44 protein-coding genes and 3 pseudogenes are annotated in these 48,026 nt (G+C 60.5%); 32 read left to right on the top strand and 15 right to left on the bottom strand.

Annotated elements, in window-relative coordinates:
* Window positions 1–1,907 (bottom strand): DUF6531 domain-containing protein (locus JZ00_RS27230; RefSeq protein WP_039594285.1); only part of this gene is annotated, 1,907 nt, incomplete at its 3' end.
* Between the two features lie 302 nt (window positions 1,908–2,209).
* On the opposite strand from JZ00_RS27230, the pseudogene JZ00_RS31820 reads away from it, so the two are divergent.
* The 13 genes and pseudogenes from JZ00_RS31820 to JZ00_RS32175 form a co-directional block, all read left to right on the top strand.
* Window positions 2,210–2,460: pseudogene (locus JZ00_RS31820) on the top strand (PLP-dependent transferase); the annotation flags it as partial.
* A pseudogene (locus tag JZ00_RS27225) lies at window positions 2,458–2,929 on the top strand (aldehyde dehydrogenase family protein); the annotation flags it as partial. The pseudogenes JZ00_RS31820 and JZ00_RS27225, both read left to right, overlap by 3 nt.
* Before the next feature lie 509 nt (window positions 2,930–3,438).
* Complete coding sequence (locus JZ00_RS27220; RefSeq protein WP_039594287.1) at window positions 3,439–3,798, top strand: DUF6124 family protein; 360 nt, start codon at window positions 3,439–3,441, stop codon at window positions 3,796–3,798.
* Between the two features lie 451 nt (window positions 3,799–4,249).
* Entirely contained in the window at window positions 4,250–4,495 is a 246-nt protein-coding gene (gene tnpB, locus JZ00_RS27215) for an IS66 family insertion sequence element accessory protein TnpB (RefSeq protein WP_160300885.1), read from the top strand.
* A gap of 132 nt (window positions 4,496–4,627) precedes the next feature.
* Window positions 4,628–4,981 carry an HVO_A0114 family putative DNA-binding protein gene (locus JZ00_RS27210; protein ID WP_162488985.1) on the top strand — a complete coding sequence of 118 codons (354 nt, stop codon included), beginning with the start codon at window positions 4,628–4,630 and terminating at the stop codon, window positions 4,979–4,981.
* 26 nt (window positions 4,982–5,007) lie between these two features.
* Window positions 5,008–6,000 carry a restriction endonuclease gene (locus JZ00_RS27205; protein WP_039594289.1) on the top strand — a complete coding sequence of 331 codons (993 nt, stop codon included), beginning with the start codon at window positions 5,008–5,010 and terminating at the stop codon, window positions 5,998–6,000.
* A gap of 17 nt (window positions 6,001–6,017) precedes the next feature.
* The gene (locus JZ00_RS27200) at window positions 6,018–7,838 is read left to right on the top strand and encodes a class I SAM-dependent DNA methyltransferase (RefSeq protein ID WP_235433119.1); all 1,821 of its coding nucleotides are present in this window, start codon (window positions 6,018–6,020) and stop codon (window positions 7,836–7,838) included.
* Window positions 7,828–9,066, top strand: a complete 1,239-nt coding sequence (locus JZ00_RS27195; RefSeq protein WP_152668477.1) for a restriction endonuclease subunit S — start codon at window positions 7,828–7,830, stop codon at window positions 9,064–9,066. Before JZ00_RS27200 ends, JZ00_RS27195 begins: the two co-directional genes overlap by 11 nt.
* A complete protein-coding gene (locus JZ00_RS27190) occupies window positions 9,063–9,809 on the top strand; it encodes an abortive infection family protein (protein WP_039594290.1) in 747 nt (248 codons plus the stop codon). The genes JZ00_RS27195 and JZ00_RS27190 overlap by 4 nt, the downstream gene beginning before the upstream one ends.
* Window positions 9,809–10,483: a hypothetical protein gene (locus tag JZ00_RS27185; RefSeq protein WP_039594291.1), complete on the top strand. Its 675-nt coding sequence runs from the start codon at window positions 9,809–9,811 to the stop codon at window positions 10,481–10,483. The genes JZ00_RS27190 and JZ00_RS27185 overlap by 1 nt, the downstream gene beginning before the upstream one ends.
* The gene (locus tag JZ00_RS27180; RefSeq protein ID WP_039594292.1) at window positions 10,483–13,692 is read left to right on the top strand and encodes a type I restriction endonuclease subunit R; all 3,210 of its coding nucleotides are present in this window, start codon (window positions 10,483–10,485) and stop codon (window positions 13,690–13,692) included. The genes JZ00_RS27185 and JZ00_RS27180 overlap by 1 nt, the downstream gene beginning before the upstream one ends.
* A 122-nt stretch (window positions 13,693–13,814) precedes the next feature.
* Window positions 13,815–14,460 (top strand): annotated as a pseudogene (gene rhuM / locus JZ00_RS32180) (RhuM family protein); the annotation flags it as partial.
* A 74-nt stretch (window positions 14,461–14,534) separates the two neighbouring features.
* Window positions 14,535–14,750: a hypothetical protein gene (locus tag JZ00_RS32175; RefSeq protein ID WP_268794932.1), complete on the top strand. Its 216-nt coding sequence runs from the start codon at window positions 14,535–14,537 to the stop codon at window positions 14,748–14,750.
* Between the two features lie 423 nt (window positions 14,751–15,173).
* Here JZ00_RS32175 and JZ00_RS27170 read toward each other — a convergent pair whose 3' ends face one another.
* From JZ00_RS27170 to exaC, 9 genes are all read right to left on the bottom strand, one after another.
* Entirely contained in the window at window positions 15,174–15,905 is a 732-nt protein-coding gene (locus tag JZ00_RS27170; protein ID WP_039594293.1) for a LexA family transcriptional regulator, read from the bottom strand.
* A gap of 192 nt (window positions 15,906–16,097) precedes the next feature.
* Window positions 16,098–16,625 (bottom strand): inorganic diphosphatase, encoded by a 528-nt coding sequence (gene ppa / locus JZ00_RS27165; protein WP_003205933.1) that lies wholly within the window; start codon window positions 16,623–16,625, stop codon window positions 16,098–16,100.
* A 255-nt stretch (window positions 16,626–16,880) separates the two neighbouring features.
* The gene (locus tag JZ00_RS27160; RefSeq protein ID WP_039594294.1) at window positions 16,881–17,693 is read right to left on the bottom strand and encodes a M90 family metallopeptidase; all 813 of its coding nucleotides are present in this window, start codon (window positions 17,691–17,693) and stop codon (window positions 16,881–16,883) included.
* Between the two features lie 5 nt (window positions 17,694–17,698).
* Complete coding sequence (locus JZ00_RS27155) at window positions 17,699–18,355, bottom strand: DedA family protein (protein ID WP_039594295.1); 657 nt, start codon at window positions 18,353–18,355, stop codon at window positions 17,699–17,701.
* A 261-nt stretch (window positions 18,356–18,616) separates the two neighbouring features.
* The gene (locus JZ00_RS27150) at window positions 18,617–19,078 is read right to left on the bottom strand and encodes a GNAT family N-acetyltransferase (RefSeq protein ID WP_039594296.1); all 462 of its coding nucleotides are present in this window, start codon (window positions 19,076–19,078) and stop codon (window positions 18,617–18,619) included.
* 106 nt (window positions 19,079–19,184) lie between these two features.
* Window positions 19,185–20,009, bottom strand: coding sequence for an ethanolamine ammonia-lyase subunit EutC (gene eutC / locus JZ00_RS27145; RefSeq protein ID WP_039594297.1), 825 nt, complete (start codon window positions 20,007–20,009; stop codon window positions 19,185–19,187).
* Between the two features lie 26 nt (window positions 20,010–20,035).
* Window positions 20,036–21,430: an ethanolamine ammonia-lyase subunit EutB gene (locus tag JZ00_RS27140; protein ID WP_039594298.1), complete on the bottom strand. Its 1,395-nt coding sequence runs from the start codon at window positions 21,428–21,430 to the stop codon at window positions 20,036–20,038.
* A 57-nt stretch (window positions 21,431–21,487) separates the two neighbouring features.
* Entirely contained in the window at window positions 21,488–22,936 is a 1,449-nt protein-coding gene (gene eat / locus JZ00_RS27135) for an ethanolamine permease (RefSeq protein ID WP_039594299.1), read from the bottom strand.
* A gap of 99 nt (window positions 22,937–23,035) precedes the next feature.
* Entirely contained in the window at window positions 23,036–24,556 is a 1,521-nt protein-coding gene (gene exaC, locus JZ00_RS27130; protein ID WP_039594300.1) for an acetaldehyde dehydrogenase ExaC, read from the bottom strand.
* Window positions 24,557–24,843: 287 nt separating this feature from the next.
* Between exaC and JZ00_RS27125 the strand changes: the two genes are divergently transcribed.
* From JZ00_RS27125 to JZ00_RS27110, 4 genes are all read left to right on the top strand, one after another.
* The gene (locus JZ00_RS27125) at window positions 24,844–26,748 is read left to right on the top strand and encodes a sigma-54-dependent Fis family transcriptional regulator (RefSeq protein ID WP_039594301.1); all 1,905 of its coding nucleotides are present in this window, start codon (window positions 24,844–24,846) and stop codon (window positions 26,746–26,748) included.
* Window positions 26,749–26,886: 138 nt separating this feature from the next.
* Window positions 26,887–28,236: a UDP-N-acetylmuramate:L-alanyl-gamma-D-glutamyl-meso-diaminopimelate ligase gene (gene mpl, locus JZ00_RS27120; protein WP_039594302.1), complete on the top strand. Its 1,350-nt coding sequence runs from the start codon at window positions 26,887–26,889 to the stop codon at window positions 28,234–28,236.
* Window positions 28,233–28,880, top strand: coding sequence for a flavin prenyltransferase UbiX (gene ubiX, locus JZ00_RS27115; RefSeq protein ID WP_039594303.1), 648 nt, complete (start codon window positions 28,233–28,235; stop codon window positions 28,878–28,880). Before mpl ends, ubiX begins: the two co-directional genes overlap by 4 nt.
* Window positions 28,873–29,157 (top strand): YceK/YidQ family lipoprotein, encoded by a 285-nt coding sequence (locus JZ00_RS27110; protein ID WP_039594304.1) that lies wholly within the window; start codon window positions 28,873–28,875, stop codon window positions 29,155–29,157. Before ubiX ends, JZ00_RS27110 begins: the two co-directional genes overlap by 8 nt.
* 55 nt (window positions 29,158–29,212) lie before the next feature.
* On the opposite strand, the gene JZ00_RS27105 is transcribed toward JZ00_RS27110, so the two are convergent.
* The 3 genes from JZ00_RS27105 to JZ00_RS27095 form a co-directional block, all read right to left on the bottom strand.
* Window positions 29,213–29,854 (bottom strand): oxidoreductase, encoded by a 642-nt coding sequence (locus tag JZ00_RS27105; RefSeq protein WP_039594305.1) that lies wholly within the window; start codon window positions 29,852–29,854, stop codon window positions 29,213–29,215.
* A gap of 28 nt (window positions 29,855–29,882) precedes the next feature.
* Complete coding sequence (locus JZ00_RS27100) at window positions 29,883–31,601, bottom strand: C13 family peptidase (RefSeq protein WP_039594306.1); 1,719 nt, start codon at window positions 31,599–31,601, stop codon at window positions 29,883–29,885.
* A 93-nt stretch (window positions 31,602–31,694) separates the two neighbouring features.
* Window positions 31,695–32,150: a MaoC family dehydratase gene (locus JZ00_RS27095; RefSeq protein WP_039594307.1), complete on the bottom strand. Its 456-nt coding sequence runs from the start codon at window positions 32,148–32,150 to the stop codon at window positions 31,695–31,697.
* A gap of 188 nt (window positions 32,151–32,338) precedes the next feature.
* On the opposite strand from JZ00_RS27095, the gene JZ00_RS27090 reads away from it, so the two are divergent.
* From JZ00_RS27090 to JZ00_RS27080, 3 genes are read left to right on the top strand one after another with little or no spacing between them, the layout of a single operon-like run.
* A complete protein-coding gene (locus JZ00_RS27090; protein ID WP_039594308.1) occupies window positions 32,339–32,704 on the top strand; it encodes a CidA/LrgA family protein in 366 nt (121 codons plus the stop codon).
* Window positions 32,701–33,417, top strand: a complete 717-nt coding sequence (locus JZ00_RS27085) for an LrgB family protein (RefSeq protein WP_039594309.1) — start codon at window positions 32,701–32,703, stop codon at window positions 33,415–33,417. Before JZ00_RS27090 ends, JZ00_RS27085 begins: the two co-directional genes overlap by 4 nt.
* Window positions 33,418–33,427: 10 nt before the next feature.
* Window positions 33,428–34,018 (top strand): LON peptidase substrate-binding domain-containing protein, encoded by a 591-nt coding sequence (locus tag JZ00_RS27080; RefSeq protein ID WP_039594310.1) that lies wholly within the window; start codon window positions 33,428–33,430, stop codon window positions 34,016–34,018.
* 67 nt (window positions 34,019–34,085) lie between these two features.
* Here JZ00_RS27080 and JZ00_RS27075 read toward each other — a convergent pair whose 3' ends face one another.
* A complete protein-coding gene (locus JZ00_RS27075) occupies window positions 34,086–35,402 on the bottom strand; it encodes a bifunctional DedA family/phosphatase PAP2 family protein (protein ID WP_039594311.1) in 1,317 nt (438 codons plus the stop codon).
* Between the two features lie 69 nt (window positions 35,403–35,471).
* Window positions 35,472–36,152, bottom strand: a complete 681-nt coding sequence (locus JZ00_RS27070; RefSeq protein ID WP_039594312.1) for a DNA-3-methyladenine glycosylase — start codon at window positions 36,150–36,152, stop codon at window positions 35,472–35,474.
* Window positions 36,153–36,350: 198 nt separating this feature from the next.
* Between JZ00_RS27070 and JZ00_RS27065 the strand changes: the two genes are divergently transcribed.
* The 12 genes from JZ00_RS27065 (at window position 36,351) to lipA (ending at window position 47,816) form a co-directional block, all read left to right on the top strand.
* Window positions 36,351–37,622 (top strand): glutamate-5-semialdehyde dehydrogenase, encoded by a 1,272-nt coding sequence (locus JZ00_RS27065; RefSeq protein ID WP_039594313.1) that lies wholly within the window; start codon window positions 36,351–36,353, stop codon window positions 37,620–37,622.
* 28 nt (window positions 37,623–37,650) lie between these two features.
* The gene (gene nadD / locus JZ00_RS27060; protein ID WP_162488984.1) at window positions 37,651–38,322 is read left to right on the top strand and encodes a nicotinate-nucleotide adenylyltransferase; all 672 of its coding nucleotides are present in this window, start codon (window positions 37,651–37,653) and stop codon (window positions 38,320–38,322) included.
* A gap of 71 nt (window positions 38,323–38,393) precedes the next feature.
* Window positions 38,394–38,888: a ribosome silencing factor gene (rsfS, locus tag JZ00_RS27055; protein ID WP_039594315.1), complete on the top strand. Its 495-nt coding sequence runs from the start codon at window positions 38,394–38,396 to the stop codon at window positions 38,886–38,888.
* A gap of 9 nt (window positions 38,889–38,897) precedes the next feature.
* Window positions 38,898–39,365 (top strand): 23S rRNA (pseudouridine(1915)-N(3))-methyltransferase RlmH, encoded by a 468-nt coding sequence (rlmH, locus tag JZ00_RS27050; protein WP_039594316.1) that lies wholly within the window; start codon window positions 38,898–38,900, stop codon window positions 39,363–39,365.
* 10 nt (window positions 39,366–39,375) lie between these two features.
* Complete coding sequence (gene mrdA / locus JZ00_RS27045) at window positions 39,376–41,271, top strand: penicillin-binding protein 2 (RefSeq protein WP_039594317.1); 1,896 nt, start codon at window positions 39,376–39,378, stop codon at window positions 41,269–41,271.
* Between the two features lie 31 nt (window positions 41,272–41,302).
* Window positions 41,303–42,406: a rod shape-determining protein RodA gene (gene rodA, locus JZ00_RS27040; RefSeq protein ID WP_045157031.1), complete on the top strand. Its 1,104-nt coding sequence runs from the start codon at window positions 41,303–41,305 to the stop codon at window positions 42,404–42,406.
* Window positions 42,407–42,423: 17 nt separating this feature from the next.
* The gene (mltB, locus tag JZ00_RS27035) at window positions 42,424–43,434 is read left to right on the top strand and encodes a lytic murein transglycosylase B (protein WP_039594319.1); all 1,011 of its coding nucleotides are present in this window, start codon (window positions 42,424–42,426) and stop codon (window positions 43,432–43,434) included.
* Window positions 43,434–44,459, top strand: coding sequence for a septal ring lytic transglycosylase RlpA family protein (locus JZ00_RS27030; protein ID WP_039594320.1), 1,026 nt, complete (start codon window positions 43,434–43,436; stop codon window positions 44,457–44,459). The genes mltB and JZ00_RS27030 overlap by 1 nt, the downstream gene beginning before the upstream one ends.
* A gap of 170 nt (window positions 44,460–44,629) precedes the next feature.
* Entirely contained in the window at window positions 44,630–45,787 is a 1,158-nt protein-coding gene (locus JZ00_RS27025) for a D-alanyl-D-alanine carboxypeptidase family protein (RefSeq protein WP_039594321.1), read from the top strand.
* A gap of 82 nt (window positions 45,788–45,869) precedes the next feature.
* A complete protein-coding gene (locus JZ00_RS27020; protein WP_039594322.1) occupies window positions 45,870–46,145 on the top strand; it encodes a DUF493 domain-containing protein in 276 nt (91 codons plus the stop codon).
* Complete coding sequence (lipB, locus tag JZ00_RS27015; protein WP_039594323.1) at window positions 46,145–46,792, top strand: lipoyl(octanoyl) transferase LipB; 648 nt, start codon at window positions 46,145–46,147, stop codon at window positions 46,790–46,792. The genes JZ00_RS27020 and lipB overlap by 1 nt, the downstream gene beginning before the upstream one ends.
* Window position 46,793: 1 nt before the next feature.
* A complete protein-coding gene (lipA, locus tag JZ00_RS27010; RefSeq protein WP_039594324.1) occupies window positions 46,794–47,816 on the top strand; it encodes a lipoyl synthase in 1,023 nt (340 codons plus the stop codon).
* Window positions 47,817–48,026 lie beyond the last annotated feature (210 nt).

Below are 48,026 nucleotides of genomic sequence, written 5' to 3'. Positions count from 1 at the left end.
CCGTCGTAGCGGTAGGAAACCAGCGTTTGTTCAGTGCGCCAACTTTCGTCGCGGGTCGGTGCTGGGTGATAAGTCTGATAGTCGATGGCGACCAGGTGGCGGTGTTCATAGCGCAGGCGCAGGCAGCGCCCAGCGCCGTTGTCCAGTCGGCTGATGTCGCCGTAGATGTTGCGCTGGACGGTCAGGCGGTTGTCGTACCGATCGCTCAAGGCGATCAGATGCCCGTCGCGAAAGTGTAGGAAAGGGGTGTCTTCGCCGGGCTGGGCGATGATCAGTTCGTCCGGCTCGCTGCTCAGGTAGATGGCCGCGCGGGCCAGGCTGTTGTGGATCGCCGGGCGTTGCAGGCTCGGGCGGGGGAAGGCGGTGCGGCGGTTTTCCTGGTCGATCCAGATGACCTGCTCGCCTTCGAGCAACAGGCGATGGGCCAGGGCATGGCTCCAACCGCGGCCGAGGCCGATGTCCAGTTCGGCGGCGCTGGTGCGATAGAGCCGGGTGAAGGTAAACGGCAGGCGTCCGTCGAGGGTGCCGTCGTCCAGGGTCAGCAGTTCTTCGCCGGTGACCATCGACACCGGACAGCCGTTGGTGCGGGTCTGGGCGGCGCTGTCGGCGGGGTCGCCGTTGGGGTTTGTCGATTGAGTGGAGGCGTCGTCGTGGTGTTCTTGTTTGCTCAGCCGAGTAGAGGGCTGGGATTTTTCCCGCACGACCGGAGCCGGGTTGCTGACCGACAGCGGTGGGGAATCCCCTGCGGTGATGTGCAACGGTGTGACGGGAGCGGGGCCTACGGATGGGCCTCGGCCGGCAATCACGACCGGCTTGAGCACATCGGCATGGGCGTTAAGGCTGTCACCACCGAGTTGGCCTAGGCGCTGGCTCGACGCCTGCAGCCATGTCCGAACACGCTCCGAACGGACATGACGTAGTACCTTGCCGCTCATTCGCAGGCCGACGCCCAGGCCAGCGGTTAAACGCGCCAAGATGAGGTTGATCAGAATCGAGGCGCGCATTTCACCCAGCGCTTCGGCCAAGTACCGGGGCGGCAACATCCGCATCCAGCTGATGAACGCCGCGGTGTAAACGAAGAGCAAGGGCTCATCGCTCACGATCATCAGCGCTTTGGCGATCGCTTCGGATGAAGCTTTCAGCAGTTGCTCAAGTTCGGCCTCGGTGAAGTATTCCAGCAACTTTTCACTGTTGGCCTGCAGGTCCGCCAGCAGATCGAAGATCTGTTTGACGTCGTCCCACAGCTTATACAAAGCGTTTTCAAAGCCACGCAGCTGAGCGTCCTGCAACGTGTTGTAGCGATCCAGGAAACCTTTTGCCGAATGCTCCTTCCACAGCGGTTGAAACGCTTTCCACTCGGCTTTCAGCCAGCCTTCGAGCTCGCCGATCGCTGTTTGATACGAGGCATACAGCGCCTGGACATGACCGGTCGTGATATTTGGAAAAAAGCTGATGCGATAACGTTGGCCACGGTCGCATTCGGATATTTCCAGAATGCCGCTGGGGCCGATGACGTATGGGATGGGATCGCCAAACGTTTCTTTCCCCAACTCGTCCCGAATGATGGGTTCGAGCACCACCGGTGTGTCGCCGATCGGCACGAAACGCGAGGCTTGGAACATATGCACCAGCGTCAGCGGGCCTTGTGCCGGACAGCTCGCCACCACCGCGCTGGCTTGCTTGCCGCCGTCCTTCGCAGGCGCGAGCGACACTTCGTTGCCCACCTTGAAAACCTGCTCGATGTCCAGCGTCTGGCCGTTCCAGAACTTTTCCGCCCAGGTGTCGTAGTCGCCCAGGCAATTGCGAAAATCCTTTAGCACCGCCTCGGCATCGGGCGAGTTCATGACGGTCAGGACCAGCGTACCAATGGCGCCGCTTATAGACGGAGTCTTGTCAGGGAAACGCATTCGGACATCTCGCAGCGCAGGAAGGCGCGAGACTTTGCCGGGGATAGCCAGAGAAATAAGTCAGGGAAGGCGGCAGTGGCTGTAGGGCAAATCTTTAATTGGCCCTGCGCACGCAAGAAGCCCACAGGAGGCAAGTTACCAAGGCGTCCAGCCATTAAAAAAACCACCCCTTTGGCACCGATAACATCGTTTCTCGGGGGGCGCGGCTTTTCCCTATATTGGCCTCAGATTCCGGCGGATGGCTCAACGTCCGCCCCCTCAGTACGAGTAGTCACAACAAAAAACCTGACAGCGCAGGGCTAATCAACGCAGGAGCGGGCACCCGAGCGGTGTGGGGCGGGGAGCAAGTCAGGCATCCCTACAACGCCACCCAGACTCCCATCGTCGTCAGCGCCGCGTACGGTTACGACGACATCGACGTCTGGTCGCCGCGGCTAAACGCGTCGGCGCGCTGGTGGTGGCGGACAACACCTTCGCCACGCCGCTGAACCAGACCCCGTTGGCACTGGCTGTCGACGTGGTGATCCACAGCGCGACCAAACTCCTCAGCGGCCCGATGATCACCCAACAGGCTGCGCAGAACGCCGAACAGGTGGTGAACGAAGCGCTGCAGCAAGGCGCCACGTTGCTCTGCGGGCATCGGCGTCAGAGCAATTGTTATGCGGCTACTGTGTTGGAAAATGTCGATCATTCCAGCCGGATTTGGGGCAACGAAGCGTTCGCGCCAGTGGTGGTGTTGCAGGTATTCGAGACGTTTGATGAGGCGATCGCGTTGGCGAACGAGCCTGAGTACGCGCTTCATGCTGGGATTTTCACCAATGATTTGTCCACGGCGATGAGCGCTGCGCGGCGGATCGAGGCGGGGGGCGTGGTGATCAATGACTCGTTGGATTTCCGGTTTGATGCGATGCCGTTGATGGTTCCAAGTTTGGGAGTTTGGGAGTTTGGGCAGGGAAGGGGTGCGGTTTGCGTATGAGGAAATGACCCAGCCGAAGGTGGTTTGTTTGAATGTGTTGGGATGAGGGGCGAGTCAATCCCCAGAAGTCGCTTTACCCGTCATGTCGCTAAAACGCCGTTTTGACGACACATTTTGTTCTCATGTCGTCGGTAGCGACATGAGTAGGGAACGTGTCGCAGAAATCGCAAAACGGCGACACGTTATCCTCTCTTGGCGGGGGGGCGCGGCGCGGTGTTTATTGGGCGCTTGGAATCCAGGGCGCGACTGACGTTTTCTTGCGCCATTGCCTACAACTACGCCAGAATCCGCTGGCTTGTGCGTTTTGGGGCCCTTCGGTAGTTTGAGTCTTGTCACTGAGCATCAGTGATCGGGTTTAGTCGCCCGTCTCAACCTAAGGCGTAACAAGTCCCCGTCGGACAGGCTTTGCTGTTCCTGTAATGATGGTGGCTGTGCGCAGGGCGCCCCCGGGCGCGCCGGGATTCTTAGGTTCACCGGTCGACTAACCTGCGCACAGCTGCCGCCCTCTCGTTTAGTCGCGAGGTGGTTGCAGCATCATTTAAGGAACCTAAGTCGATGGCAAAAATTACACCGAACCCTCCGACTGCAGATGAGCATGTATCTCGCGCTCAGACTGCTCGTAACAAGAAGCTTGATGAAGCTGCTGAACGGGCTTTGGATTTTTATCTGAAGCCTACGCCGAAGAAAGAAACGTCTGACAATCCCAACTCCATTCTCCGTATCGCCCCGGATGTTGATTCGGAATGTTTGCTTGCGAGTCTCAGCGAAAACCTGGCTTCGGCGAATGCCATGATCAGTGATTTGGCGTTTGATCTTGATGGATCGCGCCGGCGTGTTGCGATGGGGATTTTGCAGGTGATTGAGGTGAGTGAATTGTTGGCGAATCGGGCTTTGGATATTGTTGAGGTGAGGTAGCAAGGGGTCGCGCTTACCCCAGGTATGAAAAAAGGTCTTGCTAGCAAGACCTTTTTGTATCCGAGAGTCCCTGAAGCGATGAGCTCCAATTGTGCAAGAGGTGCTTGCACAATTACGGAGATTCAGCGAAGCGATAGCCCTTAATGCGCCAACGAAACTCTTACCCAAACCCCTTCAAAGCTCAGGTCGTGCGGGAATACCTGCAACCCAGTGCAACCAGTTCTAGTATTATCATCAGGCATGGCATCACGCCAACGTTATTCGTAAGTGGCTACCGCTTACGGGGGGCAGCCACCCTCAGCCTTGCCGGCGTTTGTTCCGGTGAAAGTCGAACCGAAAAGACCATCTGCGTCGGCGATCATGAGCTGTCGTTTGGCGAGCATACACTCATGGTGAAATGGCGGTCCTCCGATACCGAGAGTTATTCCCGCTTTGTCCGTGGATTTGCCCCATGATTCGCATTGATGCGGTCTGGTTGGCTATCGCACTGATGGATATGCGTTCCGGCCCCGAAAAAGCGTTCGCCCGTGTAGTGACGGTCTTCGATGCGGCGCAGCCGCACTGTGTTCATCTGTTTGCCAATCGCCTAGGCAGTCGCATGAAAGTGTTGATGCATGATGGCTTATGCGTTTGGTTGGCGGCACGCTGTCTGCACCAAGGGAAGTTTTCTTGGCCAAGTAATCCATCCACGGCCTAGCGCCGTCGGCCAATCGGGTGGTGTGGGGCCCATCGGGGGCGTGGGAGGGCTTGGGGTAGAGCCGCTGTCCCTTTGATTGTCTTTCCCTTTGTGGCAGGTATTTGGGATCGACGATGATTATCAGGCACTGATATAGTTGTAAGTCAACGTGTTATAGGGTTCGCGATCATGAAACGCTGCATTGTGGGGATCCGGCAGCCAGAAGGCTCGCCGCCCCGGGAAAGCGAAACCCCGAGCATTTGGTTCCCCTCCTTGGCATCACTGGCTGCGGTGCTATCAGACGACAACCGACGCCTGCTGCATCTGATCTATGACAAACAACCCAAGTCTCTTACCGAACTGGCTGAACTGAGTGGCCGCAAGGTTCCGAACCTGTCGCGCACCCTGAAATTGATGGCGGATTACGGACTAGTTTCGCTGCAGCGCAATGTTAGGGATGTTCAGCCGACTGCGCTGGTGACCGAATTTCTGGTCGTGCTGGATTGATGGCTATGAATACGAGAGGGAATGCGATGGCACGGATGTGGATGGTACGCGGCGATGGCGGCAGTCTGTATGACACCTTCCGTGAGCGCGGCGTGATCGCTGTGGGCTGGAACCAGTTGGCGGCTCATGCCAAGCCCGGCGTAGGGCGCAAGCAATTAATCATCTTGTATCAGTCCGCCGAGCCACAGGCAAAACAAGGCACGGTGGTGTCGGGCGCATCTCAGGTCTGGCGTTTCGTCAACGACATCCAGAATGGCGATTGGGTCATCACCTATTCACCTGCCAATCGCCTGTACTCGATCGGCAATGTAACTGGCCCAGCCGAACACCACCCGGAATGGGCCGAGCAAGGCATGCCGCTGACGCGTCAAATGCAGTGGCAAACACAGGAGTTACCACGCGACAGCTTGGGCACTGGTACTAAGAATAGTCTGGGCTCGACCTTGACCCTGTTCGAGGTGTCATCCAGCGCAGCATCCGAAATATTGGCTGCGCTGAAAGGCAAACCTGTGCCGGCCGTGGAAGATGAGGCCGCAGAAGTCATCGCCGACCCACTGGCTGACATCGATTCCCAGGCGCTGGAACGCATTAAGGACCGGGTTAACGAACTCGACTGGGACGACATGCAGCAGCTGGTCGCCGGTATCCTCCGGGCCATGGGCTACAAGACCCAGATTTCGCCGCCCGGATCGGATCGAGGCAAGGACATCGTTGCCTCGCCGGACGGCTTCGGCTTTGAACACCCGCGCATCGTCGTGGAGGTCAAGCACCGCAAAGGACAGATGGGTAGCCAGGATATTCGTGGTTTCCTTGGCGGCCGCCACAAGGATGATCGTGGGTTATATGTCGGCACCGGTGGCTTTACCAGGGACGCCCTGTACGAGGCCGACCGAGCCTCCATCCCGTTGGCGATGTGGACGCTGGACCATGTGGTCCGTGCGCTGATCGAGCACTACGACGCCACCGATGCCGAAACCAAACGAATTGTACCGCTGAAGCGACTGTATTGGCCCGCTTGAAGCCATAGGGATAACAAGTGACATCTACTGAACAATTGATTGAACGCTTCATCGCCATGTTGACCTCCTTGGGCGGCAATGCAGGCAATCAACGCTTACTTGAAGCGCTGGGCTGGCAGGACAACACTTATCAACGCATCAAGCGGCAACTGATCGACGTTGGTCAAATCCGCCCTGGGCGTGGGCGAGGCGGTTCGGTTGTTTTGGCGACGGCGACACAGACGCCGGTTGCCCTTAACGATATTCCTAAACCTGAGGCTGTACAGCCCAAAGCAACGCGGGCAGCTTCGAGTCAGACACCTATATCTGAACTCGACTATGCCGACAAACTGTGGAAAACCGCTGACAAATTGCGCGGCAACATGGAGCCCAGCGATTACAAGCATGTCGCTCTCGGCCTTATCTTCCTCAAGTACATATCGGATGCTTTCGAGACTCGCCACGCAGAACTGCTGGCCGAAGATGCGCTGGCGGCGGAGGACAAGGACGAATACCTTGCCGACAACATCTTCTGGGTGCCCAAGGAAGCGCGCTGGTCGCACCTGCAAGCCAACGCCAAGCAATCGAGCATTGGCACGCTGACCGACGATGCCATGCGCGCCATCGAGAAGGACAATGAGTCCCTGAAAGGCGTACTGCCCAAGGACTATGCCCGTCCCGCGCTCAACAAGGTGATGCTGGGTGAGCTGATAGACCTGATTTCCGGCATTGCGCTGAACGAGAGGGGCGACAAGTCAAAGGACGTGCTGGGCCGCGTGTACGAGTACTTTCTCGGTCAGTTCGCCGGTGCCGAAGGCAAGCGCGGCGGTGAGTTCTATACGCCGCGCAGCGTAGTGCGCACCCTGGTAGAAATGATCGAGCCGTACAAAGGTCGCGTTTACGATCCATGCTGCGGCAGCGGTGGCATGTTCGTGCAAAGCGAGAAATTTGTGAACGAGCACGGCGGGCGTATCGGCGACATTGCCATCTACGGCCAGGAAAGCAACTACACTACTTGGCGCCTATGCAAGATGAACCTTGCAGTGCGTGGAATTGACAGCGATATCCGCTGGAACAACGACGGCAGCTTCCACAAGGACGAGCTACGCGACCTGAAGGCCGACTTCATCCTCGCCAACCCGCCGTTCAACATCTCAGACTGGGGCGGCGAGCGCCTGCGCGATGACGTACGTTGGCAGTTCGGCGTGCCGCCGGTGGGAAATGCCAACTATGCATGGCTGCAGCACATCCACCACCACCTCGCCCCGCATGGTTTTGCTGGCGTGGTGTTGGCCAATGGTTCAATGAGCAGCCAGCAGAGTGGCGAAGGCGAGATTCGCAAGGCGATGATCGAGGCGGGCTCAGTGGACTGCATGGTCGCGCTGCCGGGACAACTGTTCTACTCCACGCAGATTCCGGCCTGCTTGTGGATTTTGGCCAAGGATCGCAGCAACGGGCTGGTGCAGAACAGCAAGTTGCGTGATAGACGTGGCGAAATCCTGTTTATCGACGCGCGCAATATGGGCGTGCTCGTTGACCGTACCCGGCGCGAGCTGACCGATGACCAGATCGCCAGGATTGCAACGACCTACCATGCGTGGCGTGGTGAAAAGGGAGTAGATGCATACGCCGATGTACCGGGCTACTGCAAATCCGCCTCGCTCGACGAAGTTCGCAAGCACGGCCATGTGCTTACACCGGGACGCTACGTTGGAGCCGCTGCACAGGAAGATGACAGCGAGCCATTCGATCAAAAGATGCAGCGCCTTGCGGCGCAATGGCGTGAACAGAAATCGGACGCAGCGAAGCTTGATGTACTCATCGAAGCTAATCTGAGGAGGTTTGGCTATGGTGGCTGATCTTATTCCATTTACCGAACTTCTTTCTACGATTGTCGATAACCGTGGAAGAACCTGTCCTGTGGGTGATACTGGATTACCACTGATTGCGACCAACTGTATTAGCAACGACAGTCTGTACCCAAAATACGAAACTACGCGATTTGTCAATGATGAAACGCACCGAACGTGGTTTCGCGGACATCCGCAGCCCGGCGATATTTTGTTCGTCTGCAAAGGTAGCCCTGGACGCACCAACTTGGTTCCGGATCCAGTTGATTTTTGCATTGCACAGGACATGGTCGCCGTTCGGGCAGACCCGAAGAAGGTTTATCCGAAGTACCTCCTAGCTGTCTTGCGCTCGTCTTACGTCCAAAATCAAATCGACAACATGCATGTCGGAACTTTGATTCCGCATTTTAAAAAGGGCGACTTTGACAAGTTACAGATTCCCGTCCTTGATCATGCAAGCCAGAAATTAATTGGCGATACTTATTTTCTGTACTCAAAAAAAATAGAACTCAACCGACGCATGAGCCTGACGCTCGAAGCGATGGCATTCGCCCTGTTTAAGTCCTGGTTTGTTGATTTCGATGATGTGCTCCTAGAGGACATGCAGGAATCAGAACTAGGTTTGATTCCGAAGATGTGGCGTGTTGGGACGCTTACGGATTTGGCTGTACTCAATCCTGAGGCGTGGACAAAGCAAACGAGGCCTGATGAAATCCGCTATGTCGATTTGTCAAACACGAAATGGGGGCATATTGAGAGCGTCACGCCGTATAAGGCAAAAGATGCACCAAGTCGCGCACAGCGCGTACTGCGACCGAACGACACGATTGTCGGCACGGTGCGGCCGGGCAATGGTTCCTACGCACTCATAGGCGAGAATGGCTTGACCGGCAGCACGGGCTTTGCGGTGCTTCGCCCGAAGCGGGACGAGTACGCAGCCCTTGTGTATCTTGCCGCAGTTGCGCCGGACAATATTGACGTCTTGGCGAATCTTGCCGACGGTGGAGCATATCCAGCTGTACGTGCAGAGGTCGTTGCAGCAACGCGCGTCGTCATTGCAGATGAAGAAACTATTGCTAGGTTTGCACAGTGCGTTTCGCCATTGCTTGAAAAAATCGCAAAGAACGAGCGCCAATCTCGCACTCTCGCCGAACTCCGCGATACCCTGCTCCCCAAGTTGATTTCAGGCAAGCTTCGTGTAAGGGATGCGGAACGTTTCCAGGGAGAAACAACATGAGTCTCGATTGGTGCCTTGGCATCCGTGAGGCTTGCCTATATTGGCGTGATGCTCCGATGCTGCAGCAGACCTTCGAGGCACTGGAGCGCACTTTGGATCAGGACAACGATGCGTGCATCGACTGCGCGAAATCCATCGTTGAAGTATTCTGCCGCATCATTGTGGATGAACTGGATTCGCCTACCCACCCCGTCAAGCCGAAAGCTACTGCTCCGGATTTCGGTGAATGGGTCAGTTCCGCAGTGCGTGTGCTGAAGCTTGGCGAAAATCAGAACAATAAATTCCTCAAGTTGGTATCGCAACACCATAAGCTGACGACAGCACTGGGTGATCTACGGAACGAATCTGGGCCGGTCAGTCATGGGCGGGACGGATTTCTTGCCAAACTGTCCATTCATCATCGCCGCACGGCGGTTTTGTCGGCGGATGCTCTGGTAATGTTTCTGCACCAAGCCTATCTAGAAGCACAGCGAGATCCGGTCAATTCGCGCGAACCGTGGGAACGGTTTGGAGAATTCAACCAGCTAATTGACGCTCATATCGGGTTGGAGCTGATTATGGACGATGACGGCAATCCCGAGTTTCGGATTCTTCTGCCTGGCAATGACTCCTTCCCTCTCAATGTTTCCGTCAGCCGTTTGCTCTACCAGCTTGACCGAGATGCATATATCGAAGCATTGAATGCTGCACGCGACGCTCCTGTTACTGCAACGGAGCAAAACGCGGAACAAGGAGGAGCGTGATGGCCTGGGACTGGGCGGTAGTTGGAACCGCAGTGGGCGGGTTTTCCACCCTGATCTACACCGGATTTACTTATGCACTGCTGCGTGAAAACCGCGCGTTGCGCAAGGCTGGCAGCCTGCCTCAAGTGGTCGCCCATTTCGAGCCACACCCCGACGGTAATGGAGCCTTGCAACTTGCATTTTCCAATGTAGGTACAGGCCCGGCCTTGGGTGTCTGCTATTCGTTCGAGCGTGATGCTGGCGATTTCGAGAATTATCAGATTCTGTTCAAGCACGCCGAGGAGCGCCCCGCGCTGACCATGATTGGTCAGGGAGAGAAGTTCAGCTTTACCTTTGCCATCGGGTTCAATCTGTTCAGGCCCAAAGATGTGAACGTCAGCCGGCAGCTCAAGCCTTTTTACGTCAAGGTTAGCTGGCGTGCTGCCGGGGAGAAGAAGTTACACACTGAAAAATATCTTTTGGATGTCTCGGCGTATGTCGGGCTTCCAGGAATTGTCGAAAAGCCATCCATTGTCAAGATTGCTGATGCGCTGACTGAGATCAAGAAGCACATGGGAGTATTGGCCAAAACCGCTGAGGCACAGATTCGATTTGTTGAGGCAACCTCAATAGAGGAGCACATAAGGAAAGTCGTTCCGGCACGACAAACATCTTCTAATGAGGAGCAACGCTGATGGCTTTTCTATCCGAAGCCGCAGTCGAGCAAGCCCTGCTCGAACAGCTACGCAGGTTGGGCTACGCCATTGTCTCAGACAACATCATCGGCCCGGATGGCAGTGCGCCGGAGCGTGAAAGCCATGATGTCGCCATGCTGCAAACGCGACTGGAGGACGCTGTGTCGCGATTCAATCCGCAGCTTCCAACGGAAGCGAGGGCGGATGCCATCCGCAAGCTTACCCAGAGCGAACTGCCGAACCAGCTAGAAGAAAACCGCCGTATCCATAAGCTGCTGACCGATGGCGTTGATGTTGAATACTACGCAGACGACGGTGTACTCACTGCCGGCAAGGTGTTCCTACTCGACTTCGACCGCCCCGAGAACAACGATTGGTTGGCCGTGCATCAGTTCGTGATCATCAGCGGTCAATACAAGCGCAGGCCGGACGTGGTGCTGTTCGTCAACGGTCTGCCACTGGCAGTGATCGAGTTGAAAGCGCCTGGCAGTGCGGGTGCGAACCTAGTGGGGGCGTTCAATCAGCTGCAGACCTATAAGCAGCAGATCGCCACGCTGTTCCACACCAATGTCGTGCTGGTCACATCCGACGGCATAGCGGCACGGGTTGGCTCACTGTCTTCCGATTTGGAACGTTTCATGCCGTGGCGTACCACTGACGGCAAGGATGTCTTGCCCAAAGGCCAGCCCGAATTACCGACACTGATCGAAGGCGTGTTTGAGCCGCAACGCCTTCTCGACCTGCTGCGCTGGTTTACCGCTTTCGGAGAGACCGGGCGTGGATTGGTCAAAATCATTGCTGGTTATCACCAGTATCACGCGGTCAATCACGCCGTCGAGTCCACCATCCGAGCCGCCAGCCGAAGTCAAAATGTACACGAAGAACCTGGACATTATGGATTGCCCAGTGTGGCGACGCAGGCAAATGGCGACCGGCGCGCAGGCGTGATTTGGCACACTCAGGGCAGCGGCAAGAGCTTACTGATGGCCTTCTATGCCGGTCGTCTGGTACAGCACTCGGCGATGAAGAACCCGACGCTGGTAGTGCTTACCGACCGTAATGATTTGGATGACCAGTTGTTCGCCACCTTCTCAATGTGCAAGGACTTGATCCGGCAAACGCCGGTGCAGGCTGAGAGCCGTGAAGATTTGCAGAATTTGCTCGCACGTGCCTCCGGTGGAGTAATCTTTACCACTTTGCAGAAGTTCGGCGAAGTGAGCGAGCCGTTGACTGCACGCAGCAATGTAGTGGTTATCGCCGACGAGGCGCACCGCAGCCAATATGGGCTGAAGGCCAAGGTGGATAGGAAGACCGGCGAAGTCTCCTATGGCTTTGCTAAATACATGCGTGATGCGCTGCCCAATGCTTCTTTCATCGGTTTCACCGGCACACCCATCGAAGCCACTGACGTGAATACCCCGGCATTGTTTGGCCATTACATCGACATCTACGACATCAGTCGCGCCGTCGAAGATGGGGCAACCGTGCCGATCTATTACGAATCGCGGCTAGCACGCATTGAATTGGATGAAAGCGAAAAGCCCGAACTGGACCTAGAAGTCGAAGCTCTGTTCGAGGATGCAACTGCAGATGAAAAGGAAAAGCTCAAAGGACGAGCTGCCGCAGTAGAGCGGCTGGTCGGCAGCCAGAAGCGGTTGGCGTTAGTGGCACAAGATTTGGTAACGCACTTCGAGGAGCGTGTCGTAGCCCTGGATGGCAAGGCGATGGTGGTGTGCATGAGCCGCGAAATCTGCGTTGATCTGTACAAGGAAATCATCAAACTGCGCCCTGACTGGCATAACGATGACGATATGTTGGGGGTAGTTAAGATCGTGATGACCGGTGTGCCCAGCGATCCGCCGGAGTGGCAACCGCATGTTGGCAACAAAGCTCGGCGCGACCTTCTGGCCAGGCGAGCCAAAGACTCGGACGACCCGCTGAAGCTGGTGATCGTGCGCGACATGTGGCTGACTGGCTTCGACGCGCCGTCCATGCACACCATGTATGTAGACAAACCGATGAAGGGACACGGTTTGATGCAGGCCATCGCACGGGTCAACCGCGTGTTTCGCGATAAGCCTGCCGGTTTGATTGTCGACTACATCGGCATTGCCCAAAATCTGAAATCAGCGCTGGCGCAATATTCACCGCGAGACAAGGAAAACACCGGCATCGACGAGGCACAGGCCATAGCACAGATGAGGGAGAGGTACGAAGTGGTGCGCGACATGTACCACGGCTTCGACTATCTCACAGCTTTGGGTGGCACACCGCAGCAGCGCTTGGTAATGATGGCTGGCGCCATTGAGTGGATTCTGGATAAGCAACAAAAATGGGCGGCAGCAGAAACGACTGACGAAGGAAAAAAGAACGCACAACGTCGTTACCAGGACGCAGTGCTCGCCGTGTCCACGGCCTACGCACTGGCTTCTGCCTCGGATGAAGCGCGTGCCATTCGCGAGGAAGTCGGCTTCTTCCAGGCCATCCGCGAGGCGTTGACCAAAAGCGCAACGGGGTCGGGTATCAGCACACAGGAGCGCGACTTAGCCATCCGGCAGATCGTCAGCCGGGCGGTGGTTTCCACCGAGATCGTAGATATCCTCAAGGCGGCCGGCATCCAATCGCCGGACATTTCCATCCTGTCCGACGAGTTCCTCGCTGAAGTGCAGCAGATGGAAAAGAAGAACCTGGCGCTGGAGGCATTGCGCAAGCTCATCAATGACGGCATTCGCTCGCGCAGCAAGAGCAACATTGTGCAGACCAAGGCATTCTCAGAACGATTGGAAGATGCCATTGCACGCTACCATGCCAATGCGATCACCACCGCCGAGGTGTTGCAGGAGCTGATTCAGATTGCCAAGGACATCCGCGCTGCGCGTGCACGGGGCGAGGAACAAGGCCTGAGCGCGGATGAAATTGCTTTTTACGATGCGCTCGCCGAGAACGATTCAGCGGTGCAAGTGATAGGTGACGACAAGCTCAAGGTGATTGCTCACGAATTGCTAATAAGTCTGAAAGGCAACATTTCAGTGGATTGGGCGCGCCGAGATTCGGCACGGGCGCGAATGCGTGTGTTGGTCAAGCGCATCCTGCGTAAATATGGTTATCCGCCAGATTTACAGGACGCAGCGGTGCAAACGGTGTTGCAACAAGCTGAAGCGTTGTCGGCTATGTGGAACCTGCCAGGCTCTGGGGGGGATGTGCAATGAGTGGCAGACGCACCTCAATCCGTAACAGCACGGCCGAATTCCTGATCTTCACAGGCCAAGCCAGCGAGCAGAGCATCGAAACTCGCTACGAGAACGAAACTTTGTGGCTGTCGTAGAAGCTAATGGCCGAGCTGTTCGGGGTGGATGTGCGCACCGTCAGCGAGCACCTGAAGAACATCTTTGGCAGCCATGAACTCGCGCCTGAGGCAACTATCCGGAAATTCCGGATAGTTCAGCAGGAGGGTCTACGGACGATGTCCCGAACGGTGGACTTCTACAACCTCGACGCCATCATTTCCGTCGGTTATCGGGTCAACTCCATACGTGCAACGCAGTTCCGCCAGTGGGCAACCGGCGCTCTACGTGGGTTTGCTATCAAGGATTATGTGCTGGATCGCCAGCGCATGGAAAACGATAGCTTCCCGGGCGAGGACTGTTTCGAGCAACTGTTGGAGGAAATCCGTGAGACTCGCCTCAGCGAGCGACGCTTCTACCAGAAAATCACCGACATCTACGCCACCAGCGCGGATTGCAACAAGGATGCGCCGACCACTAAGGCGTTCTTCGCCAACGCAGAACAAGCTCCATTACGCCATTCACGGCTATACGGCCGCAGAGTTGATCCACAATCGGGCCGATAACAGCAAGCCGCATATGGGATTGACATCCTGGGCGAACGGATTCGAAGGTAGGATCCTGAAAACCGATGTGGCCGTAGCCAAGAACTATCTGAGCAAGGACGAGTTGGGGTCATTGGGTCGTATCGTCAACGCCTATCTGGAGCTGGCTGAAGACCGTGCCCGCCGCAAGATTCCCATGACCATGGAGGTTGGGCCAAGCGGTTGGATGCCTTCCTGGAGTTTGATGAGCGGAAAGTGCTGCAAAACAACGGCAAAGTTTCTGCCAAGCTTGCCCAGACACATGCGGAAAGCGAGTTTGAGAAATACAGAATTGTGCAGGGTCGACTGTTTGAAAGTGATTTTGACAAGGCAGTGAAAAAACTGGCAGTCGAAGAGCCGAACGCTGAGATGACGGATAAACCTCACGTCCCCAGATAAATCAAGTCCGCTTTTACACACTCATGCCCTTGTTCATGGCTGATGTGTATTCGCGGGCTTGTTGATTAGTTGGGGGTTGATATGGATTTTTCTGGATATCCGCGGACAATTAAAAAGCCGGCTTATGGCCGGCTTCTCGTTGACTGATTCAGCTCGTTTTTGACGAACCTTACCAGCCTTCAAAACGTACATCCGGCTCTTGCGGCCGGCTGTGGGACTTGGTCAGAAAGTGATCTGCCTTGTCGGTGCGAGGCATGGGCTCGCAAATGTGGGGCGGAGGATACGCGGGTTTGGTTTGGAATCCCAGTGGTAAGTGGTGTGGAATCATTGGGTTAGGGTGATTCAGGGGAAAAGCAGGGGGCTGCTGCGCAGCCCAGCGGGAGCAAGCTCCCTCGCCACGGGGAGCTGCGGTGGATGCCGGGGTTAGTCGAACACCGGCGGTCTCTGTTTGTTGAGGGTTGACCACCAGAACACCCAGCCGATCACGTGGATGTGTTGTGCGTCGATCTGCTCTGCGCTGAAGACTTCATCCGGATAAGCAGCACTGTTGTGGCTGCGCAGCCGCAGTCGGTTGCCGGGGATGCGGTGCAGGTATTTGATCCGAAGCATGCCGTCGTGTTCGAGGGCATAGATTTGACCATCAACAATTTGCGTCAGGCCGCGGTCGATGGCGAGGGTGGAGCCGTCTTCGATGCGGTCGGCCATGCTGTCGCCGACCATGGTGGTGCAGATGGCGTCGCTGGGGTCGATTTCGAGGGATTCGAGGTGGCTGCGGGGCAGGCGGATGGATTGGTCGGGGATTTCGGTGATGTGGGTTTTGGTTTCGCCGGGGGCGATGGGGACTTCCTTGTAGAAAGGCAGTTCGATGTCCATGGGTTCCGCCACGCTGTAGACGCCGTCGTTTTCGGCGGCTTCATAGGTGGTGCCGGGGCCGAGGCCCAGTGGGGTCTGTGGGCCTTCGCCGGTGGCGAGCCATTGCGGGCTGACGGTGAGCAGGCCGGCGATGCTGTAGATGCGCGCAGGCGGGATGCCACGGTTGAACCAGTTGTTCACGTGCTGCGACTTAACGCCGTATAACTTCGCGAAGTCGGCGGATCGGATATTGGCTTCTTTGAGAAGGGCTCTGAAGCGGTCGCCACTGGAATGTATTTTCATAAACGGAAAGTTTAGGGGCGACTGGGCTTTCGGCAATAAACATGTCGTGCAAATTTATAAGATGATCTTTCCGTTTGCAGGAATCGAAACTGGCGCGTTAAACACATTTAAACACTGCCAATACGAAGTGGTATTAATGATGCTCCAGGCATAAAAAAACCCCGGTTAACCGGGGTTTTTTTCAAGTTCGACTCAGCCTTTGTAGGCGGCAACCGACTTGGTGATGGCTTCGCGGGCGGCGTCTGCGCCGGCCCAGCCTTCGATCTTGACCCATTTGCCTTTTTCGAGGTCTTTGTAGTTCGCGAAGAAGTGCTCGATCTGCTGGATCAGCAGCGGTGGCAGGTCGGTGTATTCCTTCACGTCGACGTACAGTTGCGACAGTTTGTCGTGTGGCACTGCGATGACTTTGGCATCGCCGCCGCCGTCGTCGGTCATGTTCAGGATGCCGACTGGACGGGCGCGGATGACCGAGCCTGGGGCGACTGGGTAAGGGGTCACGACGAGCACGTCGAGGGGGTCGCCGTCGTCGGCCAGGGTGTTGGGGATGTAACCGTAGTTGGCCGGGTAGAACATCGGGGTGGCCATGAAACGGTCAACGAACAGGCAATCGCTGTCTTTGTCGATTTCGTATTTGATCGGGGCGTGGTTGGCCGGGATTTCGATCGCGACGTAGATGTCGTTCGGCAGGTCTTTGCCAGCCGGAATCTTGCTGTAGCTCATTGGGCGGTGCCCCCGTTAATTGACCAGATGACTGGTCGGATTGACCAAAAAGTGGCGGCGATTATAGGCATATTTGGCCGCTGTTGCCACGCTACCAGGGTCTTAGGCTTTGTACGAAAAGTGCCTGCGCGACGATCAGGCTGTGTTGAAAACAGGCTCGGAATGCTCATTGACAACCAGTCAACTCCGCTTCCTCGCCTGTTTTCGCCTTGCCTGATCGCCGCTCGGCGACTTTTCGTGCAAAGCCTGGAGACCTTAGTATGACGCCTGATAGACCGGATCTTCGGCCTGAAGTTGCCGCAGCCGGGCCAATGGATCCTGGCGGTAGAACGCCTTGAGCTGTTCATACACTCGTGGATAGGCCTGGTGCAGCAGGTCTGGGGCGCTGAAGAAGTATTCGCTGGTGACGGCGAAAAACTCCGCCGGGTTCTCCGCGGCGTAGGGGTCGATGGCGGTTTCTGCGTCGGGGTTGTGGTCGAGTTGGCGGTCGAGGTCGTCGAAGGCCTGTTGCATGGCGTCGGCCCAGTCGCTGACGCGCATGTCGGCGTGCAGCGGTGGCAGGCCGTTGGCGTCGCCGTTGAGCATGTCGAGTTTGTGCGCCAGTTCGTGGATCACCAGGTTGTAGCCGTCCCAGCCGCCGCTGGCCATGACGCCGTCCCAGGCCAGGATGATCGGGCCTTGGGGCCAGGCTTCGCCGCTGTGTTCGCCGTCCCATTCGTGTTCGATGCCGCTGGCGTCGCGGTAGCGCTGGGGGCTGAGGAAGTCGTCGGGGTAGAGGACGATTTCGTGGAAGCCCTGGTACCAATTCAGGTCGCCGAGGTGCATCAGCGGCAATTGGGCCTGGGCGGCGAGCAGCAGGCGTTGTTCCTGGTGCAGTTCGACGCCGGGCAGGGCGGTGAGGTGTTTATCGTGCAGGAACAGCACGCAGGCTTCCCGCAGCCATTGGTCTTCGGCGGCGCTAATGCCATCGAGGAAGCTCAATTGCTGGCGCACCCGCTGCCAGGTGTCATCGGCCACGGGGTGTTTGGCGAGGGTGCGTCGACGGCGCCAGTTGCTCAGGGACCACATGGCGATCAGCGCGGTTGGGCTTTCGAGGCGCGCTGGCTCAGTTTGCTGCGCACCACGCCAATGATCATCGGCAGCAGCGACAGCAGAATGATACCGATGACCAACAGCGACAGGTTCTGCTTGATGAACGGCACGTTACCGAAGAAGTAGCCGAGGGTCACCAGGCCGCCGACCCACAGGATGGTGCCGAGTACGCTGAAGCCGAAGAAGCGCGGGTAAGGCATTTTGCCGACGCCGGCGACGAAGGGCGCGAAGGTGCGGATGATCGGCAGGAAGCGCGCCAGGGTCACGGTTTTGCCGCCGTGTTTGTCGTAGAAGTCGTGGGTTTGTTGCAGGTAGTCGCGGCGGAAAATTTTCGAGTTGGGGTTGCTGAACAGTTTTTCGCCAGCGGTGCGGCCGATGAGGTAGTTGGTGCTGTCGCCGAGGATCGCCGCGAGCATCAACAGGCCGCCCAGCAGAACCGGGTCCATGGCGCCACCGGCGGCGACGGCGCCGGCGATGAACAGCAGGGAGTCGCCCGGCAGGAACGGCATGACCACCAGGCCGGTTTCACAGAAGATCACCAGGAACAGGATGGCGTAGATCCAGGTCCCGTAGTTGGTCACCAGCATGTCGAGGTAGACGTCGAGATGCAGAATGAGGTCGAGGGGGTTGAAATCCATGCATAACACCTTGGTGGCGGCCCGGCTCGGCGGGGCTGGTGGGTCTGGCTTTGAGTATGGCTACAGGGTGTGTAGCTTTTTCTTACAAGCTGGAAAGAGCGGCATTATACGGTGGGGCGGGGGGAGTGCGGGGGGAGTTTGTAGCTGGGAATTTCTGAGGGAGTGGCTGGATGAGGTGTGGCTCAGACCGCTTTTGTGGCGAGGGAGTAAGCCCCCTCGCCACGGGAGTTAGGCCAGGGTTGCCGCGGGCAGCCCTAGGGCTCAAAGCCCTTCGCTGATCGGCAACACGTAGTTCTTGAACTCGGTGTCTTCCTTGAACCCAATCGACTCGTAGGTTTTCTGCGCCACTTCGTTGTTGCTGCTGGTGGAGACGCGCATGCGCACGGCGTTGGTTTCCTTGGCCATTTTTTTTGCGGTGCGGATCAGGTTGTCGGCGACGAGTTGGCGGCGGGCGTCTTCGGCGACGTAGATGTCGTTGAGGATCCACACGCGCTTGAGCGACAGGGACGAGAAGCTTGGGTAGAGCTGGCAGAAGCCGAGCAATTTGCTGTCGTCGTCATCGGGCAGGGCCAGGTAGATCACCGATTCCTTGCGGCGCAGGCGTTTTTCCAGGAAGGCCCGGGACGAATCCGGAAACGGCAGCGAGCCATAGAATTCCCGGTATTTGACGAACAACGGGGTCAGCAGGTCCAGGTGTTCCAGCGTCGCTTGGATAATCCGCATGGTAGGTCTCGTCTGCAAAGGTCGACATGAAGTCTGACAACAACGGCGGACTGCCGTGCCAAGATGCTGCCTGAAAGCGGATCAAAAGCGCAATTGCGATACAGGTTCAGCTTGGGGGCGGCGCCAGTAGGAAATTACCTTTCATATCGGCAGCGTTTTCCGACTCTAGAGTGTGAAGCTGGGCTTCGTCCTTCAGATTCACCCCCGAAAGCTGCCGGCGACAGGCCTCGCGCATCAGGTAGATCAGGCGATGGGCCGCCATGCCGTAGCTCAAACCTTCGAGGCGGACGTTGGAGATGCAGTTGCGGTAGGCGTCGGTCAGGCCGACCTTGGGGTTGTAGGTGAAATACAGCCCCAGGCTGTCGGGGGAGCTGAGGCCGGGACGTTCGCCGATCAGGATCACCGACATCTTTGCGCCAAGGCGTTCTGCCACTTCATCGGCCACGGCGACGCGGCCCTGTTCCACCAGGACCACGGGCGACACCGACCAGCCTTCAGCGGCGATCTGTTCTTCCAGCCGCGCCAGGAACGGCAACGTATGGCGATGCACCGCCAGCGCCGACAGGCCATCGGCGACGACAATGGCCAAGTCCACACCGCCGGGATGGGCCGCCGCGTAGTCCTGCAGCATTTGTGCGGAAATGTCGTCGAGCCGTCGGCCCAGGTCCGGGCGTTGTAGATAGCTGTTGCGGTCGCTGGCCGCGCTGTGGAGCAACAGGCTTTCACGGCCGCGCTCGGTTAACTGTGCGCGAATGCCCTGATGATCGAACGCCAAGTGCACGGCATCGCGGGCCTGGGCGTGGGCGAATTGGAAGTCCAGTTGCGCCGAGGTGGGCAGGCTGGTGCCGGTGCGGCCCAGGGCGATGCGCGCCGGGGTCAGGGTGCGCAGGTTCAGCCAGGGGTTTTGCGAATCGACAGGTGTTTTATCCATGGGCAACTCACTCATAAAAATGCGGCTTATCCCAAATGCGCGAGGGCATGACGAAACGCCGGCGGCAGGTTATCGCCGAACCGCACCCGGCCATCGGCCTGGGTGAAGATGCCCATGTTCGCTAGCCAGGTTTCGAATTCCGGCGCCGGTTTCAGGCCCAGGGTCTGGCGGGCGTAGAGGGCGTCGTGGAACGAGGTGGTCTGGTAGTTGAGCATGATGTCGTCGGAGCCGGGGATGCCCATGATGAAGTTGATCCCGGCCACGCCCAGCAGGGTCAGCAGGGTGTCCATGTCGTCCTGGTCGGCTTCGGCGTGGTTGGTGTAGCAGATGTCGCAGCCCATCGGCACGCCCAAAAGCTTGCCGCAGAAGTGGTCTTCGAGGCCGGCGCGGATGATCTGTTTGCCGTTGTACAGGTATTCCGGGCCGATGAAGCCTACAACCGTATTCACCAGGAACGGGTTGAAATGTCGTGCCACGGCGTAGGCCCGCGTCTCACAGGTCTGCTGATCGACGCCGTGGTGGGCGTTGGCCGACAGCGCGCTGCCCTGGCCGGTTTCGAAATACATCAGGTTGTTGCCCAAGGTGCCGCGATTCAGGCTGAGCCCGGCGTCGTAGCCTTCCTTCAAAATGTTCAGGCTGATGCCGAAACTGGCGTTGGCCGCTTCGGTGCCGGCGATGGACTGGAACACCAGGTCCAGGGGCACGCCACGGTTGGCCGCTTCGATGGAGGTGGTGACGTGGGTCAGCACGCAGCCTTGGGTGGGGATGTCGTAGCGCTGGATGATGGCGTCGAGCATTTCCAGCATGGCGCAGATCGAGGCCGTGCTGTCGGTGGCCGGGTTGATGCCGATCATGGCGTCGCCGTTGCCGAAGAGCAGGCCGTCGAGGATGCTCGCGGCGATGCCGGCGGGTTCGTCGGTAGGGTGGTTGGGCTGCAGGCGCGTGGACAGGCGCCCGCGCAGGCCGAGGGTGCCGCGGAATTTGGTGACCACGCGGATTTTCTGCGCCACCAGCACCAGGTCTTGCACGCGCATGATCTTCGAGACGGCGGCGACCATCTCCGGCGTCAGGCCTGGGGCCAGTGCCCGCAGGCTTTGTTCATCGGCGGCTTCGCTGAGCAGCCAGTCGCGAAAACCGCCGACGGTGAGGTGGCTGACGGCGGCGAAGGCTTGTTTATCGTGGGTGTCGACGATCAGCCGGGTGACTTCGTCGGCCTCGTAAGGAATCAGCATTTCTTGCAGGAAATGGCTGAGGGGCAAGTCAGCCAAAGCCATTTGCGCGGCCACGCGTTCGCCATCGTTAAGCGCGGCGATCTCGGCCAGGAAGTCCCCGGAACGGGCCGGGCTGGCCTTGGCCATCAGGTCTTTGAGGCTATCGAAGCGGTAGGTCTGGGCGCCGACCGTGTGTGCAAAGCTGGCCATACAGGTTCTCCGTGACGGCGCCGCTGGGCGGCGCCGTGGTTTTCGGCACGTTACGGCTTAGTGCAAGGCTTCTTCGGCTTTTTGAATGGCCGCGAATTCCTCTTCGGGCGTGCCTGCGACCAAGTGATGCCGACTGTAGAAAGCAAAGTAAGCAATTAACACTCCATAGATGATCGCGGCGCCGATCACCACCCGTGGATCGACCAGGAAGCCCGCCACCACGGCGATGCACGCCAGCACCAGGGCCACGCCCGAGGTGAAGATGCCGCCCGGCGTGCGGTATGGCCGGTCCATTTTGGGGCGACGGATGCGCAGGGTGATGTGCGCGGCCATCATCAGCACGTAGGAGATGGTCGCGCCGAACACGGCTACCAGAATCAGCAGGTCGCCCTGGCCGGTCAAGGACAGGCCGAAACCGATGATGCCGGGGATCACCAGTGCCAGGACCGGTGCTTTGCTTTTATTGGTTTCCGAGAGTTTGCGCGGCAGGTAGCCGGCACGGGACAAGGCAAAGATCTGCCGCGAGTAGGCGTAGATGATCGAGAAGAAACTGGCGATCAAACCGGCCAGGCCGACGAGGTTGACGAAGCTGCCCATCCAGGTCGAGCCGCCGTAGGCCTTGGCCAGGGCTTCCACCAGCGGGTTGCCCGAGGCCATCAGCGCGTTCGAGCCGGCGCCGCCCGGGCCGATCACCAGGATCAGCAGGGCGAAGGCCACCAGCACCAGCATGGCGCCGATCAGGCCGCGGGGCAGGTCGCGCTTGGGGTTCTTGGTTTCTTCAGCGGCCAGGGGCACGCCTTCCACGGCGAGGAAGAACCAGATCGCATAGGGAATGGCCGCCCAGACGCCGACGTAGCCGAACGGCAGGAACGGACTGGCGCCCACCGCGTCCTTGACGGGGATGTCCAGCAGGTTGGCGACGTTGAAGTGCGGCACCATCGCCACCAGGAAAACCCCCAGCGCCAGGGCGGCGACGGCGGTGATGATGAACATCAGCTTGAGGGCTTCGCCGACACCGAATATGTGGATGGCGATGAAGATGATGTAGAACGCCAGGTAGATCATCCAGCCGCCAATGCCGAACAAAGACTGGCAATAGGCGCCGATGAACACGGCAATCGCCGCCGGGGCGATGGCGTATTCGATCAAAATCGCCGTGCCCGTGAGAAACCCGCCCCAGGGCCCGAAGGCACTGCGGGCAAAACCGTAGCCGCCGCCGGCGGTGGGGATCATCGAGGACAGCTCGGCGAGGGAAAAGCACATGCACAGGTACATCGCGGCCATCAGCAGCGTGGCGAGGAACATCCCGCCCCAGCCACCCTGGGCCAGGCCGAAGTTCCAGCCGGCGTAATCGCCGGAAATGACATAGGCCACGCCCAGGCCCACCAGCAGGACCCAGCCCGCCGCGCCTTTTTTCAGTTCGCGTTGTTGGAAATATTCGGAGCCGACTTTTTCGAAGTCGACCGAGGACGTTGCCGATTGCGGGTTTGCATGATCGCTTGGCATAAGGGTTTACCTGTTTTTATTGTTTTTTGCCCTGTGGGAGGGAGAGCTCGCGATAGCTATGAAAGGGCGAAGCAGCATGAACTGCCCCGCCCTTTTTACTTAGAAGAACCCCAACGGATTGATGTCGTAGCTCACCAGCAGATTCTTGGTTTGCTGGTAGTGGTCGAGCATCATCTTGTGGGTTTCACGCCCGACGCCGGACTTCTTGTAGCCACCGAACGCGGCATGCGCCGGGTACAGGTGGTAGCAGTTGGTCCACACGCGACCGGCCTTGATCGCCCGGCCCATGCGGTAGGCGCGGTTGATGTCGCGGGTCCAGAGGCCGGCGCCGAGGCCGAACTCGGTATCGTTGGCGATGGCCAGGGCTTCGGCTTCGTCCTTGAAGGTGGTGATGCTCACCACCGGGCCGAAGATTTCTTCCTGGAACACGCGCATCTTGTTGGTGCCCTTGAGCAGGGTCGGCTGGATGTAATACCCGGTCGCCAGGTTGCCCTCGAGTTTTTCCACCTGGCCGCCGGTCAGCAGTTCGGCGCCTTCGCCCTTGGCGATTTCCAGGTACGAAAGGATTTTGTCGAATTGCTGCTCGGACGCCTGGGCGCCGACCATGGTGTCGGTGTCCAGCGGGTCGCCGCGCTTGATCTGTTCGATCTTCTTCATCACCACTTGCATGAATTCGTCGTAGATCGACTCCTGCACCAGGGCGCGGGATGGGCAGGTGCAGACTTCGCCCTGGTTGAAGAAGGCCAATACCAGGCCTTCGGCGGCTTTCTCGATGAAGCTCGGCTCGGCTTGCATGATGTCTTCGAAGAAGATGTTCGGCGACTTGCCGCCCAGTTCTACGGTGGACGGGATGATGTTCTCGGCGGCGCATTTCATGATGTGCGAGCCCACCGGGGTGGAACCGGTGAAGGCGATCTTGGCGATGCGCTTGCTGGTGGCGAGGGCTTCGCCGGCTTCTTTGCCGAAACCTTGCACCACGTTCAGCACGCCGGGAGGCAGCAGGTCGCCGATCAGTTCCATGAGTACGCAAATGCCCAGCGGGGTTTGCTCGGCGGGCTTGAGCACCACGCAGTTACCGGCGGCGAGGGCCGGGGCGAGTTTCCAGGCAGCCATCAGCAGCGGGAAATTCCACGGAATAATCTGCCCGACCACGCCCAGCGGTTCATGAATGTGATAGGCCACGGTGTTGCCGTCGATCTCGGCGGCGGCGCCTTCCTGGGCCCGCAGGCAACCGGCGAAGTAGCGGAAGTGGTCGGCAGCCAGGGGGATGTCGGCGTTGAGGGTTTCGCGCACGGCCTTGCCGTTGTCCCAGGATTCGGTGATCGCCAGGGTTTCGAGGTTCGCTTCGATGCGGTCGGCGATTTTCAGCAGAATCAGCGAACGGGCCTGGACCGAGGTGGCGCCCCAGGCATCGGCGGCAGCGTGGGCGGCGTCCAGGGCTTTGTCGATGTCTTCGGCCGTGGAGCGCGGGAATTCGGCAATGGGCTGGCCATTGACCGGGGATGTATTGGTGAAGTACTGACCTTTGACAGGCGCGACGAACTCGCCGCCGATGTAGTTACCGTATTTAGCCTTGAACGAAACGATAGCGCCTTCAGTACCGGGGTGAGCGTAACGCATGATGAGTTCTCCTTGGCTTTTGTGCTTATTAGGGAGCCGCGCAAATTCGCGCTGGTACTTAAGCCTAGAGCAAAGGTTGGGCCATTGCCTTGCAGGGCCCGGAAATCAAGACTTTAGGATGAGTTCGTCGGATAAACGGAGGGCCTGTGTCACGCTTGCGATACGCAGCGTGTGACAGTTTGTGCCATGGTTGAGACAGTCTGTGACTGGCAGGTCGCGCCAGCATTGCAAAGGTCGGTGGGCTGGAGGATGCTGAGGACCGCTACCCTCGGGGAGAACAATAAGAAATGCACAGCAACCATTTGAGTCGCCATGCCCAGCAAGTCCTGACGGTCACCCAGGGCAAGGCCCATTTGCAGGGCCCTGGCAGCGATCCGTCGATTGCCCGTTCCTGGCTGCGCTGCCTCGAGGACTATCACCTCGACCCGGCCCAGAACCTGGCGCCGACGGTGCTCGAACATGGCCGGGTGCTGGAGAGCCGCGAGCGCTTGCAACAGGTGTTGCACATCGCCGGCACGGAAATGACCAGCCTGCATCAACAACTGTCCGGCGCCGGCCACGCGGTGCTGTTGACCGACGCCCGGGGCGTGATCCTCAACTGCGTCACCGCCCCCAGCGAACGGAAGATTTTCGAACGGGCCGGCCTCTGGCTCGGCGCCGACTGGAGCGAAGCCTGCGAAGGCACCAACGGCATCGGCACCTGCCTGGTGGAACGCCAGGCCCTGACTATCCACCAGGAAGAACACTTTCGTGGCCGCCACACCGGCCTGACCTGCTCGGCCAGCCCGGTGTTCGATCCCCAGGGTGAGTTGCTGGCGGTGCTCGACGTGTCCTCGGCCCGACCGGACGTGTCGCGCCAGAGCCAATTCCACACCATGGCCTTGGTCAACCTCTCGGCGAAGATGATCGAGAGCTGTTATTTCCTTCGTTGCTTCGACAATCAATGGCTGCTGCGCTTTCACTTGCAGGCCGAGTCCGTGGGGCTGTTCAGCGAAGGCTTGATGGCGTTCGACGGCGAAGGGCGGATCTGCGCGGTCAACCAGAGCGCGTTGAACCTGCTCGGGCACATGCGTGGCGGCTTGCTTGGCCAGCGGGTCGAGGACTTCTTCGACTGTTCGCTGGATGAGCTGATGGGCCGGGCCAGCGCCCAGGCCAGCGCCAGTTGGCCGTTGCGTACCCGCGATGGCCGGCATTTGTTCGCCGTGTTGCGCGGCCAACCGCGCAGCGTGCCGGTGCAAGTCGCGCCGGCCTTCAAAGTGGTCGAGCCCGCGCGTCTGCCAGGGATCTGCCTGGGGGATGCGGCGTTGCAGGAGCATTTTCGCAAGGCGCTGCGGGTCTACGAGCGCGATGTGCCGCTGTTGATCCATGGCGAGACCGGCTCCGGCAAGGAGGCGTTTGCCAAGGCGGTGCACCACGCCAGCCAGCGCTCGGGGAAAAACTTCGTCGCCCTCAACTGCGCGGCCATTCCGGAAAGCCTGATCGAGAGCGAGCTGTTCGGTTATCGCGGCGGCAGCTTTACCGGCGCCCGCAAGGAGGGCATGCGCGGCAAGCTGCAACAGGCCGACGGCGGCACGCTGTTCCTCGATGAAATCGGCGACATGCCCTTGGCCTTGCAGACTCGGTTGCTGCGGGTGCTGGAAGATCGCCAGGTGGTGCCCATCGGCGGCGAACCGGAGCCGGTGAACGTGCGCATCATCAGTGCCACCCACCGACAGTTGCTCGATCGGGTGCGCGATGGCAGTTTCCGCGAGGATTTGTATTACCGCCTCAATGGCCTGGAAATCCCGCTGCCGGCGTTGCGTGAGCGCAGTGACAAGTCGCAGTTGCTGGACTTCCTCTTGGCTGAAGAGAGCGGTGCCGAGCCGGTGTTTATCGACGAACCGGCGCGCCAGGCGTTGCTGGGGTTCGACTGGCCGGGCAACGTGCGGCAACTGCGCAATGTGCTGCGTACCCTTGCTGCGTTGTGCGACGGCGGGCGGATCGGGTTGGAGGACTTGCCGGCGATGATCCGCCAGCGCCCGGTTGCGGCGGTCGAGGCAGTGGCGGAACGGCCACTGGAAGACGCCGAGCGCCTGGCGCTGCTCGATGCACTGGAGCGCCAGCGCTGGCACATGACCCACACGGCGGAACAGTTGGGCATCAGCCGCAATACCCTCTACCGCAAGCTGCGTAAACACGCGATTGCCCGCTGAACCACTGATAATTAATCAGATGACTGCTGACTGCTGACTGCTGTTGTGCGGTCAGCCGCCTGTGTACCGGGGGCTGAAACACAAGGTGCGATTTTCCCCTCCCTACGCTAACCTGCGGCCATGTTTACGAGGTCGACTATGCACATCCATATTCTCGGTATTTGCGGCACTTTCATGGGTTCGATGGCGGTCCTGGCCAAAGAGCTGGGCCACCATGTGACCGGTTCCGACGCCAACGTCTATCCGCCCATGAGCACGCAGCTGGAGGCTCAGGGCATCGAGCTGACCCAAGGCTACGACCCGGCGCAACTGGAGCCGGCGCCGGACCTGGTGGTCATCGGCAACGCCATGTCCCGTGGCAACCCGGCGGTGGAGTACGTGCTCAACAAAGGTCTGCCGTATGTCTCGGGCCCGCAGTGGCTGGCCGATCACGTGTTGCAGGGCCGTTGGGTCCTTGCCGTGGCCGGCACCCACGGCAAGACCACCACCAGCAGCATGCTCGCCTGGGTGCTGGAGCACGCCGGGATGAGCCCGGGCTTCCTGATCGGTGGCGTGCCGCAGAATTTCTCGGTATCGGCGCGCTTGGGCGGCACGCCGTTTTTCGTGATCGAGGCCGACGAATACGACAGTGCGTTTTTCGATAAACGCTCGAAGTTCGTCCACTACCGTCCACGCACGGCGATCCTCAACAACCTCGAGTTCGATCATGCCGACATCTTTCCCGATCTGCCGGCCATCGAGCGACAGTTCCACCATTTGGTGCGCACCATCCCCAGCGAAGGCCTGGTGATTCATCCGACCACCGAGCCGGCGTTGCAGCGCGTCATCGAAATGGGCTGCTGGACCCCGGTGCAAACCACCGGCGCGGGCGGGCAGTGGCAGGTGAAATTGCTCAAGGAAGACGGCTCTGAGTTCGAAGTGATGTTCGAGGGCCAGTCCCAAGGCGTGGTTGAGTGGGACATGACCGGCCAACACAACGTTGCCAACGCTTTGGCGACCTTGGCGGCGGCTCGTCATGTCGGCGTGGTGCCGTCGATGGGCATCGCCGCGTTGAGCGCGTTCAAGAGCGTGAAGCGGCGGATGGAGAAAGTCGCCGAGGTGCGCGGCATCACCATTTATGACGACTTTGCCCATCACCCGACGGCTATCGCCACCACCCTCGACGGTTTGCGCAAGCGCATCGGTGATGCGCCGCTGATTGCGATCATCGAGCCGCGTTCCAACTCGATGAAGCTCGGCGCCCACCGCGACGGCCTGCCGGAAAGCGTGGTCGATGCCGACCAGGTGATCTGGTACGCACCGGCCAACCTGGGCTGGGATCTTGGCGCTACAGCCGCGCTGTGCACGGTGCCGTCGATTGTCAGCGATTCCCTGGAAGGCATCATCGAGCGCGTGAAGAGCCAGGCCCAGCCCGGCACCCACGTGGTGATCATGAGCAACGGCGGCTTCGGCGGCTTGCACGGCAAACTGGCCGAGGCGCTGAAATGAGCACGCTTTTGCAGGACGGTGGCCCGGAACGCATCACGCTGGCGATGACCGGTGCGTCCGGCGCCCAGTACGGCTTGCGCCTGCTCGATTGCCTGGTGCGCGAGGAGCGCGAGGTGCATTTCCTCATCTCCAAGGCCGCGCAACTGGTGGTGGCCACCGAGACCGACGTGACCCTGCCAGCCAAGCCCCAGATGATGCAGGCCTTCCTCACCGAATACACCGGTGCGGCGGCGGGGCAGATTCGTGTGTACGGCAAGGAAGACTGGATGTCGCCGGTGGCCTCGGGCTCCGGCGCGCCAGCGGCGATGGTGGTGGTGCCGTGTTCCACCGGCACACTCTCGGCGATTGCCACCGGGGCCTGCAACAACCTGATCGAGCGTGCGGCCGACGTCACGCTCAAGGAGCGCCGCCAGTTGATCCTGGTGCCGCGGGAAGCGCCGTATTCGAGCATTCATCTGGAGCACATGCTCAAGCTGTCGAACTTGGGCGTGACCATCCTGCCGGCCTCGCCGGGGTTCTATCACCAGCCGCAGACCATCGACGACCTGATCGACTTTGTCGTGGCACGGATCCTTAACCTGCTGAACATTCCCCAGGATATGTTGCCGCGCTGGGGCGAGCATCATTTGAGCTGCGATGAATAAGCTGCTGGCGGTGTTGCTGGCCTTGCAACTGAACGGCTGCGCCACCGCTCGCACCCTCGACGCCGCCAAGCCAGGAGCGCCGGTGGTCTATGCCGGGACACGCCTGGACTTGTACGCCCTCAATGGAGGCTGCTGCGCCAAGGACCGTTTTGGTGCCGAGGCGCCGAGCTATCCGGGCCTCGACCTGCCGGGAAGTGCGCTGCTGGATACCTTGTTGTTGCCGTTGTCCTTGTTTACGGCGCTGGGAGTGGGGTTCCAGGCCACGGGTGGGCTGTAACGACAAGCTGAAAATGCAGGTGTGCTAGGGATCATTTGTTGTCCCGGGCGGCAGGCTATTTGCCAAGCCTGCGCAACTCATCCGACTCCACCACCCGCACCCCATCCTGCTCTTCCAACGCCAGGCGCCACATGGCCCGGGCCAGTTGGCAGGCTTCGATACCGTGGTATTTGCCCGGGATCAACTTGGACAAAGGCCCGGCGAGTTGCTCCGCCAAACGCGGTTCTACCCGATCGCCCAGCAACAGCGAGGGCCGGCAGATGGTCAACTGCGGCCAGTCCTGGGCCTTGAGGGCTGCCTCCATTTCACCCTTGACCCGGTTGTAGAAAATCGATGACTTCGCGTCTGCATTCAACGCACTGATCGCGATGAGATGCCGTGCGCCCAGCTCCCGGGCACGTTTGGCGAAGGCCACCACCAGGTCAAGGTCCACCGCGCGAAACGCCTGTTCGGAGCCGGCTTTCTTGATGGTGGTGCCGAGGCAGCAGAACGCGATGTCGACCGGGCCCTCCAGCCGTTGCAGCAACTCGGCCGGTTCCCCAACCGGATTTTCCAAGTGCGGATGCTCGGCCAGTGGCCGGCGCGAAGGCGCCAGTACCCGGGTGATGGTCGGCTCATTGAGCAGCCGGTCCAATAAGTGTTCCCCGGTCAACCCGGTCGCGCCGGCGAGCAAAACATGCTGAGGCGTCAAGTACATAGTGTTTCTCCCCTTGATACGATTCAGCTTAGTTGCTCTTTTTGCCCTCGTCGTTCAGTGCAGCACTTTGCAATGCTTTTCGCGCCTGTTGCTTGCGCAGCAATTGCCAGTGGGACAGGACCGTCCTCGGCGCCCAGATCTGCGGTTCCGATGCTTCGAAATTGTCCGCCTGCTCGCGTTCGGCAACGATGCCCTTGGCGCGCTTGAAGGCTTGCTCCAGGTCATCGGTCTGGTTGAGCGCCTGGGCGAACAGAGCGTCGCCGAAATAAGTGAAGTTGGCCTCCTCGGAACAACCGAACGACACCCGATCAGCCCGGGATGCCGTCATGACCAACGTGCGCTCATCCTTGAGCGCCGGAATGAAACCACCGGAATAACAGGTCGAGATGACCACGATCTTGTCGCGATTCTTCAGCGGCGCCAGCACCGCGGCCAGTTCATCGGCCGGCAGGTCGGCCAGCTCCATGCGCGGCTGGTCGAGCACCAGTTCGTGCTCGCTGGTGCCGTGGCTGGTCAGGTAGATGAACACCAGGTCTTCCGGGCCGCTGCGTTCGGCCAAGGTGGCGGCGGCGCGGCGTAGGCTCTCGCGGCTGGCCATGGGCCGGTCGCCGAGGTGGTCGCGGTGGTTCACCAGGCGGATCTGGCCGAACGCGCCGAAACGGCTGGCGAGCATATTGGAAACATAGTCGGATTCACGCAGGAACACGCTTTGCTTGCCGTCGCCGCCCAGGGTCAGGCTGTACAGCTCCACTGCCGGCGTCGAGGCCGGGATGCTGGCGAGAGCGTCGTCGAGAAGCCGGCCCTGGGCCAGGATGCCTCTCTCAAGCACGTCCGGCAGCAGCCTGCCATCGGCGTCGCGTATCCTCTGGCCGTTGACCCAGGTGCCGCCTTGCACGGTGCCGTCGGTGAGCACGAGGGTGCCGCGCCCGTGATAGCTGTCGCCTTCGAACTGGCCGATGTAGAAGCTGCCATCGGGCAGGTTGAGCCGGCCTTCGCCGGTGAAACGCCATTCATTGAAGTGGCCCCGATAATGGCTACCGTCGGCGCCAATCAATTCGCCCTTGCCGGTCAGCGCGCCGTCCCTGAACTGGCCGATCCAGACATCGCCGTCGGCATTTTCGTAGCGACCGCGACCGTTGAGTTGGTTATTCCGGAAGCCGCCGATGTAGACGTCGCCGTCGGCACTGTTGAACGTGCCCTTGCCCTGGAGTTGGCCGTCGACGAAATGCCCGGTGAACTGGTTGCCGCTGGCATCGACGCGCTGGCCTTCGCCGTTGGGCTTGCCGTTGACGAATGGGCCCTGGTACTGGCTGCCATCGTCGAGTTCGAGGCGTCCGAGACCGGAATATCGGTCGGCCTTGAACTCGCCCCGGTAGGTCATGCCGTTTTCCTTGAGCGTCCCTTCGCCGTCCCGCCGACCCAGCTTGAAGCCGCCGGTGTAGCTGCTGGTCGACGTGGTCAGGCTGCCCTGGCCGTGAAACAGCCCATGCTCGAATTGGCCGCGATAGACCTCGCCGTTACTGCCGTGCCACTCACCGGTGCCATGCCACTGGCCCTTGTCGAACTGGCCGGCGTACCAACTGCCGTTGGGGTAGTCGATGCGCCCCTGGCCTTGCAACAGGCCGTCCACCAAGTCGCCGCGATAACGCCCACCATCGGGCAGGCGCGCGTCGGGAGGCAACAGCGATTCGCCATCGCCACAAGCGGTGAGCAGGAGGGCCAGGGTCAGGGGTACAAGTGCGCGCATAACAGGATCCAGGTAATCAGGCGACGAGTATGCCGCAGCTATGCGCGTTGAAGCGATGCGAAACTGCATGAGCGGTTTCGCGACCGCGAGGGGCTACACGAAGCAGAGCGACAGCGGCTCGGCGATGTAGGCCGGTTTTTCCGAACCTTCGATTTCCAGGGTGGCGGTGGCCTTGAGCAACCATTGGCCAGGTTTTTTCTCGGTCACGTCCACCAGGTCGACCTTGAGCCGGACCTTGGAATCGACTTTCACCGGCTGGATGAAGCGCACACTGTCCAGCCCGTAGTTGACGACCATCTTCACGCCCTCGGGCAGGATCAGGATGTCTTCCATCAGTTTGGGCATCAGCGACAGCGACAGGAAACCGTGGGCGATGGTGCTGCCGAATGGGGTCTGCGCGGCCTTGACCGGGTCGACGTGGATGAACTGGAAGTCGCCGGTGGCTTCGGCGAACAGATTGATGCGGTCCTGATCAATGGTCAGCCAATCGGAACATCCAAGTTCCTTGCCGACATAATCCTTGAGCGCTGTAACGGGAACATAGGGCATTGAGACTCTCCTTGGTTCATCTGTCCTGCTTATATGGAACGGGGATCTGCGCCCCCGAGAACCACTGTAGATCAACATGGCCGACCGCGAAGGTCATCGACCATGCTTTTTACGAATGCCGAACCATAGCGCGGGCGTGCTTATAATGCCGGCGCATTCTTTGGACACGTGTTGCGGGGAGAGAGCGGATGTTGCTACGGGGCCTGACCTGGCTGGTGCTGTTCCAATTGCTGGGCACTGCCATCAACCATTTGTTCCTGCCGATCCTGCCGGGGCCGATCGTTGGCCTGTTGCTGATGCTGGGCTACCTGATCGCTCGCGGCGAAGTCAGCGAGCCGTTGAACCTGGCCGCCAGCAGCCTGCTGCGTTACCTGCCGTTGTTGCTGGTGCCGCCGGCGGTGGGGGTGATGGTCTACGCCCGGGCGATCGCCGCCGATTTCTGGGCGATTGTCGGCGCGCTGGTGCTCTCGCTGGTCCTGTCGGTGGCGTTGACGGGGGTGCTGATGCAGCGCCTGGCCCGGCGCCACAGTGTCGAACCGGAGGACGCGCCATGATGTTCGATTGGCAGGGCGCCTGGACCTCGGTCATTCACCATCCGTTGTTCGGCATCGGCATCACCTTGGGCGCCTATCAATTGGTGCTGGCGGCGTTCGAAAAGACCCGCTGGGTGTTTCTGCAGCCGGTATTGATGTCGATGCTGGTCTTGATCGGCGTGCTGGTGGGCTGCGGTATCAGCTACGCCGAATACCGCAAGAGCACCGAGATCCTGAGCATTCTGCTCGGGCCGGCCACCGTGGCGCTGGCGGTGCCGTTGTACTTGAACCTGCGGCGAATCCGTCAATTGTTCTGGCCGATTTTTACTACGCTGGTGATAGGCGGGGTGTTTGCCACCGGTTCTGCGGTGGTGCTGGGCTGGGCGTTTGGCGCCGAGCACATGATCCTGATGACGATGGCGCCCAAGTCGGTAACCTCGCCGATCGCCATGCTGGTGGCCGAGCAGATCGGTGGCGTCGCGGCGATGGCGGCGGTGTTCGTGCTGATTACCGGCGTACTCGGTGCGATCCTGGGTCCGAGCATTTTGACCCGGTTGGGTGTCCACAGTCCTGAGGCGCGGGGCATGGCCCTGGGCCTGACTGCCCATGCGGTGGGCACGTCGGTGGCGTTGCAGGAAAGCGAGGAGTCCGGTGCTTTCGCGGCCCTGGCGATGAGTTTGATGGGCGTGGCCACGGCGGTGTTGCTGCCGCTGGTGGTGTCGATGACGGTTTAAGGAACGAGTTATGAGCTTGCCGCTGTTTCCGTTGAACACCGTGTTGTTCCCCGGTTGCATTCTCGATCTGCAGATATTCGAGGCGCGTTACCTCGACATGATCGGGCGCTGCATGAAAAAAGGCGAAGGTTTCGGCGTGGTGTGCATCCTCGATGGCGAGGAAGTCGGCATCGCGCCCGATGGCTATGCACGGGTCGGGTGTGAGGCGCTGATCACCGATTTTTCCCAGCAGGAAAACGGCCTGCTGGGCATTCGCGTGCAAGGTGGACGGCGTTTCCTCGTGCACAGCAGCAGCGTCCAGGCCGATCAACTCACCGTGGCACAGGTCGAGTGGTTGGAAGACGAACCGGAGCAACCGTTGCAGGACGAAGATGCCGACCTTGTGGCGCTGCTCAAGGCCCTGGCCGAACATCCGATGGTGGAGGCGTTGAACATGGGCACCGAAGCCACGGGCCAGCAGTCCCTCGCCAATCAATTGGCCTATCTGCTGCCGTTCAATGAACTGGACAAGATCGACCTGCTGCAACTCGACGACCCGCAACAGCGCCTGGATGCGATCCAGGCGTTGCTCGATGAGTTGCAGGGCGAGTTGTTTGCCTGACACGCTGATATGGGAATATCAGCGTCCCCATAAGGATTGCGTTCCAGCTCGTTCCCCTCGCCAAGCATCAATAGGCATACCGCAACATCGCATGGGGCAGATGCCGCAGGGCGAAGAAACTGAAGGCCGCCATCAGCGCCGGCAGGACCAGCCACCAGACTTTCGGCGACATGGCACGCAGCGGCTCCTGGCGCTGGCTCAGCCACAGGACGGCGGCGCAGACGGTGGCGGCGAGCATGGCACCAGCAACAATGTCGCTCGGCCAGTGGGCGCCGAGGTAGACCCGCGAGAGGGCGATGGCCAGCGCCGGCAGCGAGCCGAGCAACAGCCAGGTCAGGCGCAGGCGCGGCGGTTGTCCGCGGCCGGCCAGGATCGCCAGGCTCAAGAACAGCGCGAAGGCGCCGGAGGCGTGGCCGCTGGGCATGCTGTAGCTGGTCAGTGGTTCGCTCAGGATCTCCGGGCGCACCCGGGCGAAAAACAACTTCAAGCCGGTATTGGCAAGGGCCGTGAGCAGCATCGTGCCCCCGGCAAAGATTGCCTGGCGCCATTGCCGTGCCAACAGCAGCAACCCGGTCACCAGGCTGCAGACGATCAGCATGTAGCGCAATTCACCGATCAGCGTGAACGTCACGGCGATCTCGTCCAGCGTCGCGCTGCGATGCTCCTGGACCAGTGCAATCAGTCCCTGGTCGAAGGCGGTCAGGTAGCGGAAACCGATGAACATACCAATCAGGATTACCAGGCCAACACTTGCGATGATCGCCGAGGCATGGCGATGGCGACGCAGGCTGCTGTTGACGCTCAGGCCGAGCATCACGGCGATGCTGCCGATGACCACGCCGGCTTGTGGCCAGAAACCTTCGGGCAGCGGCAGGCGGAACGCCGCCCCGGTGGCCCAGCCCGGCAACAGATAGGCCACGGTCCAGCCCGCCGCCGCCACCACGCTGACGATGGCGAAGCGCGGGAATGGCATGTCGCACATCCCGGCCACCATCGGCAGCATCGGCCTCAGCGGGCCGATGAAGCGCCCCACCAGCAGGCTGGCGATGCCGTAGCGTTGGAAATAGCTTTCCGCCGCGCTCATCCATTCTGGATGATGCCGCAGCCCGGGCAGGCGCCGGATGTTCTGGTGGAAATGCCGGCCGAGGAAGTACGACACCAGGTCCCCCAGCAATCCGCCGAGAAGCCCCAGCAGCAAGGTCTCGCCCAAGGACAACGCGCCACTGCCGGCGAGCACTGCAATGGCGAACAGCAAGACAGTGCCCGGCACGATCAGCCCGGCGATGGCCAGGCATTCAACGCAAGCCACGACAAACACCGCCACCGCCAGCCACTGCGGGTTTACGGCCAGCCAGCCGGTAATGCTATCGAGCCATGGGCCCATAAAGACAACTCCATTGTTTATTCAAGCTGCATGCTCTTTTACTGTGGGAGCGGCAGGCGCCCTATTTCATCAGCAAAGCAAAAAATAATCCCGGCCCTCGACCTGTCCACGCCGCAGCGGGTTGCGGGTGCACCAGGGTGCGTAGGCGGCCTCGACGAAGCGGTAGGGCAGGTGTTCGTCCCGTCCCAGCGGAATGCCCAGGCGAGTGGTCTGGATCACGTTGACCGTCGGCACGCCCACGTCTTCCACCAGCAACCGTTCAGGGTCGAAACGCTTGGCGTCCCAGTCCGGCACTTTCAGGCCCAAGGCCTTGCATAGCAAGGTCTGCCCGGCACAAAGCTTTTGCGGCGAACGTGGCCGGCCTTGGGCGTCGGGGTTGTTGAGCAGCATCTGCGCCAGGCTGTCCGGGCCGCTGATGGCATCGACCCAGGGATACGCCGATTTGATCAACACCGCATTGCCCGGGCCTTGCGCGCTGAAGTTCAGCGAATCGCCGCCGCGAGCGTAGTACATATAGATGTGCCCGCCGTCCAGGAACAAAGCCCTGCGCTTTTCCGTGTAGCCCAGGGAGGCGTGGCTGCCTTTCTCGGCGAAGTAGTAGGCTTCGGTCTCGATGATTCGGGCGCTGAGCCAGAGGCCGCCCACCTTGTGGCGAATGACTTTGCCCAGCAGGTCCCGGGCGAGCTCCTGGGCGTCTCGGTCAAAAAAAGCGTGTGGCAAAGCAATGGGCACGGGACGGGATTCGGTCATGGCGATGGATGAAGTCGGGCCAAAAGTAGCGCGATGATAACAACGGAAAGCTTAATTACCGCTGAACATTCCTGGAAGCCGTCACGATTGAGGCCTGTTTTGCGCCTCCGCCGGTCACCGCTGCGAGTCCATGCTGTTAGTCGAGGGTTACGACAGCTATAATCTGCCGCTTTCCTCTTTGCCAAGACCACACAGACCATGACTGAGTCCGTTCTTGACTACATGACCCGCCTGGGTCGCGCCGCCCGCGAAGCGTCGCGCGTCATCGGCCGTGCCAGCACCGCGCAGAAAAACCGCGCCCTGCAGGCCGCCGCCAGCGCGCTGGACGCTGCTCGCGCCGAGTTGTCCGCCGCCAACGAGCTGGACCTGGCCGCTGGCCGGGCCAACGGCCTGGAACCGGCAATGCTCGAACGCCTGGCGCTGACCCCGGCGCGCATCGACGGCATGATCGTCGGTCTGCGTCAGGTCGCGGCACTGCCGGATCCGGTCGGGGCGATCCGCGACATGAGCTATCGGCCGTCGGGTATCCAGGTCGGCAAGATGCGCGTGCCCCTGGGCGTGGTCGGGATCATCTACGAGTCGCGGCCGAACGTGACCATCGACGCTGCGAGCCTGTGCCTGAAGTCCGGTAACGCGACCATCCTGCGTGGCGGTTCCGAGGCGATCCATTCCAATCGCGCCATTGCGGCGTGCATCCAGCGCGGCCTGGCCGAAGCCAACCTGCCGGCCGCCGTCGTGCAAGTGGTGGAAACCACCGATCGCGCGGCCGTCGGCGCGCTGATCACCATGCCCGAGTTCGTCGATGTCATCGTGCCGCGCGGCGGCAAGGGCTTGATCGAACGGGTCAGTCGCGACGCCCGCGTGCCGGTGATCAAGCACCTGGATGGAATTTGCCATGTCTACGTCAGCGCCCACGCCGAATTGCCGAAGGCCCAGCGCATTGCCTTCAACGCCAAGACTTACCGGTATGGCATCTGCGGCGCGATGGAAACCCTGCTGGTGGACCAGGCCGTAGCCAAGGATTTCCTGCCGTCGATGGCTGCCCAGTTCCGCGAAAAAGGCGTCGAACTGCGCGGTTGCGAACGCACGCGGGCGATCATCGAGGCCGTCGCGGCCACGGAAGAAGACTGGGACACCGAATACCTGGCGCCGATTTTGTCGATCCGCGTGGTCGTTGGCCTGGACCAGGCGATCGAGCATATCAATCGCCATGGCTCCCACCACACCGACTCCATTGTCAGCGAACACCAGGGCGAAGCCCGGCGTTTCGTGGCGGAAGTGGACTCGGCCTCGGTGATGATCAACACCCCGACCTGCTTCGCCGACGGCTTTGAATACGGATTGGGTGCCGAGATCGGCATTTCTACTGATAAGCTGCACGCCCGCGGCCCGGTGGGTCTGGAAGGCCTGACCTGCGAGAAGTACATCGTGGTCGGTGATGGCCAGTTGCGCGGACAGGAGCCGGCCTGACTTGGGCGACCTCGACCCACTGGCCTCCATGACGATGCCCGTTGTGACGGCGATCGCGCCAAAGCGCATCGGTATCCTGGGCGGTACGTTCGACCCGGTGCACATCGGCCATTTGCGCGGTGCGCTGGAAGTCGCCGACGCGCTGGCCCTCGACGAGCTGCGCCTGACACCCAGTGCCCGGCCGCCTCATCGGGATACGCCGCAGGTGTCGGCCCGGGATCGCCTGGCGATGGTCGAGTGCGCGGTGGCCGGTGTGGCGCCGTTGGTGGTGGACGCCCGCGAATTGCAGCGGGACAAACCGTCCTACACCATTGATACCCTGGAGCTGATGCGCGCCGAACTGGCCGCCGATGCCCAGGTTTTTCTGCTTCTGGGCTGGGACGCATTTTGCGGCCTGCCCACTTGGCATCGCTGGGAAGAGTTGCTCCAGCATTGCCACATCCTGGTGCTGCAACGCCCGGATGCCGACAGCGAACCGCCGGATGCCTTGCGCAACCTGCTGGCGGCGCGCTCGGTGAGCGACCCGCTGGCCCTCAAGGGGCCGAGCGGACAGATTGCATTCGTCTGGCAGACGCCGCTCGCGGTATCCGCCACCCAGATCCGTCAACTGCTGGCCAGCGGTAAGTCGGTACGTTTCCTGGTGCCCGACGCGGTCCTGGCCTACATCGATGCGCACGGTCTGTACCGTGCGTCGAACTGAACAAGGCGTGCTCCGCCGACACGAATCCACGTGTACCGAGCAGCCGAACACATGAGCAAAACGAGTTTTTTATGACTGACAAAGACCTGAACAAAGTAAAGCGCAAGGGCACCTTCAAGAGCGCCCCGCTGCCGGTAGAAGCGCACACCGGCGTGGCGCTGTCCGGCGAAGAGCTGGTCAAGGTGGCCGTGGCGGCCCTGGAAGACGTCAAGGCCCAGGACATCCAGGTGATCGACGTTCGCGAGAAGCAGAGCATCACCGACTACATGATCATCGCAACCGGTACCTCCAACCGCCAGATCGGCGCGATGCTGGACAAGGTCCGCGAAGCGGTCAAGGCCCAGGGCGTCAAGCCGCTGGGTGAAGAAGGCAAGGGCGACAGCGACTGGGTCCTGTTGGACATGGACGATGTCATCGTGCACATGATGACCGCCTCGGCGCGCCAGTTCTATGACCTGGAACGCCTGTGGGCCGGCGCCGAGCAGAGCCGCTCTGCCAGTGCCGCGCACCACAGCCCGGAAAACACCCATGAGCACTTCACCAAGCTCAACAAAGACCAGCAATAAGGGATCGCTGTGCGACTGCGCCTGATCGCCGTCGGTTCTCGCATGCCCAAGTGGGTGGAAGAAGGCTGGCATGAATATGCCAAGCGTCTTCCGTCCGAGCTGGCCCTGGAACTGGTGGAAATTCCGCTCAACACTCGCGGCAAGAACGCTGACGTGGCGCGCTTTATCCGCCAGGAAGGCGAAGCCATGCTGGCCAAGGCCGGGCCGAACGAGCGCATTGTCACCTTGGAAGTCCACGGCAAGCCCTGGAGCACCGAGCAATTGGCGGTCGAGCTCGATCGCTGGCGATTGGATTCGCGTACGGTCAACTTCATGGTCGGTGGCCCGGAAGGGCTGGCGCCGGAAGTCTGTGCGCGGGCCGATCAACGCTGGTCGTTGTCGCCCCTGACGTTGCCGCACCCGCTGGTGCGGATCCTGATCGGCGAACAGTTGTATCGTGCCTGGACAGTCTTGTCCGGGCACCCTTATCACAAGTAATCCTGCCCCCATGCCCCAGCCGATCCGCATCAAGGACCACGAAAAAGACGCCCGCCTGGTGCGAGGCCGCGTCGTGTTCGGCGCTATTGCCGTGGTCGCGCTGATCGGCGTGCTGATTGCGCGGCTGTATTTCCTCCAGGTCATCCAGTACGAGTACCACTCGACCCTGTCGGAGAGTAACCGCGTCCACGTGCAGCCGATTCCGCCGACTCGCGGACTGATTTTCGACCGCAACGGCGTGGTGGTGGCGGACAACCGGCCCAGCTTCAGCCTCAGCATGACTCGCGAGCGTTCCGGCGACTGGCAGAAAGTCCTCGACGTGATTGTCGAAGTGTTGCAATTGACGCCCGAGGATCGGGCAATCTTCGAGAAGCGCATGCGCCAGGGCCGGCGCCCCTTCGAGCCGGTGCCGATCATGTTCGAGCTGACCGAAGAGCAGATCGCGCTGATTGCCGTGAACCAGTTCCGCCTGCCCGGCGTCGAGGTGGTGGCGCAACTGGTGCGGCATTATCCCCAGGGGGCGCATTTTGCCCACTCGGTCGGCTACATGGGGCGGATCAACGAGAAAGAGCTCAAGACCCTCGATCCGGTCAACTACAGCGGCACCCACCATATCGGCAAGACCGGCATCGAGCGTTTCTACGAGGCCGAGCTGCACGGCCAGGTAGGTTACGAGGAAGTCGAGACCAACGCCCGAGGTCGCGTATTGCGCGTGCTCAAGCGCACCGACCCGATTCCCGGCAAGGACATCGTCCTGAGCCTGGACATCAAGTTGCAGGAAGCCGCTGAAGCGGCACTCGGCGGTCGGCGTGGCGCGGTGGTCGCGTTGGACCCCAACACCGGCGAAGTCCTGGCGATGGTCAGTCAGCCCAGCTTCGACCCGAACCTTTTCGTCACCGGCATCAGCTTTAAAGCCTACGCCGAGCTGCGCGATTCCATCGATCGACCGCTGTTCAACCGCGTGCTGCGCGGCCTCTATCCGCCGGGGTCGACCATCAAGCCGGCCGTGGCGATTGCCGGGTTGGATGCCGGCGTGGTCACGGCGTCGAGCCGCGTCTACGACCCCGGCTATTACCAACTGCCGAACTACGACCACAAATACCGCAACTGGAACCGCACCGGTGACGGCTACGTGGACCTGGAAACGGCGATCATGCGCTCCAACGACACCTACTTCTATGACTTGGCCCACAAGCTGGGGATCGATCGGTTGTCGTCCTACATGAACAAGTTCGGTCTCGGCCAGAAAGTGTCCCTGGACATGTTCGAAGAGTCACCGGGCCTGATGCCGTCCCGGGAGTGGAAGCGCGCTACCCGCCGCCAGGCCTGGTTCCCCGGTGAAACCCTGATCCTGGGGATCGGCCAGGGCTACATGCAGGCCACGCCGCTGCAACTGGCCCAGGCCACGGCCCTGGTCGCGAGCAAAGGCAAGTGGTATCGCCCGCACCTGGCCAAGACCATCGAAGGCCAGAAGCCGGTGGACCCGGACCCGGTGCCGGATATCATCCTGCGCAATCCGTCGGACTGGCAGAAGGTCAACATCGGCATGCAACAGGTGATGCACGGTGCCCGAGGGACGGCGCGCAAGGCTTCCATCGGCGCGCAATACCGGATTGCCGGCAAGAGCGGTACCGCCCAGGTCGTGGCGATCAAGCAGGGTGAGAAGTACGACCGCTCCAAGGTCCAGGAACGTCACCGCGACCACGCCTTGTTCGTCGGCTTTGCGCCGGCCGACGATCCGAAGATCGTCGTCTCGGTCATGGTCGAGAACGGTGAGTCCGGTTCCGGCGTCGCCGCTCCGGTGGTGCGCCAGGTCATGGACGCCTGGCTGCTGGATGAGCACGGCCAGCTCAAGCCCGAATTCGCAAGCCCGATCAGCGCGGAGGCTACGGCCCGTGAAGAATAATTTCGACCGCATCCTCTCGAGTGAAGATGTGATGCGCCGTCGCGCTACCTTGCTGCAGCGCATGCACATCGACGGCCCGTTGCTGATCCTGCTGCTGACGCTAGCGGCCGGCAGTCTCTTCGTGCTGTATTCGGCCAGTGGCAAGAACTGGGACCTGCTGGCCAAGCAGGCCACCTCGTTCGGCATCGGCCTGGTGTCGATGATCGTCATCGCCCAACTCGAGCCGCGCTTCATGGCGCGCTGGGTGCCGCTGGCCTATGTGGTCGGCGTGGGTTTGCTGGTGGTGGTGGACATCATGGGTCACAACGCCATGGGCGCCACCCGCTGGATCAACATTCCCGGGGTGATCCGTTTCCAGCCTTCGGAGTTCCTCAAGATCATCATGCCAGCGACCATCGCCTGGTACTTGGCCAAGCGCTCGTTGCCGCCGCAACTCAAGCATGTGTGTATCAGTTTGTTGCTGATCGGTATCCCGTTCATCCTCATCGTGCGCCAGCCGGACCTGGGCACTTCGCTGCTGATCCTGGCCGGCGGTGCGTTCGTGCTGTTCATGGGCGGGTTGCGCTGGCGCTGGATCCTCAGCGTGATCGCCGCCGCCGTACCGGTGTCGGTTGCCATGTGGTATTTCGTGATGCACGACTACCAGAAGCAACGCGTATTGACGTTCCTCGATCCGGAAAGCGATCCGCTGGGCACTGGCTGGAACATCATCCAGTCCAAGGCCGCCATCGGTTCCGGCGGTGTGTTCGGCAAGGGTTGGCTGATGGGCACCCAGTCGCACCTGGACTTTCTGCCGGAAAGCCACACCGACTTCATCATCGCCGTGATGGGCGAGGAGTTCGGCCTGGTGGGCATCTGCGTACTACTGCTGATCTATCTGCTATTGATCGGGCGAGGCCTGGTGATCACCGCCCAGGCCCAGACCTTGTTCGGCAAACTGCTCGCGGGCAGCCTGACTATGACGTTTTTTGTTTATGTTTTCGTCAACATCGGTATGGTCAGTGGCCTGCTGCCGGTCGTGGGGGTGCCGTTGCCATTCATTAGCTACGGAGGAACTTCGCTGGTGACGCTACTGTCAGCGTTTGGGGTTTTGATGTCGATCCATACCCACCGCAAGTGGATCGCGCAGGTTTGATTAAGGTGAAGAGTTCAATGCAAGCAATGCGTGGCTGGTCGACGCGATATGCGACGTGGGTCGGCCTGGTCGGCTTCCTGGGCGGTGCGCCACATGCCTTGGCGGGCGAATACGAAGGTTCGCCGCAAGTGGCCGAATTCGTCGGTGAAATGACCCGTGACTACGGGTTCGCCGGCGAGCAGCTGATGGGTGTATTCCGCGAGGCCGAGCGCAAGCAGTCGATCCTCGACGCGATTTCCCGGCCTGCCGAGCGCGTCAAGCAGTGGAGCGAATACCGGCCCATGTTCATCACCGAGGCGCGTATCGCCCGGGGCGTGGACTTCTGGCGCCAGCACGAGGCGGCCCTGGCCCGGGCCGAGCAGGAATACGGCGTGCCGGCCCAGGTCATCGTGTCGATCATTGGTGTCGAGACCTTTTTTGGCCGCAACACCGGCAACTTCCGGGTGATCGACGCGCTGTCGACCCTGGGCTTCGATTACCCGCCGCGCGCCGAGTTCTTCCGCAAGGAACTGCGTGAGTTCTTGCTGCTGGCGCGTGAAGAGCAGGTCGATCCGCTGACCCTCAAGGGTTCTTACGCCGGAGCCATGGGCCTGCCACAATTCATGCCCAGCAGTTTCCGCGCCTACGCGGTGGACTTCGACGGCGATGGCCACATCAATATCTGGACCAACCCGACCGATGCCATCGGCAGTGTTGCCAGCTACTTCAAGCGTCACGGCTGGGAAGCCGGCGAGCCGGTGGTCAGCCGGGCCGAGGTGCGTGGCGAGCAGGTGGACCAAGGCTTGACCGAAGGCATCGAGCCGACGAAAACCGTCGGGGAGTTGCGAGCGTTGGGCTGGTCGAGTCATGATGCGCTGCGTGATGACATGCCGGTCACCGCGATGCGCCTGGAAGGCGAGCAGGGCCCTGAATATTGGATGGGCCTGAAGAATTTCTACGCGATTACGCGTTATAACCGCAGCGTGATGTACGCCATGGCTGTATATCAACTGTCTGAAGAGCTGGTCAAAGCACGGGGCGTCAAATAATGCAGGCATTGCCTACCTATCAACCCCTGAAAGCCAGGCCCCTCAAGCTGGTGGCATTGGCGGCGTTGTCGTTGCTGATCGTCAGTTGTTCGACCAGCCGCGCACCGACCCAGAAAAACACCAACGTCGTGCGGGCGACGCCGGGCCTGGACATCAACCGGGCCCACAAGGACGGCGCGCCATGGTGGGACGTGGATGTCTCGCGCATTCCCGACGCCACGCCGACCCTGCACACCGGCCCCTACAAGGCCAACCCGTACACGGTGCTGGGCAAGACCTATTTCCCGATGGCGGAATCCAAGCGCTACGTCGCCTCGGGCACGGCTTCCTGGTACGGCACCAAGTTCCATGGCCAGAACACCGCCAATGGCGAGGTCTACGACCTCTACGGCATGAGCGCGGCCCACAAGACCCTGCCGCTGCCCAGTTACGTGCGGGTGACCAACCTGGACAACAACAAGACGGTGATCCTGCGGGTCAACGACCGTGGGCCGTTCTATTCCGACCGCATCATCGACTTGTCGTATGCGGCGGCGAAAAAGCTCGGTTACGCTGAAACCGGCACCGCCCGGGTCAAGGTCGAGGGCATCGATCCGCAGGAATGGTGGGCCCAACGCGGCCGTCCGGCGCCTTTGATGCTCAACGAGCCGAAAGTGGCGCAGAATGCCGCGCCAACCGTGACGGCTTCCACCGGTACGGTCGAGCAGTGGACGCCGCCGCCGCAGCAACACGCGGCGGCCGTGGTGCCCGTGCAGATCGATGCAAAAAAAAACGCTTCTGCAACAGCGTCTGGCCAGTATCTTCAAGTGGGCGCGTTCGCCAACCCGGACGCTGCAGAGCTGCTGAGGTCGAAGCTGAGCTCGATGGTCAGCGCGCCGGTGTTCATCAGCTCGATCGTGCGCAACCAGCAGACACTGCATCGGGTGCGCCTGGGGCCGATCGGTTCTCCGGGTGAGGTCCAGCAGGTGCAGAACAGCGTGCGCCTGGCCAATCTCGGTTCGCCGAGCCTGGTCACCGCAGAATGATTTGAATGATGGCCCGCTTGCGGTTCGAGCGGGTCAGGTTGTTGGCTCTACGAATAACAAAAGCCCGGCAAGGGTTGTGAGTGAGCAACTATAATGCGCGGCGGCCCGTTAGAAGGCTGCCTGTTCAGTATTGCCCCCGGGCAGTTTCCATTAGCGATTTCGAGAGACGGATGAACATCACCACCTTTGCCAAACGCCTTTGCCTGCTAGTCCCGCTGCTCCTCTCACCAGCCGCGTTCGCGGTCGAGATGATGCCGGCGCCCCCTCAATTGGCCGCCAAATCCTTTGTGCTCATGGATGCCAGCAGCGGCGAGGTGCTGGTAGAGAACAACGGTGACCAGCGTCTGCCACCGGCCAGCCTGACCAAGCTGATGACCGCCTATATCGCCACGCTGGAAATCCGTCGTGGCCAGATCGGCGAAAACGATCCGGTGACCGTCAGCGAAAACGCCTGGCGTACCGGCGGTTCGCGGATGTTCATCAAGGTCGGTTCGCAAGTGACCGTCAGCGACCTGCTGCACGGCATCATCATCCAGTCCGGTAACGACGCCAGCGTCGCCTTGGCCGAACACATTGCCGGCAGCGAAGACGCGTTCGCCGACATGATGAACAAGACCGTCGCCGACCTGGGCATGACCAACAGCCACTTCATGAACCCCACCGGCCTGCCGAACCCGGAGCACTATTCGTCGGCTCACGACATGGCGACCCTGGCCCGGGCAATCATTCATGAAGACCCGGCGCACTACGCCATCTACTCCCAGAAGGAATTCTTCTGGAACGGCATCAAGCAACCCAACCGCAATCTGCTGCTGTGGCGCGACAAGACAGTCGACGGCCTGAAGACCGGCCACACCGAGGAAGCCGGCTATTGCATGGTGTCGTCGGCTGTTCGTGACGGCATGCGCCTGATTGCCGTGGTCTTCGGCACCAACAGCGAAGTGGCCCGCGCCGCCGAGACCCAGAAGCTGCTGACCTACGGTTTCCGCTTCTTCGAAACCCAGACCTTCTACCAGAAGGGCACCGAACTGGCCCAGGCCCAGGTCTGGAAAGGCTCGACCAACCAGGTCAAGGCCGGCCTGGCCCAAGACCTGACCATGACCTTGCCTAAAGGCCAGCTCAAGAAGCTCGCCGCCAGCATGACCATGAACCCGCAACTGACCGCGCCGATCGCCAAGGGCGACGTGATCGGTAAAGTCGAAGTCAAACTGGACGACAAAGTGGTGCACAGCGCCGACCTGATCGCGCTGGACGCGGTCGAGGAAGGTGGTATTTTCCGCCGCATGTGGGATAGCATCCGTCTATTCTTCTACGGCTTGTTCAACTGATTTCAAGTGTTGACCTGCATGGCCCCGTTCCTTTGCGGCACGGGGCCATGTTCGTTACCACGACTTGCGAGGCCGTTACGCCATGACAGATTCCGAAGTAAAGGCGCCAAAGATCGAATTTCCTTGCGAGGACTACCCGATCAAAGTTATCGGCGACACAGGTGTGGGCTTCAAGGACAAGATCATCGCGATCCTTGAAAAACACGCCACCGTTGACCACAAGACCCTGGCCGAGCGCCAGAGCACCAACGGCAAGTACACGACCATCCAGTTGCACATCATTGCCACCGGCCAGGAACAGCTCTACGACATCAACAGCGATCTGCGAGCGACCGGTTTCGTGCACATGGTGTTGTGATGGCTGGCACGCTGGGCTTTCGCGAGCTGGGCACGATGGCTTACGAGCCGGTCTGGCATGCCATGCAACGCTTCACGAACGAACGCGGTACTACCGCCGACGATGAAGTCTGGCTGGTGGAGCACCCGCCGGTGTTTACCCAGGGCCAGGCCGGCAAGGCCGAGCATCTGTTATTGCCTGGCGACATCCCGGTGGTGAAGGTCGACCGGGGAGGGCAGGTGACTTACCATGGGCCCGGACAACTGGTTGCCTACCTGCTGCTGGATGTGCGCAAGCTGGGATTCGGCGTGCGTGAGCTGGTCACCCGCATGGAAACATGCCTGATCGAACTGCTCGCCAGCTACGGGGTAGGCGCGGCGGCCAAGCCCGATGCGCCGGGCGTTTACGTCGATGGGGCGAAAATTGCCTCCCTTGGGCTACGTATCCGCCATGGCTGTTCATTTCACGGCCTGGCGCTGAACGTGGACATGAATCTTGAGCCGTTTCGACGGATTAATCCCTGTGGCTACGCAGGGCTGGCGATGACCCAGCTGCGCGATCACACAGGATCGATTGAATTTGCCGAGGTAAGTGCCCGGCTGCGCGCGCAGCTCGTCAAACACCTCGACTATGCTGAGCAGACGACCCTCACGGGCGGAATCGACTGATATGACTACTGATGCAGTGCAAACCATGATCCCGACGCTGGACGTCACCGAACGTCCGGCCCCGCGTGCCAAGGTAGAGGCCGGCGTCAAGCTGCGCGGCGCCGAGAAGGTTGCACGCATCCCGGTCAAGATCATCCCGACCACCGAACTGCCGAAGAAACCCGACTGGATCCGCGTGCGCATCCCGGTTTCCCCGGAAGTCGACCGCATCAAGGCGCTGCTGCGCAAGCACAAGCTGCACAGCGTCTGCGAAGAAGCCTCCTGCCCGAACCTGGGCGAATGCTTCTCCGGCGGCACTGCCACGTTCATGATCATGGGCGACATCTGCACCCGTCGCTGCCCGTTCTGCGACGTCGGCCACGGCCGTCCGAAGCCATTGGACGCCAACGAGCCGCAAAGCCTGGCCATCGCCATCGCCGACCTGAAGCTCAAGTACGTGGTCATCACCTCGGTGGATCGCGACGACCTGCGTGACGGTGGTGCCCAGCACTTCGCCGACTGCATCCGCGAGATCCGCAAGCTGTCGCCGAACGTGCAGCTGGAAACCCTGGTGCCCGATTACCGTGGCCGCATGGACATCGCCCTGGAAATCACCGCCGCCGAGCCGCCGGATGTGTTCAACCACAACCTGGAAACCGTGCCACGCCTGTACAAGGCCGCGCGTCCGGGTTCGGACTACCAGTGGTCGTTGACCTTGCTCCAGCGTTTCAAGCAGATGATGCCGCACATTCCGACCAAGTCCGGCTTGATGCTGGGCTTGGGTGAGACCGATGAGGAAGTCATCGAGGTCATGAAGCGCATGCGTGAACATGACATCGACATGCTGACCTTGGGCCAATATCTGCAGCCTTCCCGTAGTCACTTGCCGGTGCAGCGGTTTGTGCACCCGGATACCTTTGCTTGGTTTGCAGAGGAGGGGTACAAGATGGGGTTCAAGAACGTGGCTTCGGGGCCGTTGGTGCGGTCTTCGTATCATGCTGATGAGCAGGCTAAGTTGGTCAAGGCTGAGTTGCTCGGGTCCTGATTTTTTAGCGTTGGTTTTTGGGGTGGTGTGTATATCCGTTTCTTCGGTAACGGCTACTTTTGGTTCCGCCCTTACGGCGGGTCACTTTTGAAAAGCGCAAAAGTAACCAAAACGCTCTTGCCCCACCACTCGGTGCCTCGCCTAGGCTCGGCATGCCCTCACTCCGGCATTGCTCCGTGGGCCCGCCGCGAAGGGCCATCCATGGCCCAG

It is taken from the genome of Pseudomonas frederiksbergensis (genome assembly GCF_000802155.2).
Taxonomy (GTDB): domain Bacteria; phylum Pseudomonadota; class Gammaproteobacteria; order Pseudomonadales; family Pseudomonadaceae; genus Aquipseudomonas; species Aquipseudomonas frederiksbergensis_A.
This window is presented reverse-complemented; position numbering and strand designations above follow the sequence as displayed.

Coding starts and splice junctions, on each gene's coding strand:
- JZ00_RS27220 (WP_039594287.1), top strand. CDS start 3,439: ATGGCAAAAATTACACCGAACCCTCCGACTGCAGATGAGCATGTATCT.
- tnpB (WP_160300885.1), top strand. CDS start 4,250: ATGATTCGCATTGATGCGGTCTGGTTGGCTATCGCACTGATGGATATG.
- JZ00_RS27205 (WP_039594289.1), top strand. CDS start 5,008: ATGGCACGGATGTGGATGGTACGCGGCGATGGCGGCAGTCTGTATGAC.
- JZ00_RS27195 (WP_152668477.1), top strand. CDS start 7,828: ATGGTGGCTGATCTTATTCCATTTACCGAACTTCTTTCTACGATTGTC.
- JZ00_RS27190 (WP_039594290.1), top strand. CDS start 9,063: ATGAGTCTCGATTGGTGCCTTGGCATCCGTGAGGCTTGCCTATATTGG.
- JZ00_RS27185 (WP_039594291.1), top strand. CDS start 9,809: ATGGCCTGGGACTGGGCGGTAGTTGGAACCGCAGTGGGCGGGTTTTCC.
- JZ00_RS27180 (WP_039594292.1), top strand. CDS start 10,483: ATGGCTTTTCTATCCGAAGCCGCAGTCGAGCAAGCCCTGCTCGAACAG.
- JZ00_RS27170 (WP_039594293.1), bottom strand. CDS start 15,905: ATGAAAATACATTCCAGTGGCGACCGCTTCAGAGCCCTTCTCAAAGAA.
- ppa (WP_003205933.1), bottom strand. CDS start 16,625: ATGAGCTACAGCAAGATTCCGGCTGGCAAAGACCTGCCGAACGACATC.
- JZ00_RS27160 (WP_039594294.1), bottom strand. CDS start 17,693: ATGTGGTCCCTGAGCAACTGGCGCCGTCGACGCACCCTCGCCAAACAC.
- JZ00_RS27155 (WP_039594295.1), bottom strand. CDS start 18,355: ATGGATTTCAACCCCCTCGACCTCATTCTGCATCTCGACGTCTACCTC.
- JZ00_RS27150 (WP_039594296.1), bottom strand. CDS start 19,078: ATGCGGATTATCCAAGCGACGCTGGAACACCTGGACCTGCTGACCCCG.
- eutC (WP_039594297.1), bottom strand. CDS start 20,009: ATGGATAAAACACCTGTCGATTCGCAAAACCCCTGGCTGAACCTGCGC.
- JZ00_RS27140 (WP_039594298.1), bottom strand. CDS start 21,430: ATGGCCAGCTTTGCACACACGGTCGGCGCCCAGACCTACCGCTTCGAT.
- eat (WP_039594299.1), bottom strand. CDS start 22,936: ATGCCAAGCGATCATGCAAACCCGCAATCGGCAACGTCCTCGGTCGAC.
- exaC (WP_039594300.1), bottom strand. CDS start 24,556: ATGCGTTACGCTCACCCCGGTACTGAAGGCGCTATCGTTTCGTTCAAG.
- JZ00_RS27125 (WP_039594301.1), top strand. CDS start 24,844: ATGCACAGCAACCATTTGAGTCGCCATGCCCAGCAAGTCCTGACGGTC.
- mpl (WP_039594302.1), top strand. CDS start 26,887: ATGCACATCCATATTCTCGGTATTTGCGGCACTTTCATGGGTTCGATG.
- ubiX (WP_039594303.1), top strand. CDS start 28,233: ATGAGCACGCTTTTGCAGGACGGTGGCCCGGAACGCATCACGCTGGCG.
- JZ00_RS27110 (WP_039594304.1), top strand. CDS start 28,873: ATGAATAAGCTGCTGGCGGTGTTGCTGGCCTTGCAACTGAACGGCTGC.
- JZ00_RS27105 (WP_039594305.1), bottom strand. CDS start 29,854: ATGTACTTGACGCCTCAGCATGTTTTGCTCGCCGGCGCGACCGGGTTG.
- JZ00_RS27100 (WP_039594306.1), bottom strand. CDS start 31,601: ATGCGCGCACTTGTACCCCTGACCCTGGCCCTCCTGCTCACCGCTTGT.
- JZ00_RS27095 (WP_039594307.1), bottom strand. CDS start 32,150: ATGCCCTATGTTCCCGTTACAGCGCTCAAGGATTATGTCGGCAAGGAA.
- JZ00_RS27090 (WP_039594308.1), top strand. CDS start 32,339: ATGTTGCTACGGGGCCTGACCTGGCTGGTGCTGTTCCAATTGCTGGGC.
- JZ00_RS27085 (WP_039594309.1), top strand. CDS start 32,701: ATGATGTTCGATTGGCAGGGCGCCTGGACCTCGGTCATTCACCATCCG.
- JZ00_RS27080 (WP_039594310.1), top strand. CDS start 33,428: ATGAGCTTGCCGCTGTTTCCGTTGAACACCGTGTTGTTCCCCGGTTGC.
- JZ00_RS27075 (WP_039594311.1), bottom strand. CDS start 35,402: ATGGGCCCATGGCTCGATAGCATTACCGGCTGGCTGGCCGTAAACCCG.
- JZ00_RS27070 (WP_039594312.1), bottom strand. CDS start 36,152: ATGACCGAATCCCGTCCCGTGCCCATTGCTTTGCCACACGCTTTTTTT.
- JZ00_RS27065 (WP_039594313.1), top strand. CDS start 36,351: ATGACTGAGTCCGTTCTTGACTACATGACCCGCCTGGGTCGCGCCGCC.
- nadD (WP_162488984.1), top strand. CDS start 37,651: ATGACGATGCCCGTTGTGACGGCGATCGCGCCAAAGCGCATCGGTATC.
- rsfS (WP_039594315.1), top strand. CDS start 38,394: ATGACTGACAAAGACCTGAACAAAGTAAAGCGCAAGGGCACCTTCAAG.
- mrdA (WP_039594317.1), top strand. CDS start 39,376: ATGCCCCAGCCGATCCGCATCAAGGACCACGAAAAAGACGCCCGCCTG.
- rodA (WP_045157031.1), top strand. CDS start 41,303: ATGCGCCGTCGCGCTACCTTGCTGCAGCGCATGCACATCGACGGCCCG.
- mltB (WP_039594319.1), top strand. CDS start 42,424: ATGCAAGCAATGCGTGGCTGGTCGACGCGATATGCGACGTGGGTCGGC.
- JZ00_RS27030 (WP_039594320.1), top strand. CDS start 43,434: ATGCAGGCATTGCCTACCTATCAACCCCTGAAAGCCAGGCCCCTCAAG.
- JZ00_RS27025 (WP_039594321.1), top strand. CDS start 44,630: ATGAACATCACCACCTTTGCCAAACGCCTTTGCCTGCTAGTCCCGCTG.
- JZ00_RS27020 (WP_039594322.1), top strand. CDS start 45,870: ATGACAGATTCCGAAGTAAAGGCGCCAAAGATCGAATTTCCTTGCGAG.
- lipB (WP_039594323.1), top strand. CDS start 46,145: ATGGCTGGCACGCTGGGCTTTCGCGAGCTGGGCACGATGGCTTACGAG.
- lipA (WP_039594324.1), top strand. CDS start 46,794: ATGACTACTGATGCAGTGCAAACCATGATCCCGACGCTGGACGTCACC.